The 57671-nt window shown below is 59.4% G+C and carries 46 protein-coding genes (2 of these 46 running past the window's edge); 19 read left to right on the top strand and 27 right to left on the bottom strand.

All coding sequences use genetic code 11. The features are described 5' to 3' along the window. The 6 genes from glgX to glgA form a co-directional block, all read right to left on the bottom strand. A protein-coding gene (gene glgX, locus LCH65_RS18505; RefSeq protein ID WP_004413777.1) for a glycogen debranching protein GlgX crosses the window boundary here: on the bottom strand, positions 1–1953 show its 5' portion. 231 nt of this gene lie to the left of the window's left edge; 1953 of the gene's 2184 nt are visible here — the first part of the coding sequence; its start codon is at positions 1951–1953; the stop codon falls past the left edge of the window. Between the two features lie 156 nt (positions 1954–2109). Continuing rightward, complete coding sequence (locus tag LCH65_RS18500; RefSeq protein WP_058417352.1) at positions 2110–2511, bottom strand: DUF2934 domain-containing protein; 402 nt, start codon at positions 2509–2511, stop codon at positions 2110–2112. Positions 2512–2528: 17 nt separating this feature from the next. Next, positions 2529–5312 (bottom strand): malto-oligosyltrehalose synthase, encoded by a 2784-nt coding sequence (locus tag LCH65_RS18495; RefSeq protein ID WP_226439697.1) that lies wholly within the window; start codon positions 5310–5312, stop codon positions 2529–2531. Beyond that, the gene (gene malQ / locus LCH65_RS18490) at positions 5309–7387 is read right to left on the bottom strand and encodes a 4-alpha-glucanotransferase (RefSeq protein ID WP_058417354.1); all 2079 of its coding nucleotides are present in this window, start codon (positions 7385–7387) and stop codon (positions 5309–5311) included. Before malQ ends, LCH65_RS18495 begins: the two co-directional genes overlap by 4 nt. Then, entirely contained in the window at positions 7377–9191 is a 1815-nt protein-coding gene (treZ, locus tag LCH65_RS18485; RefSeq protein ID WP_004413771.1) for a malto-oligosyltrehalose trehalohydrolase, read from the bottom strand. Before treZ ends, malQ begins: the two co-directional genes overlap by 11 nt. A 16-nt stretch (positions 9192–9207) precedes the next feature. Further along, complete coding sequence (glgA, locus tag LCH65_RS18480; protein WP_004413769.1) at positions 9208–10806, bottom strand: glycogen synthase GlgA; 1599 nt, start codon at positions 10804–10806, stop codon at positions 9208–9210. A 616-nt stretch (positions 10807–11422) separates the two neighbouring features. Here glgA and LCH65_RS18475 point away from each other — a divergent pair. Then, a complete protein-coding gene (locus tag LCH65_RS18475) occupies positions 11423–11914 on the top strand; it encodes a GNAT family N-acetyltransferase (protein ID WP_058417392.1) in 492 nt (163 codons plus the stop codon). A 161-nt stretch (positions 11915–12075) separates the two neighbouring features. Here LCH65_RS18475 and LCH65_RS18470 read toward each other — a convergent pair whose 3' ends face one another. After that, entirely contained in the window at positions 12076–12249 is a 174-nt protein-coding gene (locus LCH65_RS18470) for a DUF6026 family protein (RefSeq protein ID WP_003364475.1), read from the bottom strand. 263 nt (positions 12250–12512) lie between these two features. On the opposite strand from LCH65_RS18470, the gene gnd reads away from it, so the two are divergent. The 4 genes from gnd to LCH65_RS18450 are packed head-to-tail and all read left to right on the top strand — an operon-like array spanning position 12513 to position 17740. Beyond that, positions 12513–13538 (top strand): phosphogluconate dehydrogenase (NAD(+)-dependent, decarboxylating), encoded by a 1026-nt coding sequence (gene gnd / locus LCH65_RS18465; protein WP_072366055.1) that lies wholly within the window; start codon positions 12513–12515, stop codon positions 13536–13538. Further along, positions 13538–15070, top strand: coding sequence for a glucose-6-phosphate dehydrogenase (zwf, locus tag LCH65_RS18460; RefSeq protein ID WP_004413763.1), 1533 nt, complete (start codon positions 13538–13540; stop codon positions 15068–15070). Before gnd ends, zwf begins: the two co-directional genes overlap by 1 nt. Then, positions 15063–15872, top strand: a complete 810-nt coding sequence (locus tag LCH65_RS18455) for a Cof-type HAD-IIB family hydrolase (RefSeq protein WP_004413761.1) — start codon at positions 15063–15065, stop codon at positions 15870–15872. The genes zwf and LCH65_RS18455 overlap by 8 nt, the downstream gene beginning before the upstream one ends. 50 nt (positions 15873–15922) lie before the next feature. Further along, entirely contained in the window at positions 15923–17740 is a 1818-nt protein-coding gene (locus tag LCH65_RS18450; protein ID WP_058417356.1) for a glycoside hydrolase family 15 protein, read from the top strand. On the opposite strand, the gene alkB is transcribed toward LCH65_RS18450, so the two are convergent. Genes alkB through LCH65_RS18435 form a run of 3 tightly spaced genes read right to left on the bottom strand, consistent with a single transcriptional unit; the run spans position 17741 to position 18954 of the window. Beyond that, entirely contained in the window at positions 17741–18427 is a 687-nt protein-coding gene (alkB, locus tag LCH65_RS18445) for a DNA oxidative demethylase AlkB (protein ID WP_054081010.1), read from the bottom strand. A 24-nt stretch (positions 18428–18451) separates the two neighbouring features. After that, on the bottom strand, positions 18452–18634 hold the full coding sequence (locus LCH65_RS18440; RefSeq protein WP_003364465.1) for a hypothetical protein: 183 nt from the start codon (positions 18632–18634) through the stop codon (positions 18452–18454). A gap of 14 nt (positions 18635–18648) precedes the next feature. Further along, positions 18649–18954 (bottom strand): DUF1883 domain-containing protein, encoded by a 306-nt coding sequence (locus LCH65_RS18435; protein WP_003364463.1) that lies wholly within the window; start codon positions 18952–18954, stop codon positions 18649–18651. Positions 18955–19121: 167 nt separating this feature from the next. Between LCH65_RS18435 and LCH65_RS18430 the strand changes: the two genes are divergently transcribed. After that, on the top strand, positions 19122–19475 hold the full coding sequence (locus LCH65_RS18430; RefSeq protein WP_003411257.1) for a hypothetical protein: 354 nt from the start codon (positions 19122–19124) through the stop codon (positions 19473–19475). 55 nt (positions 19476–19530) lie between these two features. On the opposite strand, the gene LCH65_RS18425 is transcribed toward LCH65_RS18430, so the two are convergent. Beyond that, entirely contained in the window at positions 19531–19812 is a 282-nt protein-coding gene (locus LCH65_RS18425; RefSeq protein ID WP_003400694.1) for a hypothetical protein, read from the bottom strand. Positions 19813–20186: 374 nt separating this feature from the next. Here LCH65_RS18425 and galU point away from each other — a divergent pair, with 374 nt between their 5' ends. From galU to LCH65_RS18410, 3 genes are all read left to right on the top strand, one after another. Continuing rightward, a complete protein-coding gene (gene galU / locus LCH65_RS18420; protein WP_003364457.1) occupies positions 20187–21026 on the top strand; it encodes a UTP--glucose-1-phosphate uridylyltransferase GalU in 840 nt (279 codons plus the stop codon). Between the two features lie 102 nt (positions 21027–21128). After that, positions 21129–22487, top strand: coding sequence for a glutathione-disulfide reductase (gene gorA, locus LCH65_RS18415; RefSeq protein WP_058417357.1), 1359 nt, complete (start codon positions 21129–21131; stop codon positions 22485–22487). A 92-nt stretch (positions 22488–22579) separates the two neighbouring features. Further along, complete coding sequence (locus LCH65_RS18410; RefSeq protein ID WP_058417358.1) at positions 22580–23854, top strand: PAS domain-containing hybrid sensor histidine kinase/response regulator; 1275 nt, start codon at positions 22580–22582, stop codon at positions 23852–23854. A 10-nt stretch (positions 23855–23864) separates the two neighbouring features. On the opposite strand, the gene LCH65_RS18405 is transcribed toward LCH65_RS18410, so the two are convergent. After that, positions 23865–24875: a DNA-binding protein gene (locus tag LCH65_RS18405; protein WP_054081008.1), complete on the bottom strand. Its 1011-nt coding sequence runs from the start codon at positions 24873–24875 to the stop codon at positions 23865–23867. 177 nt (positions 24876–25052) lie between these two features. Here LCH65_RS18405 and LCH65_RS18400 point away from each other — a divergent pair, with 177 nt between their 5' ends. The 3 genes from LCH65_RS18400 (at position 25053) to ahpF (ending at position 28373) form a co-directional block, all read left to right on the top strand. Further along, positions 25053–26012 carry a site-specific integrase gene (locus tag LCH65_RS18400; protein WP_058417359.1) on the top strand — a complete coding sequence of 320 codons (960 nt, stop codon included), beginning with the start codon at positions 25053–25055 and terminating at the stop codon, positions 26010–26012. Positions 26013–26122: 110 nt separating this feature from the next. Further along, positions 26123–26686, top strand: a complete 564-nt coding sequence (ahpC, locus tag LCH65_RS18395) for an alkyl hydroperoxide reductase subunit C (protein ID WP_002553298.1) — start codon at positions 26123–26125, stop codon at positions 26684–26686. A gap of 124 nt (positions 26687–26810) precedes the next feature. After that, entirely contained in the window at positions 26811–28373 is a 1563-nt protein-coding gene (ahpF, locus tag LCH65_RS18390; protein ID WP_226439696.1) for an alkyl hydroperoxide reductase subunit F, read from the top strand. Positions 28374–28466: 93 nt separating this feature from the next. Here the strand turns inward: ahpF and gloA are convergent, their stop codons facing one another. Next, positions 28467–28988 (bottom strand): lactoylglutathione lyase, encoded by a 522-nt coding sequence (gloA, locus tag LCH65_RS18385; protein WP_003364444.1) that lies wholly within the window; start codon positions 28986–28988, stop codon positions 28467–28469. Positions 28989–29088: 100 nt separating this feature from the next. Between gloA and LCH65_RS18380 the strand changes: the two genes are divergently transcribed. Further along, the gene (locus LCH65_RS18380) at positions 29089–29697 is read left to right on the top strand and encodes a DUF4946 domain-containing protein (RefSeq protein WP_032609761.1); all 609 of its coding nucleotides are present in this window, start codon (positions 29089–29091) and stop codon (positions 29695–29697) included. Between the two features lie 471 nt (positions 29698–30168). Here the strand turns inward: LCH65_RS18380 and LCH65_RS18375 are convergent, their stop codons facing one another. From LCH65_RS18375 to mexE, 5 genes are all read right to left on the bottom strand, one after another. After that, a complete protein-coding gene (locus LCH65_RS18375; protein WP_003364441.1) occupies positions 30169–30531 on the bottom strand; it encodes a histone-like nucleoid-structuring protein, MvaT/MvaU family in 363 nt (120 codons plus the stop codon). 485 nt (positions 30532–31016) lie between these two features. Next, positions 31017–32111 carry a HEAT repeat domain-containing protein gene (locus tag LCH65_RS18370; RefSeq protein ID WP_024663677.1) on the bottom strand — a complete coding sequence of 365 codons (1095 nt, stop codon included), beginning with the start codon at positions 32109–32111 and terminating at the stop codon, positions 31017–31019. A 142-nt stretch (positions 32112–32253) separates the two neighbouring features. Beyond that, a complete protein-coding gene (locus LCH65_RS18365) occupies positions 32254–33651 on the bottom strand; it encodes a TolC family protein (protein WP_003364436.1) in 1398 nt (465 codons plus the stop codon). Then, a complete protein-coding gene (locus tag LCH65_RS18360) occupies positions 33651–36842 on the bottom strand; it encodes an efflux RND transporter permease subunit (protein WP_024663676.1) in 3192 nt (1063 codons plus the stop codon). Before LCH65_RS18360 ends, LCH65_RS18365 begins: the two co-directional genes overlap by 1 nt. Positions 36843–36854: 12 nt before the next feature. Continuing rightward, positions 36855–38096 (bottom strand): multidrug efflux RND transporter periplasmic adaptor subunit MexE, encoded by a 1242-nt coding sequence (gene mexE, locus LCH65_RS18355; protein WP_004413738.1) that lies wholly within the window; start codon positions 38094–38096, stop codon positions 36855–36857. 317 nt (positions 38097–38413) lie between these two features. Here mexE and LCH65_RS18350 point away from each other — a divergent pair, with 317 nt between their 5' ends. Beyond that, positions 38414–40342, top strand: a complete 1929-nt coding sequence (locus LCH65_RS18350; protein WP_024663675.1) for a methyl-accepting chemotaxis protein — start codon at positions 38414–38416, stop codon at positions 40340–40342. 67 nt (positions 40343–40409) lie between these two features. Here LCH65_RS18350 and LCH65_RS18345 read toward each other — a convergent pair whose 3' ends face one another. The 8 genes from LCH65_RS18345 to LCH65_RS18310 all read right to left on the bottom strand — a co-directional run bounded on the left by LCH65_RS18345 (position 40410) and on the right by LCH65_RS18310 (position 48860). Next, positions 40410–41207, bottom strand: a complete 798-nt coding sequence (locus LCH65_RS18345) for an amino acid ABC transporter ATP-binding protein (RefSeq protein ID WP_004413734.1) — start codon at positions 41205–41207, stop codon at positions 40410–40412. Next, on the bottom strand, positions 41200–41850 hold the full coding sequence (gene ehuD, locus LCH65_RS18340) for an ectoine/hydroxyectoine ABC transporter permease subunit EhuD (protein ID WP_004413732.1): 651 nt from the start codon (positions 41848–41850) through the stop codon (positions 41200–41202). Before ehuD ends, LCH65_RS18345 begins: the two co-directional genes overlap by 8 nt. A gap of 3 nt (positions 41851–41853) precedes the next feature. After that, positions 41854–42531: an ectoine/hydroxyectoine ABC transporter permease subunit EhuC gene (gene ehuC, locus LCH65_RS18335; protein ID WP_003383635.1), complete on the bottom strand. Its 678-nt coding sequence runs from the start codon at positions 42529–42531 to the stop codon at positions 41854–41856. A gap of 57 nt (positions 42532–42588) precedes the next feature. Next, positions 42589–43461 (bottom strand): ectoine/hydroxyectoine ABC transporter substrate-binding protein EhuB, encoded by an 873-nt coding sequence (ehuB, locus tag LCH65_RS18330; RefSeq protein WP_003364424.1) that lies wholly within the window; start codon positions 43459–43461, stop codon positions 42589–42591. Between the two features lie 243 nt (positions 43462–43704). Further along, positions 43705–45348, bottom strand: a complete 1644-nt coding sequence (locus tag LCH65_RS18325) for an ABC transporter ATP-binding protein (protein ID WP_226439695.1) — start codon at positions 45346–45348, stop codon at positions 43705–43707. Next, a complete protein-coding gene (locus LCH65_RS18320; protein ID WP_004413727.1) occupies positions 45345–46277 on the bottom strand; it encodes an ABC transporter permease in 933 nt (310 codons plus the stop codon). The genes LCH65_RS18325 and LCH65_RS18320 overlap by 4 nt, the downstream gene beginning before the upstream one ends. A gap of 4 nt (positions 46278–46281) precedes the next feature. Further along, on the bottom strand, positions 46282–47232 hold the full coding sequence (locus LCH65_RS18315) for an ABC transporter permease (protein ID WP_226439694.1): 951 nt from the start codon (positions 47230–47232) through the stop codon (positions 46282–46284). Next, a complete protein-coding gene (locus LCH65_RS18310; protein ID WP_004413724.1) occupies positions 47229–48860 on the bottom strand; it encodes an ABC transporter substrate-binding protein in 1632 nt (543 codons plus the stop codon). Before LCH65_RS18310 ends, LCH65_RS18315 begins: the two co-directional genes overlap by 4 nt. A 514-nt stretch (positions 48861–49374) precedes the next feature. Between LCH65_RS18310 and LCH65_RS18305 the strand changes: the two genes are divergently transcribed. Together LCH65_RS18305 and LCH65_RS18300 are read left to right on the top strand one after the other, a co-directional pair. After that, on the top strand, positions 49375–53427 hold the full coding sequence (locus LCH65_RS18305) for a CHASE domain-containing protein (RefSeq protein WP_096128657.1): 4053 nt from the start codon (positions 49375–49377) through the stop codon (positions 53425–53427). An 18-nt stretch (positions 53428–53445) separates the two neighbouring features. Further along, entirely contained in the window at positions 53446–54408 is a 963-nt protein-coding gene (locus tag LCH65_RS18300; RefSeq protein ID WP_044309371.1) for a diguanylate cyclase, read from the top strand. A gap of 9 nt (positions 54409–54417) precedes the next feature. Here LCH65_RS18300 and LCH65_RS18295 read toward each other — a convergent pair whose 3' ends face one another. Continuing rightward, positions 54418–55302: a LysR family transcriptional regulator gene (locus LCH65_RS18295; protein ID WP_058396244.1), complete on the bottom strand. Its 885-nt coding sequence runs from the start codon at positions 55300–55302 to the stop codon at positions 54418–54420. 139 nt (positions 55303–55441) lie between these two features. On the opposite strand from LCH65_RS18295, the gene LCH65_RS18290 reads away from it, so the two are divergent. The 3 genes from LCH65_RS18290 to LCH65_RS18280 all read left to right on the top strand — a co-directional run. Continuing rightward, positions 55442–56554 carry an NADH:flavin oxidoreductase gene (locus LCH65_RS18290; RefSeq protein ID WP_024663669.1) on the top strand — a complete coding sequence of 371 codons (1113 nt, stop codon included), beginning with the start codon at positions 55442–55444 and terminating at the stop codon, positions 56552–56554. Between the two features lie 113 nt (positions 56555–56667). Further along, positions 56668–56961: a metal-sensing transcriptional repressor gene (locus LCH65_RS18285; protein ID WP_004413716.1), complete on the top strand. Its 294-nt coding sequence runs from the start codon at positions 56668–56670 to the stop codon at positions 56959–56961. Positions 56962–56968: 7 nt separating this feature from the next. Next, a protein-coding gene (locus tag LCH65_RS18280; RefSeq protein ID WP_003364402.1) for a nickel/cobalt efflux protein RcnA crosses the window boundary here: on the top strand, positions 56969–57671 show its 5' portion. 173 nt of this gene lie beyond the right edge of the window; only the first 703 of its 876 coding nucleotides appear in the window; its start codon is at positions 56969–56971; the stop codon falls past the right edge of the window.

The raw sequence follows: 57671 nt of genomic DNA, 5'->3' as shown, positions 1-57671 counted from the left end.
GGTTTCCTGTGCACGACCATCCATCAGCATGCCCAGGCACCGGCCATTGGCATCGTGCCACTGCTCGACGCTCATCTCGTTGCCATCCGGAGCGAGCCAAGTCACATCCTTGACGCCGATTTCCTCGTTGTAGTCGCCTACCAGAAAGCGGCTGCGACGCAGGATCGGGTAGGTCTGACGCAGCTTGATCACGCGGGTGACGAACTTGAGCAGCGCTTCGCCATCTTCGTCCAGATCCCAGTTGATCCAGCCAATCTCGCTGTCCTGGCAGTAGGCATTGTTGTTGCCGTGCTGGGTACGCGCGAATTCATCGCCCGCAACGATCATCGGCGTGCCTTGTGCCAGCAGCAGGGTGGCGAAGAAGTTGCGCATCTGACGCAGACGCAGGCTGTTGATTTCCGCATCTTCGGTCGGACCTTCGACGCCATGGTTCCAGGACAGGTTGTTGTTGCTGCCGTCCTGGTTGTTTTCGTCGTTGGCTTCGTTGTGCTTGTCGTTGTATGACACCAGGTCATGCAGCGTGAAACCATCGTGCGCGGTGATGAAGTTCACGGACGCCTGCGGACGACGGCCACGCTGATTGAACATGTTGCCGGAGGCGGTCATGCGCGCAGCGAAATCTGCCAGTTGGCCTTCGTCACCTTTCCAGAAGGCACGAACGGTGTCGCGGAACTTGTCGTTCCATTCCATCCAGCCTGGCGGGAAACCGCCCACCTGGTAACCGCCCGGACCGCAATCCCAAGGCTCGGCGACCAGTTTGACCTGACGCAGCACCGGGTCCTGACGACAGGCGACCAGGAAGCTGTGGCGCTCGTCGAAACCGTCGTGGTAGCGGCCCAGAATGGTCGCCAGGTCGAAGCGGAAACCGTCGACGTGCATTTCCGAAGCCCAGTAACGCAGGGAGTCGGTGACCATTTGCAATACGCAAGGGTGGCTCAGGTCGAGGGTGTTGCCGGTGCCCGAGTCGTTGATGTAATAGCGCTTGTCGTCAGGCATCAGCCGGTAGTACGAGGCGTTGTCGATACCGCGCATCGACAGGGTAGGACCCATCTCGTTGCCTTCTGCGGTGTGGTTGTAGACCACATCGAGGATGACCTCGAGGCCCGCGTGATGCAGGTGCGCAACCATCTCCTTGAACTCGGCAATCTTGCCGCTCGCCAGATAACGCGGGTCCGGGGCGAAAAACGCGATGCTGTTGTATCCCCAGTAGTTGGTCATGCCTTTCTGCAGCAAATGCTGATCGTTGACGAAGGCATGGATCGGCAGCAGCTCGACGGAGGTCACACCCAGCTTGCGAATGTGCTCGACGACCGGCGCTGATCCCAGACCGGCAAACGTGCCGCGCAGCTCTTCGGCCACCTCAGGGTGACGCATGGTGATGCCGCGTACGTGGGTTTCGTAGAAAATCGTCTTGTCCCAAGGCGTACCAACGCGCTGATCACGGCCCCAGGTGTAGGCCTCGTCGATCACTTTGCTTTTCGGTACGAAAGGGGCGCTGTCGCGTTCGTCGAAGCTCAGGTCGCCGTCAGGATGGCCGATGGTGTAACCGAACAGCGCTTCCGACCACTTCAGTTCGCCGACCAGTTGTTTGGCGTACGGGTCGATCAGCAGCTTGTTATGGTTGAAACGATGACCATTCTTCGGATCGTACGGACCGTACACGCGGTAACCGTAGATCAGGCCCGGGTGCGCGTCCGGCAGGTAGCCGTGGTAAATCTCGTCGGTGTATTCCGGAAGTTCGATGCGTTCCAGTTCGATTTCGCCGGTGGAGTCGAACAGGCACAGTTCTACCTTGGTGGCGTTGGCCGAGAACAGGGCGAAGTTGACGCCCAGGCCATCCCAGCTTGCACCGAGAGGAAAGGGAAGTCCTTCACGAATGCGAGACGGGGTACTGCCAGGGTTGTCTAGCGGGGCCGAATTATCTTCTGCCGGTGTAGTGGACTTCGTATTCATGATGACTTCCTGACGTCGAATGATTTTCTGAGCGGCCAAGACCGCTATCGAAGCCGCAGGCTCCGATACTGACGATAATCTAAGGGGGTGTAGCAGGCCTCATCTCTGGTCAGAGCGAGACCTGCAATAACTGACCGGTGCGCGGCCAGAAGAGTTTCAAGAATTCGACGGCTTGCGCGGCTTCTTCGGAGCAGGCTTGGCAGGAGCCTCTTTGGCAGGGGCGTCGGTTGCAGCGGCTGCAGCGGGCTTGGCCTTGGGTGCAGGTTTGGCGGCCGCCTTGGGAGCAGGCTTGGGCTTGGCTTCACCGGCAGGCTTTGACGCAGGCGCCGATTTCGCTGCGGGCTTGGCTGCGCCTTTAGCCGGGGCCTTGGCGCTGTCTACCTCAGGCAGCTTGGGCTTGGTCGATTTGCGTACGCTGGACTTGTTCGGCGCCAGCGCTTCGGCTTCGGCCAGCTTGCGCGCCATTTCCCAGTGACGCTCGTCGTGACCGGAGGGTTTGCCCTCCGATTCCCAGATTTGGTAAGCAAAGTCGCGAATTCTTTTTTCGTCGGCACTCATCTTGAGACTCCCAGCTATTACATAGTTTGAATAAGCAGATTGACGGAAAATCTTTCAAGCGCTGCACTGAGCGGTACTTCCCGATCACTCGTCACGACAACGTCAGAAAAGAGTCCCTTCCAGTCAGAACCGGAGTCGGCAAACGGCAATATGATCCGCGTGTCGCCCCAATTGGCAGCATTAATCAATGGAGTTTGCGCAGTACCCAATAGTTCACTGCATGTGCGTGGTACTACGATGATAGCGCGCACTCCTTGCGTCTCCCGGGCAAAGGCCATCACCTGCTCGGCGTGACTGCCCTTTATTTCCAGAGGTTGATAACTGCCCTCGCTGAACAATACCGGATGTTCGGCGCGCAGGTTCAAGACCTTCGCGATCAGAGCCTGCTTGATGCGTCCGTCCTTCCAGTCAGTCAGCAGCTCGGCAACGCTTGCGTCTTCGGCCAGGGCCTGTTTCCGTGCAGCGTAGTCAACCGGGCGACGGTTGTCCGGGTCCACCAGGCTGAAATCCCAGAACTCGGTGCCCTGATACAAATCGGGAACACCGGGTACGCTCAAGCGTAGCAAGGTTTGCGCCAGGCTGTTGAGCGCGCCTGCGGTGGCAATACGGTTGGCCGTCGCACTGAGGGATTGGCGCAACGCCAAGGCTTCCGGTGCCAGCAGCAAACGCTCCAGAAATTCGCGGCAAGCGGTTTCGTAGGGCTGATTCGGTGCACTCCAGCTACTTTGCAGCTTGGCTTCGCGCAGGGCTTTCTCTTGCCACTGGACCATGCGTTTCGCGTATTCCTGGTGAGCTTCTTCACCCTCCAGGCTCAGCGGCCAGCTGCCCAGCAAGGCCTGGTAAAGCATCAGCTCGTCGCCGGCACTGATGGTCGGCTCGTCACCCTTGAGCGGCATTGCCAGCTGTCTCCAGCGCTCAACCTGTTCGGCGTACCACGGGGCGCACTCACTCAGGACCGCAAGACGTGTACGCGTATCTTCACCGCGCTTGTGATCGTGTGTTGCAGTGGTCAGCAGGTTGTCCGGAAACTTCTCCAGACGCTGCAGGCAGACCTGATGGAAGTCATCTACCGGCGCACTGAAGTGCTGCGGATGAAAACCCACATCGTTGCGCGAGAGCAGCACGGCAGAGCGGTAGAACGACGTGTCTTCGACTGACTTGGCGGCAACCGGGGAGGTCAGTTGCTGGAAGCGTACGCAGGCATTCTTGTAAAGCTTGCGCAGCGGGCCGCGTGGCAGTTTTCGCCACGGTTCGCCACCGAGCCAGCGTGCCAGGTAATCCAGCACTGGCCAGTCGCCTTCGTTCAGCGTCGCACGCGCGCCTTCCATTGCCTGCTGGAAATACTTGTCGTCCTGCGCCGAACGGCCGCATACCGAGATGTAGGTACGATAAATCGGGAAATTGACGATCAGCGCGAGCAGGGCACGGCGAATTGCACCCAGGGTCAGGTCGCGACTCATCAGGTCGCTGCGAGCAACCTGCAACAACGATTGGGCAACGTTCTCGAAATCGCCCGCCAGTGTGCCGTGCAGGACCAGATCCCGGGCCACCAGCACTTCCTGATCGAAGTCGGCGGTACGCTCGGTCAGGCGGCTCCACAGCTCACCCAGAGGCTCTTCGCCCTTGGGGTCGTGTTGCAGCAATGACACCTGATTCATGAACTCGTAACCCGTCGTGCCGTCAACGCTCCAGTCTTCACGCAGCGGCTCGTCGGGGCCGAGAATTTTCTCGACGAAGATCGGCAGATGATCGATCTGTGCATGCTCGGGACGCAGCTTGAGCAAGCTCTTAACCCGGCGGTGCAGCTTGCGACCGTAGCCGCGCGGGTCCGCCAGACCATCGATGTGGTCGATACGCAGCCCGTCGACCAGGCCGTCGGCAATCAGCTGGAATATTTTTCCGTGGGTCGCCTCGAACACCTGTGGCCGCTCGACACGCAGGCCGCCCAGCTCGTTGATGTCGAAGAAACGCCGCCAGTTGATGTCATCGCCAGCGGTGCGCCAGCTGGCCAGACGGTAGTGCTGACGCTCCAGCAACCGGTGCAGGCGCTGGAAGCCTTCCGGCTTGCTCGAATCGAAATGCGCGAGAATCTGCTCAATACCCTTGAGTACCTGCGGGTCCTTGGCCAGTTCGGCCAACTCGGTCCTGGCCTGGCGCGCGCGCTCATAAGCTTGCGGGAACTGCGCCAGAGCGGTGAAACGCTGGGCCATTTCCTTGAGTTGCGGGTGATCCACGGCCTGCAACAATGAGTCGTAGGTCAGTGGGCAGATCGGAAAGTGATGCTGATAGTGCTCGATGTAAAACGAGCCATGCTCGGCATCGAAGCGCAGCGGAATTTCACCGGCCTGCAATACCGTGCCGTAATCACTGCTCAGGAATGGCAGCAACAGCTGGCCTTCCAGCAGCGGGTCCGGCGAATTCCATTGGATGTCGAAGAACTCTGCATACGGGCTGCGACGGCCCCATTCGAGCAGGTCCAGCCACCATGGGTTGTCGGCACCGCCGACCGCCATATGGTTGGACACGATGTCGAGAATCAGCCCCATGCCGTGCTCGCGAAGGGTCTCGACCAGGCGCAGCAGGGCAGGCTCGCCGCCCAGTTCCGGGTTGATGACCGTGGGATCAACGACATCGTAGCCGTGCATCGAGCCGGCACGGGCTTTGAGCAGCGGTGACGCGTAGACGTGGCTGATACCCAGGCTGGCGAAGTAGGGCACCAGTGGCACAGCGTCGTTGAGAGTAAAATCCTTGTGGAATTGCAGGCGCTGGGTGGCGCGCAAAGGCTGTAATGGACGGGTCATTGATCACGCTCCGTAGCCTGCAGCCGGGATCGGGAAAGCAATTCCAGTCGTCGAGCAGCATTCGGGTTATCAAGCAGAGAGGCCGCATCGCCGGGAAGACGTCTGCGCCAGTTGGGGTGGCTGTCAATGGTGCCGGGCAGGTTGGCCTGCTCTTCGACACCCAGGGCGTCTTCTATCGGCAGCAAGACCAATGGCGCACGTGTATGGCCAAGGTAGCTGATGCTCGCGTCGATGATCTGGGCCGGGTCTTCAGTACCGGAGGGCATACTGTCGATGTTCTGGCTCAAGGCACGCCGCAGGCTTTCATATTCCCGCGTGCGCTCTTCGCGCCACTGCGATTCATGCTGATCGTCAATGTGACCGAGGCGCGCGTTCCACTCGATATCCAGCTCGCTGAGCCAGCCTGCGAGGGTAGGCAGGTCGTGGGTACTGGTGGTCGCCAGCGCTTGATCCGACCAGTCGAGAATCGGCTTGAACTGACCGTTGTTTTGTTCGAACAGCAGTACGCGCATGCCAAGAATCGCCCTGGCACTGAGTTTTTCGCTCAGGCCTTCAGGCACCGTACCAAGGTCTTCACCCAGCACGATCGCCTTGTGCCGCCAGGATTCCAGGCTCAGCAGGCGAAGCATGTCGTCTAGCGGGAAATTAAGGTACGCGCCTTCGCTGGGAGGCGCCCCCTGCGGGATGACCCACAGGCGCTGCAAGCCCATGACATGGTCGATACGCAAGCCGCCGGCATGGGCGAAGTTGGCCCGCAGCATCTCGATGAACGCACGAAAACCGTTGCGCTTGAGGCCGTCCGGTGAAAACGCGGAAATCCCCCAGCTTTGGCCAGCACGGTTGAGAATGTCGGGTGGTGCGCCGACGGTCAGGGCTGACAGCAGCTCGTCCTGGCGGCTCCAGGCCTGGCTTCCGGCGCCATCGGCACCCACGGCCAGATCGGCAATCAGGCCGACGCGCATGCCGCTGCTGCGTGCTGCCACCTGCGCGCGCTCCAGACCACGGGCTATGAGCCATTGGGCGAACGCATGAAAGCTGATTTGCTCGCTATGGTTTTTGGCAAACTCTGCGACGGCTTCACCGCGAGGGTCTTTGAACTGTTCCGGCCATTCATGCCAGTTGTTACCGATGTTCAGTGTTTCGGATTCGGCACACAGCGCTTCGAAGCGGCAGTGATTTTCCAGCGCTTCACCACCGCTGTGGCGGAAGCTGTTGAAGTCTTCGTGCAGTGGGTGATCACCCGCACTGAAGCCCTCATAAAGCGCGTGAAGCGCTTTCCATTTGGCATTGGCCGCAGCTGGCCAGTCGATCAGCGTCTGTGTTTCAAGACGCTTCATCTCGTCGCCGACACGCGCGTCTTCGATTGCCTGACGCCACGCACTTTCACCGAGAATCGCACCCGGCGACGCATACAGGCTGTTGAGAAACAGCCTGCTGGAAGGTGAATAAGGGCTGTAACGGTGAGGGTCGTTGGCGAACATGGCGTGGATCGGGCTGATGCCCAACGCGTCGGCACCTCGTTCCCCGGCAGAGCGCAAGACCTTCTCCAGTGCCTCGGTGTCACCAAAACCGCCATCACCTTCACGGCGCAAGCTGTAGAGCTGAGCGGTCAGTCCCCAGCCGTGCGGCTTCGAGGTGTCGGTCGCCATTGCCATGCTGAAGCAGGTTTTCGGTGCGACCGCGATGGTCAGGTGCTGGCCGGCAATTTCCAGCTGTTGGTAGCCGGGCGGGGCAAGTGCCGGAAGCTCTGCACTGGAGGTCAGTCTGGCATCCAGTGAAGAGCCGTCTTCGAGGTGAAGCGTAAACGGCGTTTGTGGAGCAAACCATTGCGACAGGTCCAGGTTGCTTTCTACATCGACCGTCAGCAGCGGCGGGGCAGTGGTGCCGTGACTGGCCTTTTGCAGGCGCAGCAGGCTGGCATCGATAGCCTCGCCGTTTTCAGCCGGATAGCCCAGCGCCTCCAATACCTTGCGCAGCACATCAGGGCTGACGGTCTGCGGTCGAGCGTTGGCATCGACCCAGTGAACCGACAATCCTGCCTCGGTTGCAAGCCTCTCCAATTGCTCATTGTTCATCCTGTTCCTCCAGAACATCGCTTGCTTTCAGGCTGACAATGGCCGTGTAAGCATTGAGGATGCCGCGTGGGGAAAGTTCGGACGATTTTTCGGCACTGGAGAATATCTCGCGGGCACCCGTTTGCGGCGGTGCGTCGACCGCGTGCTCACTGAGATTGAGATCAATGCGCAGTTCGCTGCCATCACCCAGCGTCCAGCGCGCACTGACCGCCTTGTCACCAAGAATATCGGTCTTCAGGAAGCGTGCACCCTGCAGGCGCGGCATGATTTCCTTGTGCCGCAAGGCCAGCAACTGCGTGTAGAACTCCAGCCAGCTGCGATGATCAAGGCCTATGTCGGTGTCGAGATCGACCGCGGAAAACGCCGGGCGCGACGCTTCGAACGTCTTGATGTCATTGGGATCAGGGATGTGCTCGCGCTTTTCCGGGTCGGCAAACGCGGCGAAATCAGCGAACTCCTTGCGACGTCCTTCACGTACCGCATCGGCCAGTTCGCCGTGGTGGCTGGTGAAGAACAGAAACGGCTCGCTGGCCGCCCATTCATCGCCCATGAACATCAACGGGATCATCGGTGAAAGCAGCAACAGGGCGGTGGCGGCCTTCAATGCAGCAGGCGCGCAGAGCTGCGGGAGGCGTTCACCGAGTGCGCGGTTGCCGATCTGATCGTGGTTCTGCAGAAACAGCACAAAGGCCGACGGCGGCAGATGCGCGCTGGGCTCGCCTCGCGTGTGCCCATGACGCGTCGGTTCGCCTTGGTAGACAAACCCCTCGCTGAGCAGGCGCGCAAGCTTCTGCGTCGGCTCTTTGGCAAAGTCGGAATAGTAGGCGTCGGTTTCACCGGTCAACAGCACGTGGAGGGTGTTGTGACCGTCGTCGTCCCATTGTGCATCGAAGCCTTTTTCCAGAAGACTGGCCTGGTTGAACTCGTTCTCAAGGTTCAGCCACACGTGCCTGCCCGGTTCAATGCGCCCGCGAACCCGCTCAGCAAACTCCGGCAGGAAGGTCTTGTCGCGAATGGCGTGCACCGCGTCCATGCGCAGGCCGTCGAAGCGATACTCGAGCAGCCACATCAGGGCGTTATCGACGAAAAAGTCGCGCACCTGCGGGCGCCTGAAGTCGATCGCATCGCCCCATGGGGTGTGCAGGTCGCTGCGGAAAAACTCCTTGGCGTAACTGCCCAGGTAGTTGCCGTCCGGGCCGAAGTGGTTGTACACCACGTCCAGAATCACCATCAGGCCAAGACCGTGAGCGGTGTCGATCAGTTGCTTGAGCTGTTCAGGCGTGCCGTAGGAGGATTGCGGAGCATAATGAAGAACGCCGTCGTAGCCCCAGTTGCGATCACCGGGGAACTGCGCAAGCGGCATCAGTTCGATCGCAGTAACACCCAGTTTGGCGAGTCGCGGCAGGTGCTTTTCCACGCCAGCGTAGCCGCCCATGGCGCCCACGTGCAGTTCATAGATCACCGCTTCATGCCATGGACGTCCGTTCCATGCAGTGTTTTGCCATGAATAAGCGTCAGGGTCGACTACAAGGCTTTCAGAGTGAACGTCATCGAGCTGTGCGCGGGAGGCGGGGTCAGGAACGTCCAGTTCGTGGTCGATCCTGAAGCGGTAGCGAGTACCCGCCTTGCAGCGGGCCTCAAGGACGAACCAGCCGTCGGACTGAGGCAGCATGGCCAATGACTGGCCATCCTGCAGTTCGACATTTACGAAGGAGGCATCCGGTGCCCAGAGGGCAAACCGGGTGTGTTCAGGGTCCAACAAAACGGCGCCGTGGCGCCAGTTATCGTCTGTACGCAGGGGCATCCATTAAATCCTTAACCTAGTAGTTGCTGGAAATACTCACGTTTTTCTTCAACAGATCGCGATAGAGATCTGCGTAGGGCTCTACCGCCTGATGCCAGTTGAAGGGAGCCGCCATTGCACGGCAGCGCATGGCGTTGAGCAGTTCGGGATGAGCAAAGACCTGAAAAGTACGATCCAGGGCCTTGGTGTAGCTTTCGACTGTCGATTCGTTGAAGAGGAAACCAGTGACACCGTCTTCAATCGTATCGGCCAGGCCACCGGTATTGCGTGCGACAGGCAGAGAGCCGAAGCGTTGCGCATACATCTGGCTCAGCCCGCAAGGCTCATAGCGGGACGGCATCAGCAGGAAATCGCTGCCAGCGAACATGCGTCGCGCGTCGGTTTCGTTGAAGCCTATGCGCACGCCGATACGCCCGGGGAAGCGTGCCGCCAGTTCACGCATGGCCTCTTCTTCCTCGGGTTCACCGCGGCCGATGATTGCGATCTGCCCGCCATTGTTGACGATGTGTTCGGCGACGCCGATCGTCAGGTCCAGACCTTTCTGATACACAAGGCGTGATACCACTGCGTACAGCGGCCCGGTCGAGGCGTCCAGTTCGAACAACTCACGAACGTAGTCAGCGTTGATTTCCTTGCGCATCCATTCATTGGGCGCAAAATGGCAGATCAGGTGTTCGTCGGTGGCCGCATCCCAACTTTCGTCGATACCGTTGGGGATACCGCTGAGCTGACCCTTGTTGGCCTTGCTTTGCAGGAAGCCTTCCAGGCCGCAACCAAACTCCGGAGTAGTGATTTCCCGAGCGTAGGTGGCGCTGACGGTCGTGATGTGGCTGGCAAAGGCCATTCCAGCCTTGATGAAAGACAGCTGGCCGTAAAACTCCATGCCTTCAGGGGTAATGGCGGAGTCCGGAATGCCCAGCTCACGGCTCGACGTCGTACTCACGGTCCCTTGATAGGCGAGGTTGTGAATAGTGAAGATGCTTGGCGTGGACTGCCCGCGCCAGCGCATGTAAGCAGGCGCCAGGCCGGCTGGCCAGTCGTGGGCATGAACCAGCTCGGGGCACCACTGGCTCTTGACTTCGCCAGCGGCGAACTCGGCAGCTGCCAGGCCCAGACGGGCGAAGCGAATATGGTTATCGGACCAGTCACGGCCGGTGCTGTCGGCATAAGGGGTGCCTTCGCGCTCGTAAAGCTCCGGGCAGATCAGCACGTAGATCACCAGGCCATCTTTCATGTCCATGCGACCCACCTTGCAAGGCGGCAGCGCTGCATGCCCGCCCAGCTGGCTGATGATATGGATCGGATTACCGCTGTTGATGACCTGCGGATAACCTGGAATCAGCACTCGCACGTCGTGCAGGTGGCGCATGGCTCGCGGCAGTGCGGCAGACACATCGCCCAGGCCACCGGTTTTCACCAGATCGGCCAGCTCGGAGGTCACGAACAACACTTTGCGTCTGTTGACTTGAGACATGGTCGGCTGAGGCTGAACAGTCGACGTTGGCATTTGCAGCACAGGAACGCTCTTGGTAGAGAACACCGGCAGATGAGTCAGCTCGCCGACAGGCTGGTTAAAACTCTCTCCCTTCTGGGTTTTCACAGCGGCGCTAATCATCAATTTTCCCCTTAAAACAGTCTTGGTGCATCACTTGATTTTTATTGGCCATTTCCTATGGCCGGGTACACATACGTGCACTACGCAAGATCGATACCCGTTTGGACCATGCATAGTGACAAAGCGGTGTGATGTCGCCATTACCGGATGTCAGCCAATAGCATAGATGCTCTAATCAGCTGACCCGGCCGTTTTGGAGAAGTTTCGACTTTTTTATTTGCGAATGTCTGGAACAGGCTTCGACGCCGCACGTGATGGCACGCTGCAGGTAGCAGCCGGGCGGTCGATGCGCTTTTTTACCGCTGTTTTTGGCGTCCGTAGGGCTCATTACCGGTCGTCGGATCGTTGGACAATCCCGTCCAGGCGTTTGGTCTTCATCACTAAATTCCGATGCTGTCAGGCCGTAATGAGCAGCAACGGTGCGTAGCGCCTTTTCCGGGTGCGTGTAGCGATCAATCTGCGGGCACGACGAGAAAATCCTTACATCTGCGTCGGAACATTTTGAATCAGGGCAGGATAGAATCGGGCCACAAGCCCCGACCTTGACGTTGGCCTGAGGCATTTACCCTATGACTGATTTCACTGAATCACTCTGATTGAATTGACGAGGATGGAAATGGAAGCCCCCGAGGTACTGGTACTGCAAGCGAGTTACACCAATCCTGTGCACGCGGATGCAATCGGGTTCGTATTGAATGAGTATTCAATGGATGCCTTGGGGACGGGGCGGCCTCTGTCGAGCGACACCCGTCAGCAATTGGCAATCGAACTTGCGAAGCGTCCGTATGCGTTCAGTGTGCTGGCGTTTATCTCGGGAGAGCCGGTGGGGCTGGTCAACTGCTTCGAGGGGTTTTCAACCTTTGCCTGTCGTCCGTTGGTCAATATTCATGACGTCGCAGTGATCTCGCAATATCGAGGCCTCGGTATCAGCCAGAAAATGCTGCTCAAGGTCGAGGAGATTGCACGCCAGCGTGGCTGCTGCAAGCTGACGCTGGAGGTACTGGAAGGCAACGAGATTGCGCAGGGGGCCTACAGAAAGCTTGGTTTTGACAACTATCAGTTGAGCCCTGAAATGGGGCGCGCGATGTTCTGGCAAAAAACGCTATAGAGAGCCGATTCGCCAGGGTTCTTTTCCTGATGGCGCTGGTGCAGACGTGCACTGCCCGGAGAGTGGAACTGGTTGCGGGGATCGACAGGAGGGCAGGTCAGGTGGGCAAGCCGAGTTATCGGGCTTGCCCTGAGGCGTTTTGAAGGATGATACAGTTACGGTCAGGCCTGAAGCATCTTGACGGGGGCGGATAACTGCGATTGCTGCAGCATCGAGCTCAAATGAGCCACTTTTTTCTGCAACTGCTCGCGCTCTTCTTTTAATGTGCGCAGTTCGTCACGACGGATAGTGACATACAGGGTTTGTGGTGCAAGTGCTGGTAGTACAGTGCCCATTGCTCACCTCGCAAATGGCGGATTCAACCTCAGAGAGGCCCGTGGCAATGACTTTCAATCCCTGACCGCCGCTGCTTACCCTCTCTATCGGCACCGATTTTGATTTCTTTTGCATGATTTTGGAACTTTTTTATTTTTAATTGTCGCGAATGTCTCTTAATCGCGACAAAATGCACCACAGGAGGGCGCTCGCGTCTTCATCTTCTCGCAAGGGAACCGACGTTCCGCCTCGCTTGACTAATCAGCATGCTCGTAACCTGTCGATGCGCTGGACGGCAAGCGAGGCACCTTTTTACGATTTAAGGAGCACCTTCATGCAACTTGGGATTATTGGACTGGGCCGCATGGGCGGCAACATTGCACGCCGTCTGATGCTGAATGGTCACACGACTGTGGTGTACGACCGTGATGAAGCATCGCGCAACGCCCTGGCCAATGACGGTTCGACTGCGGTCGCAGATCTGAAGGAACTGGTCAGCACGCTCGCCAAGCCCCGTGCTGTCTGGGTAATGCTCCCGGCAGGTGCGCCCACCGAAGACACCATTCAGACCCTCAGCGAGTTGCTTGACGCCGATGACGTGATCATCGACGGCGGTAATACTTTCTACAAGGACGATATCCGGCGCGCTCAGGAGCTCACTGAAAAGGGCCTGCATTACGTCGATGTCGGTACGTCAGGTGGCGTCTGGGGGCTTGAGCGTGGCTACTGCATGATGATCGGAGGCGAGGCCGCCGTTGTCGAGCGCCTCGATCCGCTGTTCGCGACACTGGCTCCGGGCCTTGGCTCGATCGAGCGCACTCGTGACCGCAAATCGACCGACGACCGCGCCGAACGTGGCTATATCCACTCCGGCCCTGCGGGTTCCGGGCATTTCGTGAAGATGATCCACAACGGCATCGAGTACGGAATGATGCAGGCCTTCGCCGAAGGCTTCGATCTTCTCAAACAGAAAAATTCCGAACACCTGCCGCCTGAACAGCGTTTCGACCTCAACACGGCCGACATTGCCGAAGTCTGGCGTCGTGGCAGTGTGGTGTCGTCCTGGCTGCTGGACCTGACTGCCGATGCCCTGGCTACCGACCCGCACTTGGATGCTTTCTCCGGTTCGGTTGCCGACAGCGGCGAAGGTCGCTGGACCATCGAGGCGGCCATCGAGCAGGCGGTTCCGGTTCCTGTTCTGTCCAGCGCCCTGTTTGCGCGTTTCCGTTCTCGCCAGACAAGTTCGTACGCGGACAAGATGCTGTCCGCCATGCGCTTTGGATTCGGTGGCCACAAGGAACCCAAGTAATGGGCCTGTCGCGTGGCAGTGCCGAGCAAAAAACCGAGGTAGCCCCACCCACGACCCTGTTTCTGTTCGGTGCGCATGGAGACCTGGTCAAGCGCCTGTTGATGCCGGCGCTTTACAACCTGTCACGCGACGGTCTGGTGGATGAAGGGCTGCATATCGTCGGCGTCGATCACAATGCGATCAGTGATGCCGACTTTGCGAAAAAGCTTGAGAACTTCATTCGGGATGAAGCCGCCGGCAAGGTGGCTGGCGGTGGCAAGGATCCCCTCGACCCGGCGCTGTGGAGCAAGCTGGCCGAGCGCATCAGTTATGTGCAGGGCGACTTCCTCGACGATTCCACTTATCAGGACATCGCCAGCAAGATCGAGAGCACTGGCACCGCGAATGCGGTGTTCTATCTGGCCACTGCGCCGCGGTTTTTCAGTGAGGTTGCCCAACGGCTGGGTTCGTCAGGTTTGCTGCAGGAAACCGAAAACGGGTTTCGTCGCGTCGTGATCGAAAAGCCCTTCGGCTCCGATCTGGCCAGTGCGGTCGAGCTCAATGGCTGCCTGCTCAAGGTCATGAGCGAGAAGCAGATTTACCGGATCGACCATTACCTGGGCAAGGAGACGGTGCAGAACATTCTGGTCAGCCGTTTCTCCAATGGCCTGTTCGAGTCGTTCTGGAACAATCACTACATCGACCATGTACAGATCACGGCTGCGGAAACCGTAGGCGTCGAAACCCGTGGCAGCTTTTACGAACACACCGGTGCCTTGCGCGACATGGTGCCCAACCACCTGTTCCAGCTGCTGGCGATGGTTGCGATGGAGCCGCCTGCCGCTTTCGGTGCCGATGCCGTTCGCGGCGAGAAGGCCAAGGTGGTCGGTGCAATCCGGCCCTGGAGCCAGGAGGAAGCCCTGGCCAATTCGGTGCGTGGCCAGTATGCGAAGGGCGTGATGGGCGACAAGCAGGTCGTCGGTTATCGCCAGGAAGATCGCGTGGAGCCGGACAGCAACACCGAGACCTACGTTGCGCTCAAGGTCATGGTCGACAACTGGCGCTGGGTGGGCGTGCCTTTCTACCTGCGCACCGGAAAGCGCATGAGCGCTCGCAGCACTGAGATCGCCATCTGCTTCAAGCCTGCTCCGTACGCGCAGTTCCGCGATACCGAAGTCGACCGGCTCAAGCCCAACTACTTGCGGATCCAGATCCAGCCCAACGAAGGCATGTGGTTCGACCTGTTTGCAAAGCGTCCTGGCCCGGAACTGAAGATGGAAGATATCGCGCTGGGCTTCGCCTACAAGGATTTCTTCGAGATGCAGCCCTCCACCGGGTACGAAACCCTCATTTATGACTGCCTGACCGGTGATCAGACGCTCTTCCAGCGGGCCGACAACATCGAGAACGGCTGGCGTGCAGTGCAGCCGTTCCTCGACGCCTGGGCCGCGCAGCCGCAAGTGCAGCTTTACGAAGCTGGCAAGGATGGTCCGCAAGCGGGCGAAGAGTTGCTGAGTCGTGATGGTCGGGAATGGAGAGAATTGAATGTCTGAACTGCCCGTACAGTTCCTGTTGTCCGACATCGACGGCACATTACTGCGCCGTGATCACAGCCTTAGCCAAGCCAATATCGACGCCATCAAGCGCCTGCGTGATGCCGGCGTTCACTTCACGCTGGCCAGCAGTCGCCCGCCCAGGGCCATGCGCCAGGTGATCGAAGCGCTGGATGTGGATTTGCCCACCGTTGCATTCAATGGCGGCACCATCACTCATCCCGATGGCAGCCTGTTGGTGGCTCATCGCATTGACCCGCGCGCCGTTCGCATCTGTCTGGAGTTGTTTGCCGGGCAAAACGTTGCCATCTGGGTATTTGCCGATGATCAGTGGCTGCTGCTCGATCCCGATGCCGATTACGTCGATCATGAGCTCGATGCGCTGGGCTATGACTATGTTCAGGTCGAGAGTTTCGAGCCGTATCTGGATCGCGTCGACAAGATCGTCGCGGCCAGCGGTGATTTCGAGTTGCTCAAGACCCTTGAGGCGCAGCTCAATCCGCAGATCGAAGGACTCGCGCTGGCGGCCCGCTCGCAAAAATACTACCTGGATGTCACCGCGCTGGAGGCCAACAAGGGTTCCGCTCTGGTCGCGCTGGCGGACTATCTGGGCGTCGACCTGTCGCGTACGGCGGCCATAGGCGACGGCGGTAACGACGTGGCGATGTTCCACAAGGCAGGCTTGTCGATTGCCATGGGGCAGGGCGAGCAGACAGTCAAGGGACAGGCTGATCATGTTACTGATAGCAATGAGCAGGACGGAGTGGCCAACGCCATCGAGCGTTACATCCTGAACGCCTGATCAGCTGTTTACCCACGTTAACGAATCATCATCACGACGGGCATTTCTGGATGGCTGCACTGATCGAAGACTACGCATTGCTGGGCAACTGCGAGACGGCGGCGCTGGTCGCCCGTGATGGTTCGCTGGACTGGTTGTGTTTCCCCCGCTTCGACTCGACGGCCTGTTTCGCCGCTCTATTGGGGAGTGATGAGCATGGCCGCTGGAAGATTGCGCCGACCGCCGAGGTTATTGCCGTCGAGCGCCGTTACCGCGACGGCACGCTGATTCTCGAAACCGTTTTCGAAACCCGTGACGGTCGCGCCATGCTGATCGATTTCATGCCCATGAAGACCTCCGGCCACGTGGTGCGCATGGTGATCGGGCTGTCCGGTCGGGTCGAGTTCGCTGTAGACCTCGCCATCCGTTTCGATTACGGCAGCAGTGTGCCCTGGGTCGAGCGAAAGGATGCTCATACGCTGACGGCAGTGGCCGGGCCGGAAATGCTGGTTTTGCGCAGCCCTGTGGCACTGCATCCTCAGGATCATCACACCGCCAGCCGTTTTCACGTCGATGAAGGCGAGCGCGAGGTCTTCACGCTGGCCTATCAGGCATCCTTTGCACCCTTGCTCGAGCAGATCGATGCCGATCAGGCTCTGGAAAGCACCGCTGCCTACTGGCGCGAGTTTTCTGATCGTTGCCCTGACGTCGGGCCGTGGACGGCTCAGGTAAAGCGCTCGCTGATAACGCTGAAAGCCATGACCTACGCGCCCACCGGCGGCATCGTTGCCGCCGTGACCACCTCACTGCCCGAACAGTTGGGTGGCGAGCGCAATTGGGATTACCGCTATTGCTGGCTGCGCGACGCCACCATGACCCTTCTGGCATTCATGAATCTGGGTTATTTCGAGGAAGCTGAGGCCTGGCGGGACTGGCTGTTGCGCTCGGTTGCCGGTAACCCGGAACAGATCCAGATCATGTACGGCGTAGGCGGCGAGCGGCGTTTGCAGGAGTATGAGCTGCCCTGGCTGGGTGGCTATGAGAACTCACTGCCGGTGCGCGTCGGCAATGGTGCGGCGACACAGGTTCAGCTGGACGTCTACGGCGAAGTGGCCGACGCCATGATCCAGGCGCTGCGCGGCGGTATGGCGCAGCACCCGCGCAGCGTGGCGATTTCCAAAGTGGTCATGCCGTATCTGGAGAAGATCTGGCACCTGCCGGATGCGGGCATCTGGGAGATACGTTCCGAGCCGCGGCACTTCACGCACTCGAAAGTCATGGCCTGGGTGGCCTTTGACCGTAACGCCACGCAGATCGCCCAGGCTGCCGAGAGCGATGAGGATCGTGCGCTGGCAGTGCACTACCGGAAAGTGGCGGACGAAATCCATGCCGATGTCTGTCGCCACGGTTTCGATGCCGAGCTTGGCAGCTTCGTACAGACCTATGGCTCGACAGAAGTGGATGCCAGTCTGCTGCAGATTGTGCTGACCGGTTTTCTTGCGCCTGAAGACCCGCGAGTTATCGGTACTGTCGCGCAGATCGAGCGTACGCTGATGCAGGATGGTCTGCTGCTGCGCTATGACAACGAGCGCAGTGTCGATGGCGTTGCCGGTCGGGAAGGGACGTTTCTGGTCTGTTCGTTCTGGCTGGCCGATGCCTACGTCTTGCTGGGCCGGGCTGATGATGCCGCGCGGCTGTTCGAACGGTTGGTGGGTCTGTGCAATGACGTTGGTCTGCTGGCCGAACAGTACGATCCGAAGGGCGGGCGCATGCTGGGCAATTTCCCGCAGGCGTTCAGCCACATCGGCATCATCAATACAGCACTTAACCTGCACCGGGCGGTATGCCCGGCGCTGGCCCGGACGTCCGGCGTGCTCGAAGAGGCCTGATCAGCTGTCGCGGCCGGCCTTGCGAAAGGTCAGGTTGATCCGTTGCTCACCCAATTGCGGATGTTCTGCCTGCTTGATGGGCAGAATGCCGTGAAAGCGCAATCTGTCCTCGCCGCCCCAGACCACCACGTCGCCATGAAACAGGGAAATGCGTTGAGTCTTGTCGCTGCGCAGCAGGCCGCCGAACTGAAAGATGGCCGGTATGCCCAGTGATACCGACACTACTGGCCAGCGATGGTCGTGTTCGTTTCGGTCCTGATGCAGGGACATCCTGGCGCCCGGGATATAGCGGTTGATCAGACAGGCGTCAGGCACGAACCCGGCATAGCCGGCTGCGAGTGCGGCGTCCTGCGCCAGGTGCATGAAGGCGTCCGGCATCGCCGGCCAGGCCTGTCCTGTTTGCGGGTCGGTTGCCGTGTATCGATAACCATGACGGTCGGTTATCCAGCCCAGTTGTCCGCAACTGCTCAGCGCTGCAGACATGCTCAGACCGCTGGGGGTCTGCATGTGCCGGAACGGCGAAAGGCCCAGCGTTTCCTCAAGGGCGGCCAACAGTTGCGGCATGGCGGTCAGCGCAAAGCCTCTGAACAGCCACGACCCAGGCCCGATCCGCTCATCGCTGCGAGGCTGGGCCGTCTGGTCTGCGAACAGGTCCAGCGTGGCGGGAGTGTCACCTTTGCGTTGCATGATCGGATCGAGCTCCGGTGAGTATCAGAGAGCCTTGCTGACCTTGACGTCCGTAATAAGGTCGTCGCTCTCGCCGTGCATTTTCTTCAAGGCGGCTTCGGCTTCCTCGGTGGACGCCGATTGCAATTGGGCAAATTCGAAGCGGCGTTCGCCATTGAGCTTATAGCTGACAGCGAATTTGGTCGTACGCGGGGCTGGATTGTTCACGGTGACTCCTTGCATCATCCCAGGCGAGAGGTCGAGCGCCGGACGATCTTGATCTTGTGAGTGAAAGGCAGTTTGCGTCCGGCGTTGGTGTCTGCCTTGCGGCCTGCAGTATCGATGGTGATGTTCCAGAAACCGGTGCTTGGCGCGGCGATCTTGGCCGGAAATCTGTCGAACGCGCCGCCATGATAGGTGTGCCGACCACCATTTTTAAAGCTGCGAAAATTCGCATCGTTCATCAGGCGAATATTGCAGGTCTGAGAGCACTCGATGACGACAAGGTCGTCCTCGTTGAGATGCTCACGCTGGTGTACGAATTTCATGACGGGCTCCGAAATGGGGGTTTTTCTGAAAAATCAAAACGATAGCATGCGACGCCCGCAATTTGACGTCGGTGAGCATTAATTTGCCGTGTTTCCGGGAAAAAATGCCTCAGCCGGGATTTAATTGCGCTGGGGCTTGTCGTAGGACCTTTATTTGGAGGCTTTGTATGAAACTGGCTGCTGTAGTAGTCCTGGCCCTGGCAATGACTGGCTGTGCCACAGTGAACGACATTGAGCATACACCCCCCACCATGAACGTGATGTCGGGCAAAAATCCTCAGGAATACGCCGATTGCTTCGCTGGCAAGATCAGCAGCAGTCGCAAGCCGCCTCTGATCGAGCCTCGGCATGACGGCCTGCGGGTCATCGTCGCGCAGAAACTCAGCAAGTCACCCGCGGCAGTAGTGGATATCGAAAGCCGCTCGGGCGGTAGTACGATCAAGGTCTACGAACGACTTTCCAACGTGCCCATTCGTTTCAGGGATGTGCAGAACGCTGCCGAAGCGTGCATTTCAGGCTGATCAGTCAGGCCGGGTCAGCTGGCCCTGTTCGCGGTGGACAGGGCGGCAGACCTGATTACTTGCAGACCACCAGCACGCTGCGGCTTTTGTAGTTGCCAACGTCCACGCCCAGCGTCTTGTCGCTTTCGGCAGGTTGCGGGGTGCCATCTGTGCCGACAATTTCATAACCTGTGCCTGCACAGGACGCATCCGCCTTTTCGTAGCAGCTTGCCCAGGACATCGCCTCGCCGGAGCAGTCGATGCTCAAGCCCTGTTTGCCGTTTTTCAGGTAGGTATTGGAGGCGGTTGCGCAGCCGGTGAGGCCCAGCACAGCAATAATGGACAAAATTCTGATCATGTTTTTCGCTTCGAGATAAGGCCAGGGAATTAACAAATGCGAGCGTTGGACTGATAACGGGTGCCATCGTTCCGCCATGTTTTGCATCATAAACTGCCTGCCTCCCACTTGTCGCCGCTTGCCGTTGGCGAAGCCGGGTGTAAAGTCCGCGGTCGCCTAGAAGCGGTGTTGAGGTCCGGCCGCGCAGGCCTTGAGGGTAGTTTGACGGTGCCTTGAGCTGCTTTTATGTAAAGGCAATATCCAGAAAGTGCGGAACTATCTGTACGAGTATTCCTCTATCATGGCATCGGACGGCCAAAGGCGGGGCATTGTAAGGTGCCTGCCTCATCATTAGACTGCGCCGTTAACACCAACAGCCCTTACCAAGGACTTTTATGATCAAGAAATGCTTGTTCCCAGCAGCCGGTTACGGTACTCGCTTCCTGCCAGCGACCAAGGCCATGCCCAAGGAAATGCTGCCGGTGGTCAACAAGCCACTGATCCAATACGGTGTTGAGGAAGCCCTCGCTGCAGGCCTGACCGAAATTTCCATCGTGACCGGTCGTGGCAAGCGCGCTCTTGAAGACCACTTCGACATCAGCTATGAGCTTGAGCACCAGATCAAGGGCACTGACAAGGAAAAGTACCTCGTTGGTATTCGCAAGCTGATCGACGAGTGCAGCTTCTCGTACACCCGTCAGACCGAAATGAAAGGTTTGGGCCATGCCATCCTGAGCGGTCGCCCACTGATCGGCAACGAAGCTTTCGCCGTGGTTCTCGCGGACGACCTGTGCGTCAACCCTGAGGGTGACGGCGTGCTGGCGCAGATGGTCAAACTGCACAAGCATTATGGCTGCTCGATCATCGCCATTCAGGAAGTCGATCCGCAGGAAACCAACAAGTACGGCGTGATCGCGGGTGAAGAGATCAAGCCGGGCCTGTTCCGCGTGACCAACATGGTTGAAAAGCCTAAGCCTGAAGATGCGCCGTCCAACCTGGCGATCATCGGCCGCTACATCCTGACTCCGGACATTTTCGAGAAAATCGAACAGACCGAGCCGGGCAAGGGTGGTGAGATTCAGATCACCGATGCCTTGATGAAGCAGGCTGCCGAAGGCAACGTACTCGCTTACAAGTTCAAGGGTGAGCGTTTTGACTGCGGTGGTGCGGAAGGCTACATCCAGGCGACCAACTTCTGCTTCGAGCATTTCTACAAAACCGGCAAAGCGCATTGATTTCTGATTGATGACGCCCGGGACAAAGCCACCTTCGGGTGGCTTTGTCATTTCTGACTGGCCGCCAAGCGGCTATGCTGTGCCTCTGCCAAGGAGATATCGATGGCCTTTGATTTTGATCTGTTTGTAATTGGCGCCGGCTCGGGCGGCGTCAGGGCGGCGCGTTTCGCTGCCGGTTTCGGCGCAAAGGTCGCTGTGGCCGAGAGCCGCTATCTGGGCGGAACCTGCGTCAACGTAGGATGCGTACCCAAAAAGCTATTGGTGTACGGGGCGCATTTTTCCGAGGATTTCGATCATGCCAAGGGCTTCGGCTGGTCGCTGGGTGAGGCCCAGTTCGATTGGGCCACGCTGATCGCCAACAAGGATCGTGAGATCAATCGCCTTAATGGCATCTATCGCAAGTTGCTGGTCGACAGCGGCGTGACGCTGCTTGAAGGGCATGCGAAATTGACCGGCCCGCAGCAGGTCGAAATCAACGGTCAGACCTACAGTGCCGAGCGCATTCTGATTGCCACCGGCGGCTGGCCCCAGGTGCCTGACGTACCAGGGCGCGAGCACGCGATCACCTCCAACGAGTCGTTCTATCTCAAAACGCTACCCAAGCGGGTCGTCGTTGTGGGTGGCGGCTACATCGCGGTGGAGTTCGCCTCGATTTTCAACGGGCTCGGTGCCGACACCACGCTGGTCTATCGCCGCGAGTTGTTCTTGCGTGGCTTTGATGGCGGTGTCCGCACCCATCTTCACGAAGAGTTGCTCAAGCGCCACATGACGATTCGCTTCAACAGCGATATCGAGCGTATCGACAAGCAGGCCGACGGCAGTCTGCTGTTGTCCATGAAAGGTGGCGGCACGCTCGAGACCGATTGCGTGTTCTACGCAACAGGGCGCCGCCCAATGCTCGACAACCTCGGTCTGGACAGTGTCGACGTCAAGCTGGACGAGCACGGCTATATCAAGGTCGATGACAATTACCAGAGCAGCGAGCCCTCTATCCTGGCCATCGGCGATGTCATCGGGGGTGTGCAGCTGACGCCGGTCGCTCTGGCTGAAGGCATGGCGGTCGCGCGCCGACTGTTCAAGCCCGAGCAGTATCGCCCGGTAGACTACAATCACATCCCGACGGCGGTTTTCAGTCTGCCGAACATCGGTACGGTCGGTCTGACCGAAGAGGATGCAATCAAGGCCGGGCACGATGTGCAGATTTTCGAGAGTCGTTTCAGGCCGATGAAGCTGACCCTGACCGATGATCAGGAGCGCACATTGATGAAGCTGGTCGTCGATGCCAAAACCGATCGTGTGCTGGGCTGCCATATGGTCGGGCCGGATGCTGGCGAAATCGTCCAGAGCCTGGCCATTGCCATCAAGGCTGGCGCGACCAAGCAGGTATTCGACGATACCATCGGGGTACACCCGACCGCGGCAGAAGAGTTCGTTACCATGCGGACGCCTGTCAAACGTTAAGTCACGCAACGCCCGGAGTTCAGGAAGAACTCCGGGGTAAGAGTTTCGAGAGGATGGATCCCGACGTGAATAGAGAGCAGCCACCGGCCAGAATGCCATTGCATTCTGCCGAGCAGGACCGCGAAGTCGCGCAGCACATTGATGCCTTGCGTGAAAGCGAGCGTCAGTTCAGGGCATTGGCTGACAACATGAGTCAACTGGCCTGGACTGCCAGCCCCCGCGGGCAAATCCATTGGTACAACGAGCGTTGGCATGCGTACACCGGCGCTTCGCTCGAGGCCATGACTGCCCTGGGGTGGCGCTCGGTTCTGCACCCCGAACATCGCGAGCGCGTGATGGCGCGTCTGCAATACTGCTTTTCCACTGGCTCGATCTGGGAAGATACATTTCCGATACGTGGCAAGGGCGGCGCTTTCAACTGGTTCCTTTCGCGTGCGCTGCCGCTGCGCGACGCAAGGGGGCACATTACCCACTGGCTGGGTACTCACACCGACATCACCGCTCAGGTCAATGCAGAAGAGGCGTTGCGCGAACTCAACGAAAGTCTGGAGTTGCGCGTCGCCGAGCGCACGCGTGAGCTGGAAGCTGCAAATGAGCTGTTGCAGGCTGAAATTGCCGAGCGGGCGATGGCTGAAGAGGTCTTGCGCCATGCGCAGAAGATGGATGCTATCGGTCAGTTGACTGGTGGTATCGCCCATGACTTCAACAATGTACTTTCCGGCGTGATTGGCGCACTGGACATGATCAGGCTGCGTGTGGCTGCCGGGCGTGTCAGTGAGGTCGATCGCTACCTGGATGCCGCAGCGAGTTCTGCAAACCGTGCTGCTGCACTGACCCGCAGGCTGCTGACATTTGCCCGTCGGCAGTCGCTTAACGTCGCCGTGGTGGATGTCAATTGCATGGTCCGCTCCATGGAAGAGTTGTTGCGGGGGACGGTCGGCGCTCATGCGCACCTGGAGATCGAGCTGGAGGAGGGGCTGAGCGCGGTGCGCACCGATGAGCATCAGTTGGAAAATGCCTTGTTGAATCTGGTCATCAACGCGCGCGATGCCGTACCTGTCGGAGGGAGGTTGTGCGTGCGCAGCCGCGCGTTAACGCTGGAGACGCAAAAAGACGGTCTGCTGCCTGGCGACTACGTACAGCTTAGTGTTGAAGATAACGGCTGTGGCATTGCTCGGGATGTTATCGATCAGGTGTTCGATCCGTTTTTCACCACCAAACCGGTAGGCCAGGGAACCGGCCTGGGTTTGTCGATGGTCTACGGCTTTACCCGGCAAGCCGGCGGACACGTGCATATAGAAAGCGCCGAAGGTCAGGGCACCCGGGTTGATTTGCATCTGCCATGCGGCGAGATAGCGCTGGCCTGAAGCTTGCTGATCAGGCTTTGTCTGATGGTTTCTTTCTGGTGGCTTTGGGTTTGTCCGGCTGATCGAGCCTTGTCTGCAGGTTCTCCAGTGCCGCTTCCTTCTTGGTCAGCAGCAGTTCCAGCATGCGGCTCTGTTGCTGCGCATCGGTCATGCCTTGTTTAAGTGCGGTGTTTTCGTCCTGCGCGCTGCGTAACCTTTCTTCCAGCAACGCGCATTGGGTGCGGGTGTGGTGCTGTTGTTCGGCGAAGGCGGCATTCTGCGTGTTGGCCTGCTTCAGCTGGTCGGTCTGGCTGTGCAGTTCGCGCAGGGTGTTGCGATTTTCAGCCAGCAACCTTTCGTTATCTCGATTGAGCTGTGTAATGTTTTCCTGGTGCATGGCAAGGCCTTGCTGTGCCTGTCGCAGTTCCATTTGCAGCTGCTGAACCTGGGTTTCGTGGCGTCGCTGCTCCTGCTCGCGTTGCTCCCTGATCGAGTTGCGATAGTGCTCCAGTGTCTCGCGGGCGTGCTGGTGTTTTTCTTCAAGCGAATGGATCTGCCCGTCCTTGTCGCGCAGGCGTGCCTCCAGGTCCTGATTGGCCTGAAGCAACCGGGCGTGTTCTGTCTGCACATCCTGCAGTGTGCCTTGCGTGTGGAGCAGGGCGGCGGCCTGCTGTTCCAGAGCCTGTTCACGCTGCTGTGCGTGTTTTTCCAGCTGGCTGATCTGCTCTTGAGTGCCCGCAAGTTGCCGCTGCAGGGTGTCGCGCTCGGCCTGATATTCATCGCGCGCCTGATCAATACGCTCTTGCGCCTGTTCCTGAAGCCTTTGGGCGAGATGCGCGACCAGATCGCTCAATTCCTCATTGATATCCGGCGCTGGGGCTTGCGTGGATTCAAGCTCCTTCAGATAGCGGTGGATAGTGGTTTTCGAGCCGGTATTGCCCATTTCGATACGTACCGCGTCGATGCTGGGGTTTTCGCCTCGGGACAGCAGGGACGCTCTCGCTTTCTGCACTAACGCCTTGTTTACACCGCCACGGGCCATGCTGTCTCCTACGATTTCATACTGTGGTATGTACTCTGTAATTACATACTATATGTTTTGAAATAATTAGCCATTTTTTGAATTAATTAACACGGGATATTGGCGTATTATCCCGTGTCAGGCGTCTTCAGCTCCCTTTACGGCGCCCTTACCGGTACACCCGAGCAGGTTTGAGCCATGAATGACGTTGATCGCTACATCGAGGCGGCGACCCGCGACAACACGCGCCGCAGCTATCGGGCTGCCATCGAGCATTTCGAGGTGACATGGGGCGGGTTTCTGCCGGCGACCAGCGAAAGCGTGGCGCGTTACCTGGCCAGCCATGCCGGGACGCTGTCGGTGAACACCTTGAAGCTGCGTTTGTCAGCGCTGGCCCAGTGGCACGTCAGCCAGGGTTTTGTCGATCCGACCAAGGCACCGATGGTGCGCAAGGTCATCAAGGGCATTCGTGCGCTGCACCCCGCACAGGAAAAGCAGGCCGAGCCCTTGCAGTTGCAGGATCTGGAAAAAGTCATCGCCTGGCTGGAGATCGAAATACGCGAAGCAAGCGCACAACACGATCAGCCACGGCTGTTGCGCGGCCGACGCGATTCGGCGCTGATCCTGCTGGGGTTCTGGCGCGGGTTTCGTAGTGACGAGCTATGCCGCCTGCAAGTACAGGACGTCAAGGCCATCGCCAACTCGGGAATCAGCCTGTATTTGCCGCGGAGCAAAGGCGATCGAGAAAATCTGGGCCGCACCTATCAGACCCCGGCCTTGCAGCGGCTTTGCCCGGTTCAGGCCTATATAGAGTGGATCAACTGTACCGCGCTGGTACGCGGTCCGGTCTTTCGGGCAGTGGACCGCTGGGGTAACCTTAAAGAGGAGGAGTTGCACGCCAACAGCATCATCCCGTTGCTGCGTCAGGCGCTCCAGCGTGCAGGCATCGCCGCCGAGCGCTACACCAGCCACTCGTTGCGTCGCGGTTTTGCAAGCTGGGCGCACAGCAACGGCTGGGACCTCAAGTCACTGATGTCCTATGTAGGCTGGAGGGACATCAAGTCGGCGATGCGCTACATTGATGCCGCTCCGTTCCTGAGCCCATCGGAGGCGGGGAGCGGTCCGAAGGTTTCTTCTATCGATAAGCTGCCTTCATAGTGAAAAGCAATCAGTGACATCAGGTTTGCCAATGAGCGATTGTCATCGATCATGCGTAAGCTTCACTCCATCGAATTCACAACCCATCCAACCCATCAGGAGATATACCGATGCCTATCATCAACAGCCAAGTAAAACCGTTCAAGGCTACCGCATTCAAGAACGGCGCTTTCGTTGACGTCTCGGACGCTGACTTCAAAGGCAAGTGGTCTGTCGTATTCTTCTACCCGGCCGACTTCACTTTCGTATGCCCGACCGAGCTGGAAGACCTGGCTGACAACTACGAAGAGTTCAAGAAGCTGGGCGTTGAAATCTACAGCGTTTCGACCGACACCCACTTCGCCCACGCTGCATGGCACAACACTTCGCCAGCAATCGGCAAGATCCAGTACACCATGATCGGTGACCCGACCCTGACCATCTCCCGCAACTTCGACGTGCTGATCGAAGAAGCCGGTCTGGCGGATCGCGGTACTTTCGTGATCAACCCTGAAGGTCAGATCAAAATCGTCGAACTGAACGACGGTGGCGTTGGTCGTGACGCTTCCGAGCTGCTGCGCAAGATCAAGGCTGCTCAGTACGTTGCCGCTCACCCGGGCGAAGTCTGCCCAGCCAAGTGGAAAGAAGGCGAAGCTACTCTGGCTCCGTCCCTGGACCTGGTTGGCAAGATCTGAGTCGCATGAATCGGCTGGGGGCGTTGAGCTCTTGAGCAAGTAAACCGCATCGCCCCAAAAAACGCCCGGGCGGTAACCGCCTGGGCGTTGTTATTTCTACCCTTTGTAAACAGGAAGCCGCCACATGTTGGACGCCAATCTTAAAGCCCAGTTGAAATCCTATCTGGAGCGGGTTACTCGCCCCATCGAGATCGTCGCGTCCCTTGATGGCGGCGCGAAGTCTCAGGAAATGCTTGCACTGCTCAATGATGTGATCAGTGTTTCCAAGGACGTCACCCTGAATGACAGCGGCACCGACGCACGTACGCCGTCGTTCTCGCTGAGCAGCCCTGGCCACGATATCAGCCTGCGTTTTGCCGGTATCCCCATGGGTCACGAATTCACCTCGCTGGTCCTGGCGCTGCTGCAAGTCGGCGGCTATCCACCCAAGGTCAGTGCGGAAACCATCGAACAGGTTCGCGCACTTCAGGGCGAATTCCATTTCGAAACCTATTTCTCGCAGTCCTGCCAGAACTGCCCGGACGTCGTCCAGGCCCTGAACCTGATGGCAGTGCTGAACCCTGGTATCAAGCACGTCGCTATCGACGGTGCACTGTTCCAGGAAGAAGTTACCGATCGCAAGATCATGTCGGTGCCCAGCATCTATCTGAACGGTGAGTTGTTCGGTCAGGGCCGCATGGGCCTGGAAGAGATTCTGGCCAAGATCGACACCGGCGCCGGTGCGCGTCAGGCGGAAAAACTCAACGCCAAGCAGGCTTTCGATGTGCTGGTCGTCGGCGGTGGCCCGGCTGGCTCGGCCGCGGCAGTCTATGCTGCGCGTAAAGGCATCCGCACCGGTGTTGCTGCCGAGCGTTTCGGCGGTCAGGTGCTCGACACCATGGCCATCGAGAACTTCATCTCGGTACAACATACCGAGGGGCCGAAGCTGGCCGTGGCGCTTGAAGAGCACGTCAAGCAGTACGAAGTCGACATCATGAACCTGCAGCGTGCCGACAAGCTGATTCCTGGCGCAGCCGGCGAGTTGCACGAAGTGAAGTTTGCCAGCGGTGCCAGCCTCAAGGCCAAGACGCTGATCCTTGCCACTGGCGCACGCTGGAGGGAGATGAACGTGCCGGGTGAGCAGCAGTACCGTAACAAGGGTGTGGCTTATTGCCCGCACTGTGACGGTCCTTTGTTCAAAGGCAAGCGCGTCGCTGTCATCGGTGGCGGTAACTCGGGTGTCGAGGCTGCAATCGACCTCGCAGGTATCGTGTCTCACGTGACTCTACTGGAGTTCGACGTGCAATTGCGTGCCGACGCGGTGCTGCAGCGCAAATTGCACAGTCTGCCGAACGTGACCGTGATCACCAGTGCGCAAACCACTGAAGTGACAGGTGATGAGCAGAAGGTCAACGGCCTGCGCTACAAGAACCGCACCACAGGCGAAGAGATCAACGTACCGCTCGAAGGTATCTTCGTGCAGATCGGCCTGCTGCCCAACAGTGAGTGGCTCAAAGGTGCCATTGAGTTGTCGCCGCGCGGTGAGATCGTGGTCGATCCTCGCGGTGAAACCTCGGTGCCAGGCATCTTCGCTGCCGGTGACGTGACGGTTGCACCGTACAAGCAGATCATCATCGCCCTAGGCGAAGGTGCCAAGGCCTCCCTGAGCGCCTTTGACCACCTGATCCGTACCTCCGCCCCGGCCTGATCGGAGAGCGGTAAACGAAAAGCCCCGTGAGCGATCACGGGGCTTTTTGCTTTCTACGCGGATCGCCCCTTGCCGAAGCGATCACCGGCAGTCTCAGAGCGGCGTTGGCTGGATGATCTCTACCCAGTAACCGTCCGGGTCCTTGATAAAGGCCAGGCTGTTCATGCGGCCATCGGACAAGCGCTTCTGAAAGTCGACGCCCAGGCTTTCAAAACGCTCGCAGGCGACTTTCACATCCGGCACCGACACGCAGATATGGCCAAAGCCGCGCGGGTCGCTGTTGCCGTTATGGTAAGACGCTGTGGCATCGCTTTCGGTACCGTGGTTATGGGTCAGCTCCAGAATGCCGGGGATCGACTTCATCCATTCGTTGCGGGCGGCGTCGTCTTCCGGGATCTGTGCCTTGTCGACCAGCGCCAGGAAGTACAGGCTGAATTCGGCTTCCGGGAAGTCACGCTTCTCGACCAGGCTGAAGCCCAGTACGCGGGTGTAGAAATCAAGCGATTTGGTAATGTCCTTGACGCGCAGCATGGTGTGATTGAACACAAACTGCCGGGTGGCCGCTTCAGGATCGGCTGTGACGCCCGGTAGTGTGTTGAGTTCGTGCAAGCTCATCAATGTGTCTCCAACAGAATGTACAAATAATGCCAAATGATACGGGGCAGGGCGCGCAGTGCCAAACCCGGCTCGGATAACGTCGCGTCGGCCTTGCTCGATGCCGACAACAGGCTCAGAATTTCGGGTCAACCGTTCTGGCGACCCGATCATGATCCTTTCGCACTACCGACGCTCCGTGCCAAGCCTTTGCCTGTTCCTGCTGTTGGGCACTGCACAGGTGCATGCCGCCGATGCAATGATCGTCTGGCCCGCAGGCTGGGAGGTCGAGTCGATACCGACCGAGTCGGGCGAGCCCGTTCAACCTTCCGTGCAAGTCAGACAGCGCGCGGTGAAAAACGATCAAAGTGGAAATCCGCTGATGGTCATGGAACTCACCCAGACGCGCCTGACGCCAGGGCATGAAGTCAATGTCCAGGGCGTTCTGCTGGAAATGCGCAAGTCGATTCAGGTCAATTTTGCCCGGAGCGGACTGCAGAGCGCTTGCACGCATGTCCGTGAAAGTCGACTCAGCGTCGTGCCCGCACTCGAAACCACCTGCACCATTACTCAGAATGGTGTGCACGTGCTGACCCAGACACTGGTCGCGGCCGCCAGCAAGGAGCTGGCCTGGTCGTTGTCCTATGCGGGATCGGCAGACGGCTATGCGAACAACAAGGATGAGGCACTGCGTATTCGCGAGAGTCTGCGCCTGGACGATACGCAGTGACCTCTGCCTTTTCGCAGGCAAAAAGAAGCCCGCCGAGGCGGGCATGGGGCGCTATTCCTTTAGCGGTCTTCATCATCCGAGAGTGCATGTGAAAAAAGTGTGAAGCTCCGCTGTGCTGCGAATGTGGTGCTCTTCGACGCGCCGAATCATTGAGAAACAAATAAGGATGTATCTCATTACACCGCCAAACTGAATAATTACTCTACACACTTCAGGGACTGTTCAGGTTTGTAACTGTGTGCTGAATCGCATAATCCAGATTTATTGGCGTCATTATTCTCGCGGTATTTTCCCGGTGCCCTGAAGTATATGTACCGGGCAGTTCACTCAATCATGTATATGAATTCCCGGTGTCCAACGAAAGGAACTGTGTGTGCGTCCGGGCAAAAAGCTGCAGTGCGCAGGTGATCATATGCAGCGGCGCAGACAAAAAAGCCCTGCACGTGCAGGGCTTCAAGTGACAACTTGCAATCAGGCACGAAGCCATGAATCAACAGTGTCTACACCGTATTGCTCTTTCCACGCCTTGAGGCCGCGATGGTTGCCGCCCTTGGTTTCAATCAGCTCACCCGTGTGCGGATTCTGGTAAACCTTGACCACACGTGCGCGGCGACGCTTTGGACCTGCGGGTGCGACCAGTGAGGTAGCGCTTGCAGGGTCAAGGATTGCAATGATGTCACGCAGGCTTTTGCCGTAGGTGCCCATCAGGTCCTGGAGCTTTTGCTCGAATTCGATCTCCTTTTTCAATCCGGCGTCATTCTTCAACGATTCCAGCTGTGCAAGCTGTTCCTGAAGGGCTTTCTCTGCTGCTCGAAACTCGGCAAGTCTGGACAATTAATATACTCCAACAATGTAATGGCTGTTGTCAGCCCTATAAAGCGATGAGACAAAACTGATGACCGATTCGCTCACTCGAGGGTGCCCGATACCTGCGGTTTCTATGCTGAAACTTGGCCTTCGCGGCTTGTCATTGCGCAGATAGAGGGTATTTATAACTCAGTCGCCCGCAAATGATGCACTTTTTTTTTCAGTTAGAAAATAGCCTTTTTCAAATTCGTTAAATGAAGCGGGGAGACGATGTTGGATATAGGGGATGATGTCCGTGTTGTACGCGGAGGGGCAGTGTAAGTTATTTCCGATATTAGCCACGGATGGAAAACGTGTCATGAGAGAGTGGGTAGCTTAAAAAGAGAAATATCCGACAGGCAATAGGACTATCGGATGAGGAAATGGCAGAGCAGTGCGAACGCCGCGGACTGAAAGGCGTGTAGACCATGCAAAGATAGCCTTTGGCCTGTCTCGGCGTTGCGTTTCTGACCCTACAGTCCCTGTTGCAGCACAGGGTCATCCGGGTTCTGCTGTTCGAGCTCGGCCAGCAGAATCTGCACGTTCTGCAGCTGACCGTTCTCTTTCCAGTACTGGATCAGCAGCACTCTGGCCTTGCGATTGGCGGGCTGGTTTTGAACGATCTGAGTCAACTGCCGCTGTGCCGCTTCAAGCTCGTTCAACGAGTGCAGGGCAACCGCCAGGTCATAGCGATAGTCGTTGTTATCGGGCGCCAGTTCCGTGGCCTTGGCCAGGCTGAGCACGGCGAATTCAGCCTGGCCGTGGTTCAGCAGCCACATGCCGAGGGCATGCTGGAGCAGGGACGAGCCAGGGTTATGCTCGAGCAGTTGCGCGAAAAGGCTGCGCGCCTGCTCGGCCTGGCCCTTGCGGTCCAGTAATTCGATATGCGCCAGCGCTGCTTCGATATTGCCCGGGTCCAGCGCGGTGGCGCGCTGTAGCGCCGCGAGCGCGGGTTCCAGGTCGCCGGTCTGCAGATACAGCCTGGCCAGTTGCAGCTGGTTTTGTGCGCTTTGCGGCTGGCTCTTGAGTGACTCCTGAAACGCCTCGGCACTTTGCTGCAGGACGGCAAAGTACAGGCCCAGCTCATCAGGTGAGAGGCCAAGCAGGGCGCTGGTGGCGCGAAACCTGACGGATTGTTCGGCGTCATCCAGCAGGGGGCCGAGCAACAGACTGCGCTGACTGTTGGAGACCAGCCTGACACTGACATCGATGGCCGCTTCGCGCACTTGCGCGGACGGGTTACTCAAGGCCGCATCAAGCAACTTGAGGGCCTGGGGGCTGGGATAGTCGCTCAGTTCGGCGAGCAGGCTGATGCGTTGCGTGTCAGACAGGTCAGTCCGTCCCAGTTGTTGATACAGCACGCGCGCGGCACCCGGTTTACCGTCGTGTGCCTGTTCCAGCGCCTGGGCATAGGTATGACTCAGCCTGGCCGGCGCGGTCTGGACGGGCGTGCGCCACCACCAGAAAACCAGCGAAAGCATCAGCAGCGCTGCAGCCGCTGCGCCGATCAGCCAGCGGCGTCGAGAAGTGGGTTGAGGCGATAACCCCATGGTAGAAAGTCTGGGCATATCGATTTCCAATGCTTGACGGGTTGCAGCTTCGGGGAGTGGCTGGCAGCTGTCAAACGGCAATCATGATGCAGCCGGATTTCAGGCAAAAAAAGCCCCGCGGCCTGATCGGGCGCGGGGTTTTTTTACCGGTTTTTCAGGTTCAGGCCTGAGGTTGCCAGCCGCCACCCAGTGCCTTGTAAATGGCCACGATGCCACGGTACAGCTCGATTTCTGCCTGCGCCTGAGCATCCTCGGCTGCCAGACGTTCGCGCTCGGCATCCAGCAGGACCAGGAAGTCCGCCGTGCCTTCTCGATATTGCACCGAGGCCAGCCTGGCCGCCGAGCGACTCGCATCGCTCTGGCGCATCAGCGAGACCAGCCGCTGCTGGCGTTTGTCGTAATCGCTGAACGCGTTCTCCGACTCCTCCAGAGCAAGCAGTACCTGCTGCTCGTAGTTGGCCAGTGCGCCCTCGGCGTCGGCGTCGGCACTGCGAATCTGCGCCCGGACACTGCCCAGATCGAAGGCCGCCCAGGTGATGCTCGGCCCCAGCGACCAGGCTCTGGCCGCTGACGAACCGATCTGCGAGCCGCGCCCAGCGGTAAAGCCCAGAAAACCGCTCAGACTGACCCTCGGGAACAGGTCGGCAGTCGCGACGCCGATACGTGCGGTCGAGGCAGCGAGTTGTCGCTCGGCTGCACGGATGTCCGGCCGATTGCGCAGCACTTGCGTCGGGTCGCCGATCGGCAAGGCCTTGGCGATGGCAGGCAGCTTGCTCGGGCTCAAGTCGACGCTGAGGTTTTCCGGGCGCTCGCCCAGTAACGTGGCGATACGATTGCGTTGGCGAGCCTGCTCGGCCTGCAACTGTGGAACGGTGGCCTCGACGGCAGCCAGTCGTGCCTCTGCACGCACCACATCCAGCTCGTTGCCCACGCCCGCATCACGCAATTGCGTAGTCACGTCCTGAGAACTCTGCTGGTTTTTCAGGTTGTCGCGGGCAATGGCTTCACGCAGCTGTGCGCCGCGCAGTTGACCGTAGGCGTCGACCACCTCGGCAATCAGCGTGACCTGAAGCTGATAGAGGTTGGCCTCTGCAGCATCCTGATCGGCATCGCTGGCTTCCAGTTGGCGCTGAATACGCCCGAACAGGTCCACTTCCCACGCCATGTCCAGGCCCAGGTCGTAGCGCTCGCTGTTGACCCGGCGCTCGGTGATGCCGGGTTGCTGACCCTTGCCGATGTCACTGCTGGCGCGACTGGTCACCACGGGCATCACATCGTTGGCGACGTCATCGCGTATGGCCCGCGCCGACTTGAGGCGGGCGAAGGCGACGCGCAGATCGCGGTTGCCGTCCAGTGACCTGGCCACCAGTTTATTGAGGGTCGGATCCTCGAACTGCTGCCACCACACCCTGTCCACTTTGCTGCGGTCATAGTTGCCCTGGGCGGCGGACGCCAGTTTGGCTGGCGCCGTGACCGGTGCCTGGTAGTCCGGGCCCACGGCGCAGGCCGCCAGCGCCATGACCAGCAGGCTCGGGATGAAGACTTTGTAGGCGCTCATCAATGCATCTCCGCAGGCAGGTTTTGCTGGCTGTTTGCTCTGGCGGCCTTGCGGGCCTCCTGGCGTTCGACGTAATTACGGATAAGCACGTAGAACACCGGCGTCAGCAGCAGGCCGAAGAAAGTGACCCCCAGCATCCCGGAGAACACCGCGACACCCATGGCATGGCGCATCTCGGCACCCGCGCCGCTGGACAGCACCAGCGGCACGACCCCCATGATGAAGGCGAACGAGGTCATCAGGATCGGACGCAGACGCAGGCGGCATGCTTCCAGTACCGCATCCAGCGGGCTCATCCCTTCGGCCTGTTTGTCCTTGGCGAACTCGACGATCAGAATCGCGTTCTTGCACGCCAGGCCTACCAGTACGATCAGGCCGATCTGCGTGAAGATATTGTTGTCGCTGCCGGCGATCATCACCCCGGCAATCGCCGAGAGCAGGGTCATCGGTACGATCAGGATCACCGCCAGCGGCAGGCTCCAGCTTTCGTATTGAGCCGCCAGTACCAGAAACGCCAGCAACACACAGAGCGGGAACACGAACAGCGCGGTATTGCCCGAAAGGATCTGCTGATAGGTCAGGTCGGTCCATTCGTAGATCATGCCGGTGGGCAGTTCCTCGCGAAGCAGTTTCTCGACCGCCGCCTGAGCCTGGCCAGAGCTGTAGCCTGGTGCTGCTGCACCGTTGATTTCAGCAGTGATGAAGCCGTTGTAGTGCATGACGCGGTCGGGGCCGGCGGTGTCGCTGACCTTGACGAAGGTCGCCAGCGGGATCATCTCGCCCAGGTTATTGCGCACCTTGAGCTGGCCGATCTGGTCGGCATCCTGGCGGAACTGCTGCTCAGCCTGGACATTGACCTGATAAGTGCGGCCGAACCGGTTGAAGTCGTTGGCATACAACGACCCCAGATACACCTGCAGGGTGTCGAAAATATCGCTGACTGCCACGCCGTGGGTCTTGGCCTTCTCGCGGTCAATCGCGGCATCGACTTGCGGTACGTTCACCGTGTAGCTGGTAAACAGCCCGGCCAGTTCCGGCACGCTGCGGCTTTTGGCGATGATGTTCTGGGTTTCCTTGTACAGCTCGTCATAGCCCAGGTTGCCACGGTCCTCGATCTGCAGACGGAAGCCGCCGATGGTGCCCAGGCCTTGTACCGGTGGTGGCGGGAAGATCGCCATGTAGGCTTCCTGAATCGAGGCGAACTGACCGTTCAGCGCGCCGGCAATCGCGTTGGCCGAGAGGCTCGGGTCCTTGCGCTCGTCGAACGGCTTGAGGGTCACGAACACCACGCCGTTATTCGGGCTGTTGGTGAAGCCGTTGATCGACAGACCCGGGAAGGCAATGGCGTCCTGCACGCCAGGCTGCTTGAGGGCCAGCTCCGACATGCGTTTGATGACATCCTCGGTGCGGTCCAGGCTCGCGGCGTCCGGCAACTGGGCAAATGCGACCAGGTATTGCTTGTCCTGGCTCGGGACGAAACCGGTCGGTGTGCTGGCAAAGCCCATCCAGGTCAAAACCATCAGGCCCGCGTAAACCAGCAAGGCAATGCCGCTGCTGCGAATGACCCTGGCAACGGTGCCGACATAGCCGTGGCTGGCTTTCTCGAAAAAGCGGTTGAACGGGCGGAACAGCCAGCTGCCGAGCATTCTGTCGAGGAAGCGCGAGAAGCGATCCTTGGGCGCGTCATGACCTTTGAGCAATACCGCCGCCAGTGCAGGCGACAGAGTCAGCGAGTTGAAGGCGGAAATGACCGTCGAAATGGCGATGGTCAGCGCGAACTGCTTATAGAACTGACCGCTGAGTCCGGAGATGAATGCCGCAGGCACGAACACGGCGCACAGCACCAGCGCCGTCGCGATGATCGGCCCTGTTACTTCAGCCATGGCCTTGTGCGTGGCAGCGACCGGTTCCAGGCCCAGCTCGATGTTCCGTTCGACGTTCTCCACTACCACGATGGCATCGTCGACCACGATACCGATCGCCAGTACCAAACCGAACAAGGACAGCGCGTTCAGCGAGAAACCGAACATGTGCATGACCGCAAAGGTGCCGATCAGCGAGACCGGTACGGCCACCAGCGGAATGATCGATGCGCGCCAGGTCTGCAGGAACAGGATCACCACCAGCACGACCAGTATCAGTGCTTCGAACAGCGTGTGAATCACCGCCTCGATGGAACCGCGGACGAAGATCGTCGGGTCATAGACGATGCTGTAGTCCATGCCTTCCGGGAAGCTTTGCTTGAGCTCGGCCATTCGTGCCCGTACATCGTTGGAGATGTCGATGGCGTTGGAGCCGGGACGCTGGAAGATCGGGATCGCTACCGCAGGCTGATTATTCAGCAACGAGCGCAGCGCATACTGGCTGGAGCCCAGTTCGATGCGTGCAATGTCCTTGAGGCGAGTGATTTCGCCATCGGCACCGGCGCGCACGACCACGTTTTCGAACTCCTCCTCACTGACCAGGCGGCCCTGGGTGTTGATCGACATCTGAAAGCTGGTGGCATTCGGCGAGGGCGGGGAGCCCAGCTGACCAGCGGCTACCTGACGGTTCTGTTCGCGAATCGCATTGACCACATCAGTGGCGGTCAGGTTGCGTGAGGCGGTCTTGTTCGGGTCGAGCCAGACCCGCAGCGAATAATCGCCCATGCCGAACAGCTGCACATCACCGACGCCGCCCAGTCGCGCCAGCTCATCCTTGATGTTGAGCACGGCGTAGTTGGACAGGTACAGCATGTCGTAGCGTTTGTCCGGCGAGGTCAGGTGCACAACCATGGTCAGGTCGGGGGAGGCCTTGTCCACGGTGATGCCGATGCGTGTCACTTCTTCAGGCAGCTTCGGCTCGCTGCGGGTCACGCGGTTCTGCACCTGCACCTGCGCATTGTCCAGGTCAGTACCCAGTGCAAAGGTGATGGTGAGGGTCAGCTTGCCATCGGCAGTGGCCTGCGAAGACATATAGAGCATGCCTTCGACACCGGTAATTGCCTGTTCCAGTGGCGAGGCCACGGTTTCGCCGATCACCTTGGGGTTGGCGCCGGGGAAGTTGGCGCGTACCACCACGGTTGGCGGCACGACTTCCGGGTATTCACTGATCGGCAGCTGGAACAGCGAGATGGCACCGGCGATCAGGATCAGCAGCGACAACACTGCGGCGAAGATCGGCCGTGAAATAAAGAATTTGGAGAAGTTCATCGGACGAGTCCCTTAGCCGCGCGGCGCGGCAGCGCTGGCGATTTTGACGGCCGCTTTGGGCGCCACTTGTGGCAGGTTGCTGGCTTCAAGGGCCTGGCGTTGTTTGAGCAGTGCGGCGAGGGTGTCGGCGCTGGCCATCGGAGTGACTTCAGGGTCTACAGGCTGGCCGGGACGTACGCGCTGCAAGCCTTTGACGACGATGGTGTCATCCTTGCCCAGGCCATTGCGCACAATGCGCAGGCCTTCGATTTTCGGCCCCAGCTCGACAGCCCGGTAGGCAGGCTTGTTGTCCTTGTCCATGACCAGCACAAACTTCTTGCCCAGGTCGGTGCCCACTGCTTCGTCATTGATCAGCACGGCCGAGTAAGTGCCGCTGCCCACCAGTTTCAGGCGCGCATACAGGCCGGGAGTGAACGCACCGTCGGCGTTATCGAACACGGCGCGGCCACGAATGGTGCCGGTCCTCGGGTTGACCTGATTGTCGACAAAGTTCATCTGGCCCAGATGCGGGTTGCCGGGTTCGTTGGACAGCCCCAGATACACCGGCGTGCTCTGACCGCGCTGGCCTTTGCGGGCCAGTTCGGTGTACTTGAGGAACACGCGCTCGTCTGCGTCGAAGTAGGCGTAGACCTTGTCGGTGGAAACCACGCTGGTCAGGGCAGTGACATCGGCGGTGACAATGTTGCCGGCGGTGATTTCGGCACGACTTACGCGGCCTGAAATCGGTGCGGTGACACGGGTGAAACTGAGGTTCAGTCTAGCCAGGTCCAGTTGCGCCTGAATGGCCGCGACACCGGCCTTGGCTTCCTGCGCCGAGGTGGTACGCGATTCGGCCAGCTCGGCGGAAATCGCATTGTTGCTGCGCAGACGCTCGCCACGCTGGGCTTCGCTGTCACTGCGCGAAGCGACTGCGCGGGCCTGTTGCAACTGGGCTTCGAGACGGCGGACTTCCGACTGGAAGGGGCGAGGGTCGATCTGGAACAGCAGGTCGCCTTTCTTGACCAGCGAGCCGTCGGTGAAGGCTACCTGATCGATCTGACCGGAGACTCTTGGGCGAACTTCGACCGTTTCAGGTGCTTCGAGACGACCGGTAAATTCATCCCACTCGTTGACTGGCTGTTCCAGTACCTTGGCCACACTGACTTTGGCTGCGCCAGGCGCACTGGTGGCTTCCGGCGCACGGCCGCAGGCACTGATGACGATCAAGGCGAGGGCGGTGAGAGGGTAGCGCAGATGGCTGATTGTCTGGTGCATGGGAAGTTCCGCCAATAGTGAAGAATGGGGCGGATTCTGTTGCGCACGGGGTGTTATTAACGAATCGAATAAACCGAAGGTTACTATCACTGGCAATGATGAGTACCCATAGGTCTTCGAAAACCTTCAGCCGGGTGACCCGCAGGGTGGATGGCGGCCAGGCATTCGGGGCTGAGAATGCTCCCCTTATGGTGAGCCAAAAAAGCTCATGCCATATTGCTATCTCTTCGATCAATCTTTGCAATCGCCGCGGCTATCAAGTTGTCCAGCGAACAGTCGATCCTTGGTTATTGCGATAAATCCCGAGGAAAAGTTTGATGAAGTCGACATGGCTGGACAATTTGAAGGTCAGCAAAAAGCTGAGTGTAGGCTTCGGTCTGATACTGCTGGGTGTGCTGACGGTCACCGCGATCGGTTACCTCAGCACCAACCTGCTGATCGAGCGGCTGGGCAAGGCAGCCAGGGTTTCTGAGGTGAAGGCCGATGCGCTGAGCCTCAGGATCGCTGCGCAGGCCTATACCGCCAAGCCTGACGCGAGTAATTCGCAGGGCTACACGGCCGCCCTGGACAATCTGGGCAAGACCATCGAGGAAGGCCTGAAGATTCTGACCGTTCCGGCCAACGCCGATATCCTCAGAGGTATTCGCGATCAGGCGGGTGGCTTGAGACAAACGTTCAGTCAATTGGTCGATAACAATCGGCAAATTGATCAGGCCATGCAGCCGCTGATCACCATTTCCGAACAAGTGAGCGGAAGCTTTGAGACACTCCTGCAAAAGACCTTGGACGACGTTTCCCGATCGCTGGATCAAAGCGGTATCGACCAGGTAAAGATTGCTGGCGACCTGCGCAATGGCATGACCAATTTTCGGCTGGTGTTTCGCCGTTATATCAGTATCCCGACCGCTGAAAACAGGCAGATCACCTTCGATGCTGCCGACTCACTGATCGCTCAGGTGAGCAGTGCGCGCAACCAATTGCCGAACAAGGCCGGCCCGGCGGTGGATGAGGCGCTCGCGGCGCTGCAACAGTACAAGTCGTTGATGGTCTCCATCTCGCAACTGATGCAACAGAACGATCAGATTCGCGACAGCCTTCGCCAGCAGTCAATGGACATCGTCACCAGTACCGAAAAGCTGATGGCGGGCCAGGTAGTCAGTGCCAATAAAGAAAAAGACAGCGCCGTAACCCAGTTGCTCACGGTGGCGGTGATCGTATTGCTGCTGGGCATCTTCGCGGCGATTCTGATTACCCGTCAGATTACCCGTCCGCTCGATTCCACGGTGATCGCTGCGCGTCGAATTGCCGGCGGCGATTTGACCAATGACCTCAGCACCACTCGCCAGGATGAGCTGGGCCTGCTGCAAAACACCATGCAACACATGACCGTATCGCTGCGTACCCTGATTGGCGGTATCAGCAATGGTGTGACACAGATCGCCACGGCGGCCGAGGAGCTTTCAGCCGTCAGCGAACAGACCAGCGCGGGCGTTACTCAGCAGAAACTGGAAGTCGACCAGGTGGCGACCGCCATGAACCAAATGGCGTCCACCGTTCAGGAAGTGGCGCAGAACACTGAAGATGCATCGCAGGCCGCCAGACAGGCCAGTGACCGCGCAACCCACGGCAGCAGTGTGGTGCAAAACGCCACGCGTGAAATCAGCCAGCTTGCCGGTGAAGTGGGGCAACTGGGCGAGGCCATGCAGCGCCTGATTCAGGACAGTGACAAGATCGGCGGTGTCATTGATGTGATCAAGGCGGTCGCGGAACAAACCAACCTGTTGGCCCTCAACGCGGCGATCGAAGCCGCACGTGCGGGTGAGCAGGGGCGCGGCTTTGCCGTGGTGGCCGATGAGGTGCGCTCGCTGGCTCAGCGTACACAGTCATCCACGACTGAAATCGAGGCGCTGATAAAGTCCTTGCAGGATGGCACCGGCGCGGCATCGGATCTGATGAATGCCAGCCGTCAACGTACCGAAGGCACCGTGGCGCTGGCGCGGCAGGCCGAAGAATCGTTGCTTGAAATCACTCATTCGATTGTGACCATCGAACAGATGAGCCAACAGATTTCTGCTGCCGCTGAAGAGCAGAGCGCCGTCACCGACGAAATCAATCGCAGTGTCATCAGCGTACGGGACATCGCCGACCAGTCGGCTACGGCCACCGAACAAAGCGCAGCGTCTACCGTGGAGCTGGCGCGCCTGGGCAGCAACCTGCAGGACATGGTTGCGCGTTTCCGGATCTGATTGTCGCCACTTTCAAAAAGTCGCGAGGCCCAAAAGTCTCATCCTGTAAAAAGAGCGGCGCTGGCAATCAGCGCTGCTCCACCCTCTGCAGAAACCTTCGAGTCCGCTCGTTTTGCGGATTCAGCAGAATTTCGCTCGGGGTGCCGTCCGCCACGATGCGCCCGCCCTCCATGAACAGCACCCGGTCAGCGATGTCCTGAGCGAATTTCATCTCGTGGGTCACCAGTAACATGGTCATCTGAAACTCGTGGGCAATCGAGCGAATTACCGCCAGTACCTCGCCGACCAGCTCAGGGTCGAGCGCTGACGTGACTTCATCGAACAACATGACCTGCGGACGCATGGCCAGTGCTCTGGCAATCGCTACACGTTGTTGCTGACCACCGGAAAGCTGGCTCGGATAGGCATCGGCCTTGTGAGCAAGCCCGACCAGCCCGAGGTATTGATGCGCGCGTTCAAGGGCCTCTTCGCGAGGCAGTCTGAGTACCCGTAGTGGTGCTTCGGTGACATTTTCCTGCACGGTGAGGTGTGGGAACAGATTGAACTGCTGGAACACCATGCCTACCCGATGTTCCACCGGAGCCTTGCGTGCGCCAGGCCAGTGCCATCCGGATGTGCGCGCGGGCACTGCTTCGCCTGCGACTTCTATGCTGCCTTGCTGATAGTTTTCCAGCCCCTTGATGAGGCGCAATACCGTTGATTTACCCGAGCCACTGGGGCCGATCAAGGCGACTTTCTGACCTTGAGGAATGCTCAGGTCCAGATGGTCGATGATCCGGTTGCGGCCGAAGTCCTTGACCACGTGTTTCAGCTGTATCTGCGCAGTGGTGACGGGTGGGGTTGCGGTGTGTGCGAGATCAGACATGGCTGCGCCTTTCCAGGTATTTGAACAGCAACGAGGTCGGCACACTGATCGCCAGAAACATCAGCGCCATCACTGTGTACGGTTCGTTGTAACGATAGGTCATGCCGGCGACCTGCTTGGCAGCCTGAAACAGTTCAGGGATGGTGATCACCGCCAGAAGCGGCGTTTCCTTGAACATGCCGATCAGGTAATTGCCGAGCACCGGCAGCATGGGTTTCAACGCCTGCGGCAGGATGATGCGCCGCCAGGTGTCGCCACGATTGAAATCAAGGGCGCGTGCGGCTTCCCACTGTCCGGCCGGGATGTCGTCAATGGCACCGCGATACGCTTCGGCGATATAGGCCGCGTAATAGCAGCCAAGACCTATCACACCGGTGGTGATCGCCGGGAAGGTGATGCCCGCCAGCGGCAGCGCGAAGAACAGCACATACAACTGGACCATCAACGGCGTATTACGGAAAAAGCTCAGGTAGCCTTTGCTCAGGCGATGCACGATGGTTATCTGCGAGCGCAGTGTCAGGGCCAGGATCAGACCGAGCAAAACCGCGAGCAGGAACCCCAGCACCACGACCTGCACGGTCACCAGCAAGCCCTGAAACAGCTCCGGCAGAATCGACCAGACGAATGCGATATCAAACTCCATCGTTCATCCCCTGGCCGTGCGCCACGCGGTGGCGTGCTGCTCATAACGCTTGACCAGCCAGCTCAATGGCCAGGCCATCACGAAATAGCACACCAGCACGATGCTCCAGATCAGCGTTTGCTGGCCCAGCGTGGTGATCAATTGACTGCCGGTAAAGGTCAGGTCGGTGAGGGTGATGAGTGAGACCAGTGACGTGGTTTTCAGCAGCTCGACCAATTGATTACCCATCGGCGGGATCATGAACGGCAGGGCCTGCGGCAGAATGATTCGCCGAAACGCGCTTATCGGCCCGAAGTCCAGCGCACGCACAGCGTCACGTTGACCCTGGCTGACGTTGATCAATGCCGAACGAATGATTTCCGCGCCATACGCCGAAAACGTCAGGCCCAGCCCCAGCACGCCGGTGGTCATGGGGGACAGGCGGATGCCGAACAGCGGCAGAATGAAGAACAGGTAAAACAGCAGCACCAATGCCGAGATGCCACGCAGCACCTCGACATACACCGTGGCGAACCAGCGTAACGCCCGGAATGGCGACAGGCGCATCAGGGCGATTACAAACGAGAGCACCAGTACCAGCAGTTCGGCAAGCACGGTGATCTGCAGGGTGATCCAGGCGCCGTGGGCCAGTTGTCTGGCAATGAAACCTGCGGTTTCCAGTGTTGCAGCATCAACAGGCATGGCCGTACTCGTGTGGGTCAGGGCCGTTTACTGCGCGCCCTTGCGGGGCGGGGCAGATCATGGGTTGCAGCGTTGGGCTGCGGTGATGGCCGGGTCAGCCAGTTCGTTTTCGGTATAGCCGTACTTCTGCAGGATTTTCAGCAGCTCGCCCGACGCCCGGAGTTTGGCCAGTTGTTCGTTGAAGGCCTGTTCGAAGGCCGGATCGTTTTTTGGCAGGCCGTAGGCGTGGTAATTCCAGCCCGGTTTGCCACTGGCGTCCGGAATCTGCTCGAAAGGCAAGGCGCGCTCGATGTCCGGACTGTTGGCTTTCTTGATCAGACTGATGACTTCGGCGTCCGGGAAATACACCACGTCCACGCGACCCGCCTGCAAGGCGGCCAATGCCTCGGTGTCCTTGTCGAACAACACCACGTTGCCGTTGGCGATACCGCTGTCTTTGGCTTCCTGAACCTGATTGCTGCCAGGTTGAGTGGCCAGGCGCACCTTGGCGTTGCTGGCGACGTCCTTGAGGCTGTGCAGGTTCAGCGGGTTGCCGGTTTTGACAATGAACGCACCGCCGGATCGCGTCACCGGGTTGGAGAACGCGATGACCTTGCAGCGATTCGGATTGATGAACAGGCCTGCACCGATCAAGTCGAAACGACCTGCTGCCAGACCCGGCACCAGCGAACCGAAGTCAGTGATAGGCGTCTCGATCTGCTTGATGCCCAGCGGTTCGAGAATCGCCCGCAGTATCTCGACGTTGGCCCCGGTGGCTTTGCCATCGGTGCCGATGTAGGCATAGGGCTGTTCATTGGCGATGCCAGCGGTCAGGCCGTCAGTGCGGCCTTTTTCCAGCAGTCCGGCCAGGGCAGGGAATGAAACGACGGCATTCAGCAGCAGCGCTGAACCCATCAGGGCTGGGAACGACAGGGGGGTGATGCCTTTCATTGCGGGTGCTCGAAGTAGGAGGATGGGGGCTTGTTGCTGATGCGGCCTGAACATGCGAGTCAGGTGCGCAAGGTAGCCTGGTCTTGCCTGCATCCTGCTTCGGCAACGTTTGGTGCATAAGGCGAAACTCTATAGCTATTAAAAAGATAATTTAAATATCGATAAGGAATATGCATATACGCAGTCGCCGAGGCCATGGGTTGCAAACGTCGTGCGACCAATTGGTGCAAGCCCAGGCATTTGTCAGTGCGTCCCTGTTTGTAACTCCAGACGCCGGCCAGGTATCGCGGCAATCAACTCCTGGGTGTAAGCCGCTTCAGGCCTGGCAAAAACATCCTCGGCCAGACCCTGCTCGACGGTCTTGCCATGCTTGAGCACCAGTACCTGATGGGCAACGCTGGCGACCACTGCAAGGTCGTGGGACACCAGCACGTAGGCGATGCCCGATTCGGCTTGCAGCTCGACCAGCAAGTCGAGAATCTGCGCCTGCACCGACACGTCCAGTGCCGAAACCGGCTCATCGAGCAGCAGCAGATCGGGCTGCAGGGCCAGCGCTCTGGCAATGGCAATCCGCTGACGCTGGCCACCGGAAAGCTCGCGGGGCAGGCGGTCCAGATAGGCCACGGGCAACTGCACTCGCTCTATCAACCGGCGTGCGGCCTGCTCCAGTTCGCGGCCTTTGAGCAGGCCGAACGAGACCAGGGGTTCGACGATGCTTTCGAATAACGTGAAGCGTGGGTCAAGGGCCGCGAACGGGTTTTGCTGCACTAACTGGATACGCCGCCGCAGCGGTCTGAATTCGCGCCAGCCCAGGTCGGTGACATCCTGGCCGTCCAGCTGCACTCGTCCGTGGGTGGGTTTTTCCAGACCCAGTGCGATGCGCAACACAGTACTTTTACCAGAGCCGGACTCGCCGACGATGGCCAGGGTCTGGCCGGGATACACCTTGAAGTTGACGTCTTGCAGCGCCTGGAGGTCGGCGTCTTCGCCTTTCACGTAGGGCAGACGATAGGTCTTGCCGATGTTGTTCAGGGTCAGCAGAGGTGTGTCGCTGCTCGCGACCGGTCGCACTGTTGCCGGGCTCTTGCGCTGGCCGAAAGCCGGTGCTGCGGCGATCAGTGCGCGGGTATAGGCATGGCGAGGCGCGATGAGTATCTGTTGCGGAGGGCCTTGTTCGACCAGTTCGCCCTTGTTCATCACCAGCACTTGGTCGGCCCGGTCGGCCGCCACGCCCAGATCGTGGGTGATGATCACCAGGGAAATACCACGCTCGGCCACCAGACGTTGCAGATGATCAAGGATCTTGCGTTGTACCGTCACGTCCAGCGCGCTGGTGGGCTCGTCGGCGATGATCAGGCGAGGATTGCCCGCCAACGCGATGGCGATCAGCACGCGCTGACGCATGCCACCGGACAGTTCGTGCGGATACTGGCGGGCGCGCAATACCGGCCTGTCCAGACCGACCTGCTGCAGCAACTCCAGCACATCGGCATCCACTGCCGGGTAACGCCGGCCGTGGGCCTGAATCAGTGCTTCAGCGATTTGTCGCCCGATGCGCAGGGTAGGGTTGAGGCCGACCATCGGGTCCTGGGGCACCAGGCCGATGGTGCTGCCGCGAATTCGCCGTTTCTCGCGTTCGCCGGCATGGCCAAGATCGTGTCCATCGACGTGCAGCTCGCCGCCGGTAATGGCGGCATTGTCCGGCAACAGGCCGAGTATGGCGTTGGCCATCGTCGACTTGCCGGAGCCGGATTCGCCGACAATCGCCACGGTTTCACCTCGGGCGACCTGAAAGGACACGTTGCGCACGGCTAGGTTGATCTGGCCGTCGAAGCGGTAGGCGACACTCAGATGACGAATGTCGATCAGTTGAGCGGTATCGGTCATCGTTGAGTCTCTTCTAGAGTGCGGGCGATGTGGTTGAAGCTGAACACTACGCCAACCACGAACAGGCCCGGCAACAGCGACACCCAAGGTGCAGTCATCAGAAAATGGCGGCCGTTGGCAATCAGCGTGCCCCACTCGGCGGCCGGTGGTTCGGCGCCGAAACCCAGAAAACTCAGCCCGGCAGTCGCCAGAATCGCCGCGCCGAAGTCCAAAGTTGCCAGCACCGCCACCGGGCCCCAGGCGTTCGGCAGGATGTGGCGCAGCAGGGTTCGCGTCCAGCTTGCACCGCCCAGCCGCGCGGCCTCGACGTAAGGCAGGGTCTTGACGCGCAATACTTCGGCGCGGGTGGTGCGCGCGAATCCGGGGATGATCCCTACACCGACCGCAATGGCCACCGGAAGGGTGCCGAACCCGATGGCGGTGACAATCGCCAGCGCCAGTAGCAAGCCGGGCAGGGCCAGCAATACATCGATCAGACGCATGATCACTGCATCGATGCGCCCGCCTGCGAAACCGGAAATCACCCCCAGGCTCAGGCCACCGGCCATGGCGATGCCCACCGCCAGCAATGCGGCCTGTACCGACAGGCTCGATCCATGCACCACGCGGGTATAAAGATCACGGCCCAGCTCGTCGGTGCCAAACCAGTGCGCGGCATTCGGGGCGGCGAGCTTGTCGGCAGGCGAGGTGGCATAAGGTGCGTAGTTGCTCAGCAGATTGGGTGCCAGCGCGGCCAGCAGCGCAAAGGCGACCATTGCCACAGCGAGCAGAAACCCCGGGCGGCGCAGCAGGGGCCTGGCGGCCTCCACGGCGCGACTCAGGCTGCTGCGTCGCTGCCACTGCGCGGCAGGTGCGTTTTTGCCGGGAAGGTTTTGACTGGGATCAACAAGGCGGGTCAGGCACGCAAGGCGGTTGTCGAAGATAGTCATGGCGTCAGGAGACCTTTGGCGTGTGGGCGATGCGCGGATCCAGCGCGGGGTACAGCAGGTCAACGATCAGATTGACCACGACGAACGCAGCTGCAGAGACCGCAACGATGGCCAGTACCACCGGGATGTCCTGGCGCAAAACGGCTTCCTGGGCAAGTCGACCGACCCCGGAGCGGGCGAAAATGGTTTCCACCAGCACTGCGCCGGACACGGTGTTGCCGACCTGCAGGCCGATCAGTGTGAGCAGCGGCAGGGCAGCATTCTTGAACGCATGGCGGGCCTGAACCTGCGCGCGAGTCAGGCCCTTGGCATAAGCGGTGATGATGTAGGGCTCTTTCCAGACGCCCTGAAAGCCACGTTGCAGGACCTGGGCGTACACCGCGGCGCTGGGGATCGCCAGCGTGACGGCGGGCAATATAAGGCTGGAGAATCCCTGATTGCCGGTCGCCGGGAACCAGCCAAGAGTGAACGCGAACAGTTGAATGAACAGCAGGCCCATCCAGAAGACCGGCACCGAGAAGCCCAGCGACGGCAGGCGTGACAAGGCGACTTTCAAGGGCTGCCAGCGTACGTAGGCGGTGAGATACGCCAGACCTGTCCCGCCGATCAGTGACAGAACAATGGCCAGCCCCGCAAGGCTCAGGGTTTGTGGCAGACGCTCGATCAGTAATTCCGAAACCGGGCGGTTGAGCGTCAGCGAATTGCCGAAGTCGCCATGTAACGCTCCCCACAGCAAATCGACGTATTGCTCGAAGATGCCGCGGTCCAGTCCGTAATAGAGCTTGGCCTTGGCGAGGTCCTGCGCGGACAGGGAGTCGATTTCGACACCCGAGGCGCTGAGCATGATCGACAGGCTGTCGCCGGGCAGCAGGTAAAGAATGAAATAGGTGACGCTGTAGGCACCCCAAAGTACCAGTAGCGCTTGCGCGATCCGACTGAGGATATAGCGATTCATGGCGTTGCCAACTCGATGTCGTTGAACAGCGCAAAGCCTTCCGCCGTCCAGTGGAAATTGCGTACGTTTTTCGCCGTGGCGGCTTGCCAGACGCGCTCGTAAACCGGGATCGCCGAGCCCTCGTCGACCAGCAGGTCCTGCAACTCGCCATAAGCCCTGGCGCGCTGTTCGCTTTGCGTGGCTGTCAGTCCTGCGTCGAACAGCTCAAGGGCCTTGGGCAGCGTTTCCGGCGCGTAAAGGTTGGTCGCCAGCGTCGAGCTGTTGGCACTGCGCGGGTCGATGATGGTCTGCAGAATGATCGGGTCGGCGCGGGTCATGTAGGTGGACGTCAGGTCATAATTGCCTGCCGCATTGGCCGCAGCCCACTCGGCGGTGGTCACCACGTTAAGCTTGAGCTCGATACCCACCTTGCGCAGTTGATCCTGAATCAGCACATCACCAGCGGTTTCGGCGGGGGACAGGTTGTAGGCCAGCTTCAGGCGCTTGCCTTCCTTATAACGATAGCCGTCGGCGTTTTTCTGCCAGCCCGCAGCGTCGAGCAGGCGCTCTGCACCTTGAGGGTCGTAGGTCAGTTTGTCGGCCTGGCTTTTATAAAACGGCGTGGTGACGTCGTAGATGCCGGAGACCACCGGGAATTGCGGGTTGTAAACGGTGGCTGCGTAGGTCTTGCGGTCGATTGCCTTTTGCAGGGCCAGGCGCACGTTGCGGTCGGCAAGAATGCGATTGCCACGCGTGTTGGGGTACAGGTTCAGCGCAGGTCCTGGCAGCGAACGGCTCTGAATGGTCGCGCCCCTGGACTTGAACAGGTTGAGGTCCACCTCGGAGAACGGATTGCGCGGCCAGAGGATGTCCACCTGCCCCTGAACGAACTGGCCGTTACGGACGCTTTCTTCCGGCACGTAGCTGACCTCGACCGCATCCAGATGCGCCTCGCCCTTGTTCTGCGCATTGGCCGATGGCCAGGCATAGCCCTTGCGTTTGATCAGGCGCAAACCGCTTTCAGGCGTGTAGCGCTCCAGCACGAATGGCCCGGTGCCAATGATCGCGCCCAACGAACGCTCCTTGACGCTGAGTGCGTAGGACTCTGGAGCAAGAATGGCGAGATTGGTGGTGGAGGTGGCTTGCAGGAAGCCCGCGTTGGGTTGGGCCAGCACCAGTTTGATGGTGAAGTCGTCCAGTACCTCGGCGTGGTCGTAACCTTTGAGGTAAGTGGCGCCGAAGGTGGCTGGCAGTTGTGCGGCGAACGACTTGTCCGCGTCGTAGGCCGTCTTCACCGCTTGAGCGTCGAAACGTGTGCCGTTGCTGAAGGTCACGTCCTTGCGCAAGTGAAAGGTATATTCCAGCACGTTGTCACTGACTTCCCAGCGTTCTGCCAGCCAGGGAATGATCTTGCCGGTCTGCGGGTCCTGATCGGTCAGGGACTCGGCAATATTGCGCAGCACCACCCGATGCTCCAGCCAGTACACCTGAAAGGGGTCAAGGCTGACCAGCGTGGTGTTGTCTCTGAAGAACGCCACTTTGAGGGTTTTGGCTGCCTGGCCGTCCGGGCCGGAGGGTGAGCAGCCGAGCAGGGTAATGGCTGTGAAGGCGGCGAGCAGCAGGCGCGGGAGGAACGTGCGCCCAGTCATCGCAATGCGCTCCGGGGGGCGAGTCCAGTCGAAAAAGTCGAAGGCGGTGTACGGCGCATGGAAGGTCCTCTTCAAGTCGAGCACAGTGCTTCAGCACTGATTTCTTAAGACCGTATTCTTATGGTCATGCGCTGTAAAAGTCTTTTTTCTTCTAAGCTAATATAGATTTTTGTGATTAATTTATTTTTTATTATGCTTATTTAGTATCTTTTAAGGCTTTATGTTCTTGGCAAACAGCGCTTTGTCAAAAACGAGACTTTTGGTCGTCGTCACTGAGTCCGATCAAAATCGTCCCTTTCATCGGCCAGACCGACGCCCGAAGTTGCAGGTGGCTGCTGGCAAATGCCCTGCGACCACTTGCACGCGATAAACCATGCAGCGATGGCGATGGCAACGTCACTGGCGCTTGGTCGAAGACAATCTACGCTTGAGGTCGCAGAGACACGCTAGGGCAGGCGGACGGTGTCCTCTGGTCACCTCACAGTATTCAGGATTGAAAACGAGTGTCTGATTGATGAAGAAAAGCTCTCTCACGTGGCTCGTTGGCTGGATGGCTGTGGTTCTGCTGGCCGGGCTCAGCGTCAGCTTTATTGCCAGCCATGAACAGCGCAGATCGATCGATACGCGTATAGAACAGGCGCTCAAGGAGGCCGGAGAGGGCATCGGCGATAACTTGCAGGCACGACTCAGGGTGTACGAGTACCGTCTTCGAGGCCTGCGCGGTGCCGTTCATATGCTGGACCTCGAGCATATCAACAGCAGCCAGATGAGCCGCTACAGCAAAGGGCGCGATATCGAGAAGGAATACCCTGGCGCGCGCGGGTTCGGCTTCATCCGTCGTGTCGCGGCCAGCGATGAGGCCGAATTCGTGAGGCGTGTCAGGGCAGATGGCAGGCCGGACTTCAGTCTTGGTCGGCTGGGTGCCCAGCAGGGAGACCGTTTCATCATTCAATTCATCGACCCGCTGGCCCGCAACGTCCAGGCACTGGGGCTGGACATCGCCTCCGAGGAGCATCGTCGCGATGCAGCCCTTCAGGCCATGCGCAGTGGCGCTGCCACCCTGTCGGCGCCCATTACCCTGCTGCAGGACAATGATGACCACTTGCGTGCTTTCCTATTCCTGTTACCGGTTTACAGCACCCCTGAAACCCCGACCGATATCGCCCTGCGCGAAACATCCCTGATCGGCTGGACCTATGCGCCGTTGGCCATGCGTGAGGTGATGAGCAATCTGGACCCTCTCAACCACAGAGTGCACTTGAAGCTTTATGACGTCAGTGAAGGCCAGCATCTGATCTACCAGACTCCGGAAAGCGGTCATGAGCAGGAGGTCTTGCAGACCTATGCTTTCGAACGAGACATCTATGGCCGCGTGTGGCGCATGGAGGTAGGCGCTCACCCGGCATTTGCCGAGGCACTCGATCCGGTTCCGGCGGGCAGGGTGTTCATCATCGGCACATTGGTCAGCCTGATGTTGACGGTGCTGGTTGGCACTCTACTGTTGTCCCGTCAGCGCAAACAGCAGGTGGTTGCCGGTCAGGCCAGGCTGGCCACTATCGTCGAAAACTCCAGCGACGCGATCATCGGTGAAGCCCTGGACGGTCGGATCATCACCTGGAACCGGGCTGCCGAGCAGATGTTCGGCTATGACGAGCACGAAGTGCTGGGCTGTCCATTGGCGCCACTGCTGGTTCCGCCAGATCTGGTTCATGAAGACGAACAGTTGTTGGAAAGGGTGGCCCGCGGTGAGCGAGGCCCGACGCTGGAAACCCGGCGTCTGCACAAGAACGGTCAATTGATCGATGTGACCATTACCTGCAGCTTCATCCGCGAGACGGACGGCACCATACTCGGCGCGGCGAAAATGATGCACGACATCACCGACCGCAAGCGCGTCGAACGCTACCTCATGGAGTTCAACGCACAGCTTGAGCAACAGGTCAGCGAGCGCACTGCAGAGCTGTCCAGAGTGGCGGGTTTGCTGCAGGGAGTGCTGGACGCCTCTTCGGAGGTTTCGATCATCGCTACCGATATGCAGGGGCAGATCTTTGTGTTCAATCGGGGCGCCGAATTGCTGCTGGGCTACAGCAATGCGGAAATGGTCAGCGGCAACGGTCCAGGCGTGTTTCATCTTCCTGAAGAAGTGGCCGCACGCTCCGCTGAGCTGAGCCGTGAATACGGCATCCCGATCGAAGGCATTGACGTCTTTTGCTACAAGGCATCCCTCGAAGGTTCGGAAACCCGACAATGGACCTACGTACGCAAGGATGGCACGACGGTCCCTGTGCTGATGATCATCACCCCGATCCGTACCGCCGACGGAGAACTCATCGGTCATCTGGGTATCGCTCAGGACATCACCGAACGGCTGCACCATAGCGCCGAATTGCACGCGGCCAAGTCCAGCGCCGAAGCTGCCAATGCGGCCAAAAGTCTGTTCCTGGCCAACATGAGCCATGAAATTCGCACGCCCATGAACGCCGTGATCGGCATCTCCCACCTGCTGCACAACACCGCCTTGAACGACCAGCAACGCCAGTTGCTGACCAAGCTGCAGATTGCGGGCCGGACCTTGTTGGGGATCATCAACGATATCCTCGACATCGCCAAGATCGAGGCGGGAGAGATGCGGCTGGAACATAACCCCTTCAGCCCTCGACAACTGCTCGACGAACTGGGCGAGCTGTTCACGCCCCAGGCGCAGGAGAAAGGCCTGCGTTTTTCTGTCAGCGTCGTGGCATCGCTGCCTGGCCAGTTGATAGGAGACGCATTGCGGGTCAACCAGATCCTCATGAATCTGGTCGGCAATGCGCTCAAGTTCACCACAGTCGGCGGAGTCGATGTGACAGTGAGTCGTGAAGACGATCACGCCGATACTTGCTGGTTGCGATTCTCTGTGCAGGACACGGGCTGTGGCATACCGGCCAATGCACTCGGCCAGCTGTTTGCGCCGTTCACACAGGCGGATGCGTCTACCACGCGGCGTTTTGGCGGCACCGGACTGGGTTTGTCGGTGGTGCGCGGGCTGGCCGAGCAGATGGGCGGCCGGATAGGGGTGGAGAGCGAACTCGGCACCGGCAGCGAGTTCTGGGTGGAGTTGCCGTTTCAGAGCAGCCAGAGCGATCTGGAGCCGTCCGGCCCGGGAAGCAGTCTGGAGGTCATGCTGCTCAGCGACGACGTGCAGTCGTCCACGGCGCTGCAACGGTTATGTCGCGGCCTGGGCTGGCGAGTGGCAAACCTGACCGACGAACAGGCGCTGCACGTCGCCTTGCAAGAGCGTAATCACGTCAACGCGCCCTTGCCGGATGTGTTGTTGGTGGACTGGCAGCAGCCGCAGGTTGAGCAGGTGCAACAACTGATCGAGGCGACGCCGCTTCCGGTCATTCTGGTGAGCCCGTCCGGGATCCGGGAAGAACTGCTCCCTCTGGTCGACAAGGTATTGCTCAAGCCGCTGGACAGCTCGGCCTTGTTCAACGCGATCAATGCCTGTATCGCCAAGTACCAGGGCAGCACCGAAAGGGTCATTCAGGCCACGCGAATGGATACCTCCATGACGCTCTGGCTGAGTGGATTGCACCTGCTGCTGGTGGACGACAGCGAGATCAATCTGGAGGTCGCCAGCCTGTTGTTGCAGCAACAGGGCGCTGTGGTTCAGACCTGCAGCAATGGTCTGCTGGCCCTTGAACGACTGCGTCAGACGCCAGATGTCTTCGATGCCGTGCTGATGGATGTGCAGATGCCGGAAATGGATGGTTATGAGGCCACGCGGCGCTTGCGCAATGAACTGGGCCTGACACGATTGCCTGTGCTGGCGTTGACCGCAGGCGCCCTGGCAGAGGAGCGGCGACAGGCCGAGCTCGCGGGTATGGATGACTTCCTCACCAAGCCTCTGGACCCCGCCGCCCTGATCCGGGCGGTACGTCGTGCCGTCGAGCGTGTTCGAGGCGCTCCGCTGGCGGTCGGCACCTTGCTGCAGGAAGCCCCGACAGGCTCTGCATGGCCGGTGATCGAAGGTATCGACACCCAGGAGGTCGCCGCTCGGCTAGGCAATGATGTGCCCTTGTTTCTCTCGTCCCTGCGGCGCTTTTTCAATGAATTTGTCGCGTTCGGCGAGAGCGAGAGCCTTCTGGCACGGGCGCGACAGAGCCCCGATCAAACGATGGCTGACCTGCACAAGCTGCGCGGTGCTGCGCTGCTGCTCGGCGCTAGGCAAGTAGGGCTGCATGCCGGGCAGGCGGAAGCCCTGCTGCGCCACGGTACGGACCCTGAGCCGGCTCTGCGGGGTGTGAGTGCCGCTTTCCGTGCTTTGCAAGACCGCACGCCGGTACTTGAGGAAAGGACACCGGCCCCGCGTATCGATGCGGATCCCGATGCCTCCCGACAGGCGTTATCGACCTTGCGTGAATTGCTTGAAAACCGTGATATCGCCGCGCTGGACCAGTTTCCGCTGGCTGCTGCCGCGCTTCAGGAGCTGGCCGGGCAGGCACTGGTCGAACAGCTCTGGCAAACCATTGAAGGACTCGAGTTCGAACAGGCACTGCACCTGCTCGAACGTGCCGACTTATAAAAAGGAGCTTCATCCATCATGCAACCTGTACCTAGCCTGCTGATTGTCGATGATGATATTTCCGCCATTCGTGTGCTGAGCAAAGTTCTCAATGGCCTGGGACAGATTCGTTTTGCCACGGGTGGCGCCCAGGCCCTGAAGATGGTCCGGGACATGCGTCCGGACCTTATCCTTCTCGACGCCGAGATGCCTGGAATGAGCGGGTTTGAGGTCTGCGAGACGCTAAAGGCCGATCAACTGCTGGAAGACGTCCCGGTCATCTTCATCACCAGCCACACCGAAACCCGCATCGAGGAAGCCGGACTGGCGCTGGGTGCGGTGGATTTCATCGGCAAACCCATTCAGCCGTTGATCGTCACGGCGCGCGTAAAGACCCACCTGCGCCTGAAAATGGCGATGGACCAGCTCAACCTGCTGGCCCAGACCGATGGGCTGACGGGGCTGGCCAACCGGCGTTTTCTCGACGAGAGCATCGAGCGTGAATGGCTGCGCGTGCGGCGCAATCAGGGGGCATTCTCGCTGCTGTTGCTCGATATCGATTTCTTCAAGCGCTACAACGATCACTATGGCCATTTGCAAGGCGATGAGTGCCTGATTGCCATTGCCCATGCCGTGAAACATTGCGTGCACAGGTCTACCGATCTGGTGGCCCGTTATGGGGGCGAGGAGTTCGCCGTGCTATTGCCGGATACCGGCGCAGAGGGTGCCTGCCGGCTGGCGGAGGAAATCGTGGAGCACATTCATGGCCTTGCCAGGCCCCATGAAACCAGCGACCTGGGCCGGGTGACAGTGTCGGTGGGGGTGGCAAGTCTGGAGGCTGGCGCGCTGCCCATCCCGCGCCCGGGCGTGGCGGCCGGTACTGCGCCTGACTCGATTGCAGCAGCATTGCTGGCGGAAGCCGACCGGGCCTTGTACCGGGCCAAGCATGAAGGACGAAACTGCAGCCGGTTTGAGCCGATACAGGTTGCACCATGGCACTGACACCTTGCTTCAAACCGTACTTTTCTTGAGCTCTGCTTCAAGGCGGTCGACGAACAGGCGTACCCGGTGAGGTACGCGCTGGCGGGTCGGCAAGACGGCCGTCACCGACAGTTGCTCGGGGATGACGTCTTCGAAGTGTATCTGCAGAAGGCTGCCTGCACGGATTTCCTGCTGAACGTCCCAATAGGTCAGCATGGCCAGCCCCAGGCCCTGTTTGCACGCCGTGCGCACCGCTTCGACGCTGTTGGCCGAGAACGTACCCTGAGCGCGAATGGCCACCGGCTCGCCTTCTCTGATGAACGTCCAGTAAGGCATCGCATGCAAGGTTATGCATGGGTGTTGGCGGAGCTCGTCGAGTACCGATGGCTGGCCGCGCCGCATCAGGTAGTCGGGGCTTGCACACACGACCCGTGGGTTGGGCGCCAGCGATCTGGCCACCAGCGCAGAGTCACGTATCGTGGCGATCCGAATGGCGACATCGATGCCTAACCCGGCGATGTCCACGATGCTGTCCGACAGTGTCAGGTCGACACTCAGTGCCGGGTTCTCCTGCATCAATACCGGCAGCAGCGGCATGATGACAGTCTGACCAAACACGCTGGGTGCTGTCACCCGCAACACGCCACTGGCCTTACCGGTATCGCCTTTCAGCGTGGCGCGGGCGGTTTCGCTGGTGTGCAGCATGGTTTTGGCGTGGGGCAGAAACACTTCGCCCTCCGGCGTCAGCGATACCGAGCGGGTTGTGCGGTGAACCAGCCTGACGCCCAGGTCGTTTTCCAGCGCAGCCAGACGCCTGGAGATTGCCATCGGCGACAACCCGAGTCGACGCGCCGCTTCCGACAGGCTCCTGCTGGAAGCAATGGCGGCGAACACCTCTATGTCAGATATTTGCACGGATTCTATCCATTTTCGTTAAAGCGCCTTATCTGCACGGCCGGGTTCCAATGGGCTGCGCCACCCCTTACCGTTGCTGCAGGTTCTGTCAATGACATCGGGCAATTCGTAGCCGGTCTGCACAGTGAGGATTTGAAGTATGAGCGAGACAAACAAACACGTTACAGCTCCGTTCGATATCGGTCATCTGAAACTGAAGAACAGGTTTGCGGTGGCGCCCATGACACGCGTGAGCGCGGACGAGCAGGGCAGTGCAACGCAGGACATGACGCGCTATTACGAGCGATTCGCCAAGGGTGGTTTCGGCCTGATCGTCACCGAGGGTAACTACACCGATCGCCGTTTTTCCCAAGGCTACCGCTTCCAGCCCGGGCTCACCGATGACGAGCAGGCTCAGGCCTGGCGTGCTACGACCGATGCTGTGCACCGGCATGGCAGTGTCATGATTGCGCAACTCATGCACGCCGGCGCGCTCAGCCAGGCCAATCGCTTCGTCAGCGAGTCTGCGGGTCCTTCGGCCATTCGTCCCAAGGGCGAACAGATGGCGTTCTATTACGGCGCGGGCAGCTACCGGATCCCGCAAGCGATGAGTGACAAGGACATTGCCGAGGCCATTGACGGGTTCGCCCACGCGGCGCAACTGGCGATTGGCACTGCAGGCTTTGACGGTGTCGAGATACATGGGGCGAACGGCTACCTGCTCGATCAGTTTCTGACCGACTACAGCAATCAGCGCACCGATCAATGGGGCGGTGAGGTCGGACAGCGTCTGCGACTGACGCTCGAGGTCATCGCCGCAGTGAAAAAAGTCGCCGGGCAGGCACCGGTGGGCGTGCGTCTTTCACAAGGCAAGGTCAACGACTTTCAGCACAAATGGGCGGGGGACGAGAGCGATGCCGAAATCATTTTCGATGCGCTGGCCGATGCCGGCGTCGATTACATCCATGTGACCGAACATGAAGCATGGCAGCCGGCCTTTGCCCAGGGTGAAGCCAGCCTGGTCGAACTGGCCCGTCGCTACGCGCCGGGTGTTGCGCTGATCGCCAATGGCGGCCTGCACGATCCGCAAAAAGCCGACCAGGTGCTTCGCCAAGGTGCGGACATCATCGCAGTGGGCAAGGGTGCGCTGGCCAATCCGGACCTGCCAGAGTTGTTGCGTCAGGGCGCGCCACTCCGCGACTTCGATCCAGCCATTCTCGGGCCGATTGCCAATATCAAGGACAGCGAGCTGGCATTCAACGGGATGAATTGAACAGGTTTTCATAGGTGGGCTCGCTTCCGGTTCCAATCCTGCATTACCTTTGACTCTATCCTCCCTGGGGGGATAGAGTGCCGGTCTGAATTGTCCAGGCCAGAGCTCAAGCCATGAGTGAACACGACCACCCCCACGGCCATACGCACCAGTCCCACATAGCTGTTATCAAGCGCCTGAAACGGGCCGACGGCCATTTGCGCAGCATCATCACCATGATCGAAGACGGGCGCGAGTGCGTGGACATCGCCCAGCAGCTGCACGCGGTCGAGAAAGCGGTGTGCCAGGCCAAGCGAACGTTGATTCAGGATCATATCGATCACTGCCTTGAAGACACGCTCGGTTCACTCGCCAAGGGCGAGCGGGCACCGCTGGAAGCCTTCAAGCAAATCACCAAATACCTCTAGGTCTCACATGCCCAACTTCGTCGAGCTGTTACAGCAAGGGGGGTCGCACGCCTGGCTGTATTTCCCCAGTGCCATTTTGCTGGGCGCGTTGCACGGGCTGGAGCCTGGGCATTCAAAAACCATGATGGCGGCGTTCATTGTGGCCATTCGTGGCTCTGTGAAACAGGCCGTGATGCTCGGCGTCGCCGCTACCGTTTCGCACACCGCCGTTGTCTGGCTGGTGGCAATCGGCGGGATGTATCTGGGCCAGGGGCTGGATGCTGAAACCACGGAACCTTACTTCCAGCTCGGGTCATCTGCCGTGATCATCGCCATTGCATTGTGGATGCTATGGCGCACCTGGCGTGGCGAGCAGTTGTATAAGGTCGAAAGTGCCAGGCTCAGTCACGGGCATACAGGCCATGGCCATGAGCACGGCGTGGACTCCCATGAGCACGAGCATGGTCACAATCACAGCCATGACCACAGTGATCTGGACGGCTTGAACCTGAGCGCCGAAGGCTATCAGGACGCCCATGAAAAGGCCCATGCCGACGACATTCGCAAGCGCTTCATCCATCGCGAGGTCAGCAATGGCCAGATCCTGATGTTCGGCTTGACCGGGGGGCTTATCCCTTGCCCAGCAGCCATCACCGTGTTGCTGCTGTGCCTGCAGGTGAAGCAGGTCACCTTGGGCGCGATGATGGTGATCTGTTTCAGCCTGGGTCTCG

Origin of the sequence: Pseudomonas sp. MWU16-30316 (assembly GCF_020515645.1) — a bacterium.
Taxonomy (GTDB): domain Bacteria; phylum Pseudomonadota; class Gammaproteobacteria; order Pseudomonadales; family Pseudomonadaceae; genus Aquipseudomonas; species Aquipseudomonas cerasi.
Note: the sequence above shows the minus strand (reverse complement) of the source record. Positions and strands in the feature narration are given on the sequence as shown.

Coding starts and splice junctions, on each gene's coding strand:
- LCH65_RS18500 (WP_058417352.1), bottom strand. CDS start 2,511: ATGAGTGCCGACGAAAAAAGAATTCGCGACTTTGCTTACCAAATCTGG.
- LCH65_RS18495 (WP_226439697.1), bottom strand. CDS start 5,312: ATGACCCGTCCATTACAGCCTTTGCGCGCCACCCAGCGCCTGCAATTC.
- malQ (WP_058417354.1), bottom strand. CDS start 7,387: ATGAACAATGAGCAATTGGAGAGGCTTGCAACCGAGGCAGGATTGTCG.
- treZ (WP_004413771.1), bottom strand. CDS start 9,191: ATGCCCCTGCGTACAGACGATAACTGGCGCCACGGCGCCGTTTTGTTG.
- glgA (WP_004413769.1), bottom strand. CDS start 10,806: ATGATTAGCGCCGCTGTGAAAACCCAGAAGGGAGAGAGTTTTAACCAG.
- LCH65_RS18475 (WP_058417392.1), top strand. CDS start 11,423: ATGGAAGCCCCCGAGGTACTGGTACTGCAAGCGAGTTACACCAATCCT.
- LCH65_RS18470 (WP_003364475.1), bottom strand. CDS start 12,249: ATGGGCACTGTACTACCAGCACTTGCACCACAAACCCTGTATGTCACT.
- gnd (WP_072366055.1), top strand. CDS start 12,513: ATGCGCTGGACGGCAAGCGAGGCACCTTTTTACGATTTAAGGAGCACC.
- zwf (WP_004413763.1), top strand. CDS start 13,538: ATGGGCCTGTCGCGTGGCAGTGCCGAGCAAAAAACCGAGGTAGCCCCA.
- LCH65_RS18455 (WP_004413761.1), top strand. CDS start 15,063: ATGTCTGAACTGCCCGTACAGTTCCTGTTGTCCGACATCGACGGCACA.
- LCH65_RS18450 (WP_058417356.1), top strand. CDS start 15,923: ATGGCTGCACTGATCGAAGACTACGCATTGCTGGGCAACTGCGAGACG.
- alkB (WP_054081010.1), bottom strand. CDS start 18,427: ATGCAACGCAAAGGTGACACTCCCGCCACGCTGGACCTGTTCGCAGAC.
- LCH65_RS18435 (WP_003364463.1), bottom strand. CDS start 18,954: ATGAAATTCGTACACCAGCGTGAGCATCTCAACGAGGACGACCTTGTC.
- LCH65_RS18430 (WP_003411257.1), top strand. CDS start 19,122: ATGAAACTGGCTGCTGTAGTAGTCCTGGCCCTGGCAATGACTGGCTGT.
- LCH65_RS18425 (WP_003400694.1), bottom strand. CDS start 19,812: ATGATCAGAATTTTGTCCATTATTGCTGTGCTGGGCCTCACCGGCTGC.
- galU (WP_003364457.1), top strand. CDS start 20,187: ATGATCAAGAAATGCTTGTTCCCAGCAGCCGGTTACGGTACTCGCTTC.
- gorA (WP_058417357.1), top strand. CDS start 21,129: ATGGCCTTTGATTTTGATCTGTTTGTAATTGGCGCCGGCTCGGGCGGC.
- LCH65_RS18410 (WP_058417358.1), top strand. CDS start 22,580: ATGCCATTGCATTCTGCCGAGCAGGACCGCGAAGTCGCGCAGCACATT.
- LCH65_RS18405 (WP_054081008.1), bottom strand. CDS start 24,875: ATGGCCCGTGGCGGTGTAAACAAGGCGTTAGTGCAGAAAGCGAGAGCG.
- LCH65_RS18400 (WP_058417359.1), top strand. CDS start 25,053: ATGAATGACGTTGATCGCTACATCGAGGCGGCGACCCGCGACAACACG.
- ahpC (WP_002553298.1), top strand. CDS start 26,123: ATGCCTATCATCAACAGCCAAGTAAAACCGTTCAAGGCTACCGCATTC.
- ahpF (WP_226439696.1), top strand. CDS start 26,811: ATGTTGGACGCCAATCTTAAAGCCCAGTTGAAATCCTATCTGGAGCGG.
- gloA (WP_003364444.1), bottom strand. CDS start 28,988: ATGAGCTTGCACGAACTCAACACACTACCGGGCGTCACAGCCGATCCT.
- LCH65_RS18380 (WP_032609761.1), top strand. CDS start 29,089: ATGCCGACAACAGGCTCAGAATTTCGGGTCAACCGTTCTGGCGACCCG.
- LCH65_RS18370 (WP_024663677.1), bottom strand. CDS start 32,111: ATGCCCAGACTTTCTACCATGGGGTTATCGCCTCAACCCACTTCTCGA.
- LCH65_RS18365 (WP_003364436.1), bottom strand. CDS start 33,651: ATGAGCGCCTACAAAGTCTTCATCCCGAGCCTGCTGGTCATGGCGCTG.
- LCH65_RS18360 (WP_024663676.1), bottom strand. CDS start 36,842: ATGAACTTCTCCAAATTCTTTATTTCACGGCCGATCTTCGCCGCAGTG.
- mexE (WP_004413738.1), bottom strand. CDS start 38,096: ATGCACCAGACAATCAGCCATCTGCGCTACCCTCTCACCGCCCTCGCC.
- LCH65_RS18350 (WP_024663675.1), top strand. CDS start 38,414: ATGAAGTCGACATGGCTGGACAATTTGAAGGTCAGCAAAAAGCTGAGT.
- LCH65_RS18345 (WP_004413734.1), bottom strand. CDS start 41,207: ATGTCTGATCTCGCACACACCGCAACCCCACCCGTCACCACTGCGCAG.
- ehuD (WP_004413732.1), bottom strand. CDS start 41,850: ATGGAGTTTGATATCGCATTCGTCTGGTCGATTCTGCCGGAGCTGTTT.
- ehuC (WP_003383635.1), bottom strand. CDS start 42,531: ATGCCTGTTGATGCTGCAACACTGGAAACCGCAGGTTTCATTGCCAGA.
- ehuB (WP_003364424.1), bottom strand. CDS start 43,461: ATGAAAGGCATCACCCCCCTGTCGTTCCCAGCCCTGATGGGTTCAGCG.
- LCH65_RS18325 (WP_226439695.1), bottom strand. CDS start 45,348: ATGACCGATACCGCTCAACTGATCGACATTCGTCATCTGAGTGTCGCC.
- LCH65_RS18320 (WP_004413727.1), bottom strand. CDS start 46,277: ATGACTATCTTCGACAACCGCCTTGCGTGCCTGACCCGCCTTGTTGAT.
- LCH65_RS18315 (WP_226439694.1), bottom strand. CDS start 47,232: ATGAATCGCTATATCCTCAGTCGGATCGCGCAAGCGCTACTGGTACTT.
- LCH65_RS18310 (WP_004413724.1), bottom strand. CDS start 48,860: ATGACTGGGCGCACGTTCCTCCCGCGCCTGCTGCTCGCCGCCTTCACA.
- LCH65_RS18305 (WP_096128657.1), top strand. CDS start 49,375: ATGAAGAAAAGCTCTCTCACGTGGCTCGTTGGCTGGATGGCTGTGGTT.
- LCH65_RS18300 (WP_044309371.1), top strand. CDS start 53,446: ATGCAACCTGTACCTAGCCTGCTGATTGTCGATGATGATATTTCCGCC.
- LCH65_RS18290 (WP_024663669.1), top strand. CDS start 55,442: ATGAGCGAGACAAACAAACACGTTACAGCTCCGTTCGATATCGGTCAT.
- LCH65_RS18285 (WP_004413716.1), top strand. CDS start 56,668: ATGAGTGAACACGACCACCCCCACGGCCATACGCACCAGTCCCACATA.